Origin of the sequence: Tropicimonas sp. IMCC34043 (assembly GCF_003390845.1) — a bacterium.
Taxonomy (GTDB): Bacteria; Pseudomonadota; Alphaproteobacteria; order Rhodobacterales; family Rhodobacteraceae; genus Tropicimonas.
Map to the genome: position 1 here is coordinate 115344 of NZ_QMEK01000005.1, position 57671 is coordinate 173014.

At 66.1% G+C, this 57671-nt stretch carries 48 protein-coding genes (2 of these 48 cut by a window edge); 22 read left to right on the forward strand and 26 right to left on the reverse strand.

Annotation, left to right across the window (positions count from 1 at the left end; all coding sequences use genetic code 11):
- From DQG17_RS16795 to DQG17_RS16830, 8 genes are all read right to left on the reverse strand, one after another.
- Positions 1 to 736: the 5' portion of a D-amino acid dehydrogenase gene (locus DQG17_RS16795; protein ID WP_116134036.1), read on the reverse strand. Its footprint begins 488 nt before the window's first position; the window shows 736 of its 1224 coding nt (coding positions 1-736); it begins with the start codon at positions 734 to 736; its stop codon lies beyond the left edge, outside the window.
- 7 nt (positions 737 to 743) lie between these two features.
- Positions 744 to 1523, reverse strand: a complete 780-nt coding sequence (locus DQG17_RS16800) for an SDR family oxidoreductase (RefSeq protein ID WP_116134037.1) — start codon at positions 1521 to 1523, stop codon at positions 744 to 746.
- The gene (locus tag DQG17_RS16805; protein WP_116134038.1) at positions 1523 to 3784 is read right to left on the reverse strand and encodes a molybdopterin-dependent oxidoreductase; all 2262 of its coding nucleotides are present in this window, start codon (positions 3782 to 3784) and stop codon (positions 1523 to 1525) included. Before DQG17_RS16805 ends, DQG17_RS16800 begins: the two co-directional genes overlap by 1 nt.
- Before the next feature lie 4 nt (positions 3785 to 3788).
- The gene (locus DQG17_RS16810; protein WP_116134039.1) at positions 3789 to 4727 is read right to left on the reverse strand and encodes a dihydrodipicolinate synthase family protein; all 939 of its coding nucleotides are present in this window, start codon (positions 4725 to 4727) and stop codon (positions 3789 to 3791) included.
- Positions 4728 to 4745: 18 nt separating this feature from the next.
- Positions 4746 to 6035 carry a TRAP transporter large permease gene (locus tag DQG17_RS16815; protein ID WP_116134040.1) on the reverse strand — a complete coding sequence of 430 codons (1290 nt, stop codon included), beginning with the start codon at positions 6033 to 6035 and terminating at the stop codon, positions 4746 to 4748.
- Entirely contained in the window at positions 6032 to 6502 is a 471-nt protein-coding gene (locus DQG17_RS16820; protein ID WP_116134041.1) for a TRAP transporter small permease, read from the reverse strand. The genes DQG17_RS16815 and DQG17_RS16820 overlap by 4 nt, the downstream gene beginning before the upstream one ends.
- Before the next feature lie 52 nt (positions 6503 to 6554).
- Positions 6555 to 7550: a TRAP transporter substrate-binding protein gene (locus DQG17_RS16825; RefSeq protein WP_116134042.1), complete on the reverse strand. Its 996-nt coding sequence runs from the start codon at positions 7548 to 7550 to the stop codon at positions 6555 to 6557.
- Positions 7551 to 7646: 96 nt separating this feature from the next.
- A complete protein-coding gene (locus DQG17_RS16830; protein ID WP_116134043.1) occupies positions 7647 to 8552 on the reverse strand; it encodes a LysR substrate-binding domain-containing protein in 906 nt (301 codons plus the stop codon).
- 542 nt (positions 8553 to 9094) lie between these two features.
- On the opposite strand from DQG17_RS16830, the gene DQG17_RS16840 reads away from it, so the two are divergent.
- The 3 genes from DQG17_RS16840 (at position 9095) to DQG17_RS16850 (ending at position 12192) form a co-directional block, all read left to right on the forward strand.
- A complete protein-coding gene (locus tag DQG17_RS16840) occupies positions 9095 to 9529 on the forward strand; it encodes a DUF3302 domain-containing protein (protein WP_232829480.1) in 435 nt (144 codons plus the stop codon).
- A 4-nt stretch (positions 9530 to 9533) separates the two neighbouring features.
- Entirely contained in the window at positions 9534 to 10682 is a 1149-nt protein-coding gene (locus DQG17_RS16845) for an HlyD family secretion protein (protein ID WP_157973641.1), read from the forward strand.
- A 154-nt stretch (positions 10683 to 10836) separates the two neighbouring features.
- Positions 10837 to 12192, forward strand: a complete 1356-nt coding sequence (locus DQG17_RS16850) for an efflux transporter outer membrane subunit (protein ID WP_157973642.1) — start codon at positions 10837 to 10839, stop codon at positions 12190 to 12192.
- A gap of 138 nt (positions 12193 to 12330) precedes the next feature.
- On the opposite strand, the gene DQG17_RS16855 is transcribed toward DQG17_RS16850, so the two are convergent.
- From DQG17_RS16855 to DQG17_RS16865, 3 genes are all read right to left on the reverse strand, one after another.
- Positions 12331 to 14082 carry an alpha/beta hydrolase gene (locus DQG17_RS16855; protein WP_116134047.1) on the reverse strand — a complete coding sequence of 584 codons (1752 nt, stop codon included), beginning with the start codon at positions 14080 to 14082 and terminating at the stop codon, positions 12331 to 12333.
- 833 nt (positions 14083 to 14915) lie between these two features.
- Positions 14916 to 16022 (reverse strand): ParB N-terminal domain-containing protein, encoded by a 1107-nt coding sequence (locus DQG17_RS16860; protein WP_116134048.1) that lies wholly within the window; start codon positions 16020 to 16022, stop codon positions 14916 to 14918.
- A complete protein-coding gene (locus tag DQG17_RS16865) occupies positions 16019 to 17311 on the reverse strand; it encodes an AAA family ATPase (protein WP_116134049.1) in 1293 nt (430 codons plus the stop codon). The genes DQG17_RS16860 and DQG17_RS16865 overlap by 4 nt, the downstream gene beginning before the upstream one ends.
- Before the next feature lie 514 nt (positions 17312 to 17825).
- On the opposite strand from DQG17_RS16865, the gene DQG17_RS16870 reads away from it, so the two are divergent.
- The 9 genes from DQG17_RS16870 (at position 17826) to DQG17_RS16910 (ending at position 28585) form a co-directional block, all read left to right on the forward strand.
- Positions 17826 to 18530 carry a DnaA N-terminal domain-containing protein gene (locus tag DQG17_RS16870; protein WP_116134050.1) on the forward strand — a complete coding sequence of 235 codons (705 nt, stop codon included), beginning with the start codon at positions 17826 to 17828 and terminating at the stop codon, positions 18528 to 18530.
- 281 nt (positions 18531 to 18811) lie between these two features.
- Positions 18812 to 21007, forward strand: coding sequence for an NADP-dependent isocitrate dehydrogenase (locus DQG17_RS16875; protein ID WP_116134051.1), 2196 nt, complete (start codon positions 18812 to 18814; stop codon positions 21005 to 21007).
- 242 nt (positions 21008 to 21249) lie between these two features.
- Complete coding sequence (locus tag DQG17_RS16880) at positions 21250 to 22266, forward strand: PotD/PotF family extracellular solute-binding protein (RefSeq protein WP_116134052.1); 1017 nt, start codon at positions 21250 to 21252, stop codon at positions 22264 to 22266.
- Between the two features lie 55 nt (positions 22267 to 22321).
- Positions 22322 to 23149, forward strand: coding sequence for an ABC transporter permease (locus DQG17_RS16885; protein WP_116134053.1), 828 nt, complete (start codon positions 22322 to 22324; stop codon positions 23147 to 23149).
- A gap of 8 nt (positions 23150 to 23157) precedes the next feature.
- Positions 23158 to 23946: an ABC transporter permease gene (locus tag DQG17_RS16890; RefSeq protein WP_116134054.1), complete on the forward strand. Its 789-nt coding sequence runs from the start codon at positions 23158 to 23160 to the stop codon at positions 23944 to 23946.
- Positions 23943 to 25010: an ABC transporter ATP-binding protein gene (locus DQG17_RS16895; RefSeq protein WP_116134055.1), complete on the forward strand. Its 1068-nt coding sequence runs from the start codon at positions 23943 to 23945 to the stop codon at positions 25008 to 25010. The genes DQG17_RS16890 and DQG17_RS16895 overlap by 4 nt, the downstream gene beginning before the upstream one ends.
- Positions 25007 to 26341 carry an amidohydrolase family protein gene (locus DQG17_RS16900; protein WP_116134168.1) on the forward strand — a complete coding sequence of 445 codons (1335 nt, stop codon included), beginning with the start codon at positions 25007 to 25009 and terminating at the stop codon, positions 26339 to 26341. The genes DQG17_RS16895 and DQG17_RS16900 overlap by 4 nt, the downstream gene beginning before the upstream one ends.
- Complete coding sequence (locus DQG17_RS16905) at positions 26334 to 27713, forward strand: M20/M25/M40 family metallo-hydrolase (protein WP_116134056.1); 1380 nt, start codon at positions 26334 to 26336, stop codon at positions 27711 to 27713. The genes DQG17_RS16900 and DQG17_RS16905 overlap by 8 nt, the downstream gene beginning before the upstream one ends.
- Entirely contained in the window at positions 27704 to 28585 is an 882-nt protein-coding gene (locus DQG17_RS16910) for a nucleoside hydrolase (protein WP_116134057.1), read from the forward strand. Before DQG17_RS16905 ends, DQG17_RS16910 begins: the two co-directional genes overlap by 10 nt.
- A 115-nt stretch (positions 28586 to 28700) precedes the next feature.
- Here the strand turns inward: DQG17_RS16910 and DQG17_RS16915 are convergent, their stop codons facing one another.
- From DQG17_RS16915 to DQG17_RS16965, 11 genes are all read right to left on the reverse strand, one after another.
- Positions 28701 to 29885, reverse strand: coding sequence for an amidohydrolase (locus DQG17_RS16915; protein WP_116134058.1), 1185 nt, complete (start codon positions 29883 to 29885; stop codon positions 28701 to 28703).
- 99 nt (positions 29886 to 29984) lie between these two features.
- Positions 29985 to 31541, reverse strand: a complete 1557-nt coding sequence (locus tag DQG17_RS16920; RefSeq protein ID WP_116134059.1) for a DHA2 family efflux MFS transporter permease subunit — start codon at positions 31539 to 31541, stop codon at positions 29985 to 29987.
- Positions 31538 to 32545, reverse strand: a complete 1008-nt coding sequence (locus DQG17_RS16925; protein WP_116134060.1) for an HlyD family secretion protein — start codon at positions 32543 to 32545, stop codon at positions 31538 to 31540. The genes DQG17_RS16920 and DQG17_RS16925 overlap by 4 nt, the downstream gene beginning before the upstream one ends.
- A 194-nt stretch (positions 32546 to 32739) precedes the next feature.
- Positions 32740 to 33285 (reverse strand): biotin transporter BioY, encoded by a 546-nt coding sequence (locus tag DQG17_RS16930; RefSeq protein WP_116134061.1) that lies wholly within the window; start codon positions 33283 to 33285, stop codon positions 32740 to 32742.
- Between the two features lie 27 nt (positions 33286 to 33312).
- Positions 33313 to 33912, reverse strand: a complete 600-nt coding sequence (locus DQG17_RS16935; RefSeq protein ID WP_116134062.1) for a CbiQ family ECF transporter T component — start codon at positions 33910 to 33912, stop codon at positions 33313 to 33315.
- On the reverse strand, positions 33887 to 34678 hold the full coding sequence (locus tag DQG17_RS16940; RefSeq protein ID WP_232829481.1) for an energy-coupling factor ABC transporter ATP-binding protein: 792 nt from the start codon (positions 34676 to 34678) through the stop codon (positions 33887 to 33889). Before DQG17_RS16940 ends, DQG17_RS16935 begins: the two co-directional genes overlap by 26 nt.
- Positions 34679 to 34889: 211 nt before the next feature.
- Positions 34890 to 35459, reverse strand: a complete 570-nt coding sequence (locus tag DQG17_RS16945; RefSeq protein WP_116134063.1) for a UbiX family flavin prenyltransferase — start codon at positions 35457 to 35459, stop codon at positions 34890 to 34892.
- 505 nt (positions 35460 to 35964) lie between these two features.
- On the reverse strand, positions 35965 to 37011 hold the full coding sequence (locus DQG17_RS16950; RefSeq protein ID WP_198666164.1) for an ABC transporter permease: 1047 nt from the start codon (positions 37009 to 37011) through the stop codon (positions 35965 to 35967).
- Positions 37008 to 38594: a sugar ABC transporter ATP-binding protein gene (locus DQG17_RS16955; RefSeq protein WP_116134065.1), complete on the reverse strand. Its 1587-nt coding sequence runs from the start codon at positions 38592 to 38594 to the stop codon at positions 37008 to 37010. Before DQG17_RS16955 ends, DQG17_RS16950 begins: the two co-directional genes overlap by 4 nt.
- 67 nt (positions 38595 to 38661) lie before the next feature.
- Entirely contained in the window at positions 38662 to 39663 is a 1002-nt protein-coding gene (locus DQG17_RS16960) for a substrate-binding domain-containing protein (RefSeq protein ID WP_232829482.1), read from the reverse strand.
- Between the two features lie 85 nt (positions 39664 to 39748).
- Positions 39749 to 40759, reverse strand: a complete 1011-nt coding sequence (locus tag DQG17_RS16965; protein WP_116134066.1) for an ABC transporter permease — start codon at positions 40757 to 40759, stop codon at positions 39749 to 39751.
- 226 nt (positions 40760 to 40985) lie between these two features.
- On the opposite strand from DQG17_RS16965, the gene DQG17_RS16970 reads away from it, so the two are divergent.
- The 4 genes from DQG17_RS16970 (at position 40986) to DQG17_RS16985 (ending at position 45448) form a co-directional block, all read left to right on the forward strand.
- Positions 40986 to 41996, forward strand: a complete 1011-nt coding sequence (locus DQG17_RS16970) for a dihydroxyacetone kinase subunit DhaK (RefSeq protein ID WP_116134067.1) — start codon at positions 40986 to 40988, stop codon at positions 41994 to 41996.
- 15 nt (positions 41997 to 42011) lie between these two features.
- Positions 42012 to 42644: a dihydroxyacetone kinase subunit DhaL gene (gene dhaL, locus DQG17_RS16975; protein ID WP_116134068.1), complete on the forward strand. Its 633-nt coding sequence runs from the start codon at positions 42012 to 42014 to the stop codon at positions 42642 to 42644.
- Between the two features lie 72 nt (positions 42645 to 42716).
- Positions 42717 to 43346 (forward strand): dihydroxyacetone kinase subunit DhaL, encoded by a 630-nt coding sequence (gene dhaL / locus DQG17_RS16980; RefSeq protein WP_157973643.1) that lies wholly within the window; start codon positions 42717 to 42719, stop codon positions 43344 to 43346.
- On the forward strand, positions 43343 to 45448 hold the full coding sequence (locus DQG17_RS16985; RefSeq protein WP_116134070.1) for a bifunctional sugar-binding transcriptional regulator/dihydroxyacetone kinase subunit DhaK: 2106 nt from the start codon (positions 43343 to 43345) through the stop codon (positions 45446 to 45448). The genes dhaL (DQG17_RS16980) and DQG17_RS16985 overlap by 4 nt, the downstream gene beginning before the upstream one ends.
- 60 nt (positions 45449 to 45508) lie before the next feature.
- On the opposite strand, the gene DQG17_RS16990 is transcribed toward DQG17_RS16985, so the two are convergent.
- Positions 45509 to 47311 carry an NAD(P)/FAD-dependent oxidoreductase gene (locus DQG17_RS16990; protein ID WP_116134071.1) on the reverse strand — a complete coding sequence of 601 codons (1803 nt, stop codon included), beginning with the start codon at positions 47309 to 47311 and terminating at the stop codon, positions 45509 to 45511.
- Between the two features lie 14 nt (positions 47312 to 47325).
- Entirely contained in the window at positions 47326 to 48396 is a 1071-nt protein-coding gene (locus DQG17_RS16995) for a 2,3-butanediol dehydrogenase (protein WP_116134171.1), read from the reverse strand.
- A 267-nt stretch (positions 48397 to 48663) separates the two neighbouring features.
- Here DQG17_RS16995 and DQG17_RS17000 point away from each other — a divergent pair, with 267 nt between their 5' ends.
- From DQG17_RS17000 to DQG17_RS17025, 6 genes are all read left to right on the forward strand, one after another.
- Positions 48664 to 50520 (forward strand): sigma-54-dependent Fis family transcriptional regulator, encoded by a 1857-nt coding sequence (locus tag DQG17_RS17000; protein WP_116134072.1) that lies wholly within the window; start codon positions 48664 to 48666, stop codon positions 50518 to 50520.
- Between the two features lie 164 nt (positions 50521 to 50684).
- Positions 50685 to 53003, forward strand: coding sequence for a DEAD/DEAH box helicase (locus DQG17_RS17005; RefSeq protein ID WP_116134073.1), 2319 nt, complete (start codon positions 50685 to 50687; stop codon positions 53001 to 53003).
- 80 nt (positions 53004 to 53083) lie between these two features.
- Positions 53084 to 53554: an antitoxin Xre/MbcA/ParS toxin-binding domain-containing protein gene (locus DQG17_RS17010; RefSeq protein WP_116134074.1), complete on the forward strand. Its 471-nt coding sequence runs from the start codon at positions 53084 to 53086 to the stop codon at positions 53552 to 53554.
- A complete protein-coding gene (locus DQG17_RS17015) occupies positions 53551 to 54051 on the forward strand; it encodes an RES family NAD+ phosphorylase (protein ID WP_116134075.1) in 501 nt (166 codons plus the stop codon). Before DQG17_RS17010 ends, DQG17_RS17015 begins: the two co-directional genes overlap by 4 nt.
- A gap of 162 nt (positions 54052 to 54213) precedes the next feature.
- Complete coding sequence (locus tag DQG17_RS17020; protein WP_116134076.1) at positions 54214 to 54570, forward strand: hypothetical protein; 357 nt, start codon at positions 54214 to 54216, stop codon at positions 54568 to 54570.
- A gap of 151 nt (positions 54571 to 54721) precedes the next feature.
- Positions 54722 to 55759: a class 1 fructose-bisphosphatase gene (locus DQG17_RS17025; protein WP_116134077.1), complete on the forward strand. Its 1038-nt coding sequence runs from the start codon at positions 54722 to 54724 to the stop codon at positions 55757 to 55759.
- A gap of 265 nt (positions 55760 to 56024) precedes the next feature.
- Here DQG17_RS17025 and DQG17_RS17030 read toward each other — a convergent pair whose 3' ends face one another.
- Together DQG17_RS17030 and DQG17_RS17035 are read right to left on the reverse strand one after the other, a co-directional pair.
- On the reverse strand, positions 56025 to 57245 hold the full coding sequence (locus tag DQG17_RS17030) for a PQQ-dependent sugar dehydrogenase (RefSeq protein WP_198666166.1): 1221 nt from the start codon (positions 57243 to 57245) through the stop codon (positions 56025 to 56027).
- 131 nt (positions 57246 to 57376) lie between these two features.
- Positions 57377 to 57671: the final stretch of a cytochrome b/b6 domain-containing protein gene (locus tag DQG17_RS17035; RefSeq protein WP_116134078.1), read on the reverse strand. 338 nt of this gene lie beyond the right edge of the window; the window shows 295 of its 633 coding nt (coding positions 339-633); the start codon falls outside the window, past its right edge; its stop codon occupies positions 57377 to 57379.

Here is a 57671-nt window from a genome sequence, read left to right on the forward strand (position 1 = left end):
CCTCGATCCGGGTTGCGCCCGCCATGACGCCCGCAACCCGGTCGCCCTCGCGCAGCACCGCGCTGACCGGGCTGTCGAACAGGAACCGGCAGCCGTGCGCCTCGGCCAGACGTGCCAGGTCGCGGCAGAACAGGTGGCAATCGCCGGTTTCGTCGGCGGGCAGGTGCAGCGCGCCGCTGAGGCTGACCGTCGAGCGCGCCAACGAAGGTTCAACCGCCAGCGCCTCGGCCGGAGTCAGCAGGCGATGCGGAACGCCAAGGTCCTGCAGGATGTGCGCGGCGCGCGCGCCGCCGGCCGCTTCCTCGTCGGTGCAGAAGATCTGCAGGATGCCGCCGGTGCCGTCGTCATAGCGGATCCCGGTTTCGGCGCGCAGGTCTACCAGACATGCCTTGCTGAAATGCGCGACCCGCTGCATCTGCGTCTTGTTGGCGGCATAGCGTTCGGACGTGCAGTTGCGCGTGAACCGGGCCAGCCAGGCCCATTGCGCGGCATCGAGGCGGGGGCGGATCTTCAACGGGGCATTTTCGCGAAACAACCAGCCAAGCGCCTTAAGCGGCATCCCGGGCGCGGCCCAGGGACCGGCGAACCCGGGGCAGATCCCGCCCGCATTGCCAAAGCTTGTTTCCAGCGCGACGCCTTCGCGCGCCTCGATCACCGTCACCTCGTGGCCGTCGCGGGTCAGATACCAGGCACTGGTGACACCGACGACACCGGCCCCGATCACGATCACATGCATGGCGGCCTCAATAGGTTCCGGGATAACCGCCGCCATCGACCAGGATGTTCTGGCCGGTGACGAAGCCCGAGTGGTTGCTGCAGAGAAAGGCAAACCAGGCGCCGATTTCCTCGGTCCGGCCAAAGCGTCGGGCGGGGTTGGCGGCGGCGCGGCGCTGCCAGATCTCGTCGAAGCCCGGGCCGTCCGGGGTGACCATGGCGGCAAGGTGTTCGCGCTGCGCGTCGCTGTCGATGATGCCGGGCAGCAGGTTGTTGATCGTGACGCCCGACTGGATGGTCTGGCGGGAAAGTCCGGCGGTGAAGCCCACCAGCCCCGAACGCGCGCCATTCGACAGCCCCAGTTCCAGCTGCGGGATCTTCACGCTGCGCGAGACGATGTTGACGATGCGGCCAAAACCGCGCGCCATCATGCCGTCAACGGTTGCGCGCATCATCAGGATCGGCGGCAGCATCATCAGATCGACGGCCGCAATCCATTCGTCCCGGCCCCAGTCGCGAAAGTCGCCCGGCGCCATGCCGCCCGCGTTGTTAAGCAGGATGTCGGGGTCAGGACAAGCCGCAAGGACGGCGGCGCGCCCCGCCTCGGTCGTGATGTCGGCCACGACCGGCGTGACGCTGCGCCCGGTCTCGGCCCGGATCGCCGCGGCCGTCGCCATCAAGGGCCCCTCGGTGCGGGCGGCGATGGTGACGTCGACGCCCTCGCGCGCGATCGCCATGGCGCAGGCCCGGCCCATGCCCTTGCTGGCGCCGGTCAGCAGCGCCTTTCGGCCGTCGATACCCAGATCCATCAGATGGTTCCTTCCAGTTCCTCGGCGGTCGTGGCGCCAAGCGGTTCGATCCGCACCAGCGCGCTCAGCGCCGCACAGGCCTGCCCGAGACGCGATGTCCGGCGATCCGAGGTCAGCACATTGGGGTTGCCGTTGCGTTCGATGCCGGTCGCGGGGTCGGGTTCATACCAGGCACCCGTCGCCATGACGACCACGCCCTGCCGCAGCGTCGGGTCGATCCGGGCTGTGGCACGGCAGGCGCCGCGGGCATTCTGGAGGCGCGTCATGGCGCCTTCGGCGATGCCGCGCAGGCGTGCATCCTCGGGGTTGATGTGTACCGCGCCCGGCAGCGGATGGGATCCGGCCGGCCAAATCTGGCTGTGAAGCTGCCTGGCGGGCTGGTTGGTGACAAGGTGCAACTCGTCCTGCTGGGCCGCACCCAGCCATTCCGCCGGCTCCAGCCAGACCGGATGCGGCGGGCAATCGGCATAGCCGAACCCGGCGACGGTCTCGGAAAACAGCTCGATCCGCCCCGACGGCGTGCGCAGCGGATTCTTGGCCGGATCCTCGCGGAATCTGTCCAGCAACACCTCGGGCGCCTCGGGCGGCGGAACCTTCCAGACACCGGCCTGCCAGAAGCTGTCGAACTCTGGCACCTCGATGCCCTCGCGCGCGCCGCGTGCCTCGGTCTGGGTCCAGAGACGGCGCAGCCATCCGGCCTCGTCCAGCCCCTCGTCAAACGTCGCGCGACACCCCAGACGGTCGGCCAGCGCACAGAAGATGTCGAAATCGTTCCACGCATCGCCAAGCGGCTCGACCAGCTTCGGCATGGCAAGGATCGAGGGATCGCGCGAGGTGCCGCCCAGATCGTTGCGTTCAAGCGGCGTCGTTGCCGGCAGCACGATGTCGGCGCGCTGCGCGGTCGGGGTCCACCACGGCTCGTGCACGACGATGGTCTCGGGCCGGCGCCAGGCCTGCTCGACCATGCTCAGATCCTGGGCATGGTGAAACGGGTTGCCGCCCGCCCAATAGACCAGACGAATGTCGGGGAAGGTGATCCTGCGGCCGTCAAAGGCAATCTGGCGGCCGGGTTCCATCAGGGCCTCGGCAAAGCTCGCGACCGGCAGCGCCATGCCATTCGTGTTCGGCAGGCCCGGCAGCGCGGGAACGAAACCCTTGCGGCTGTCCGCGCCAACTGCGTTCATCGAGCCATAGCCAAAACAGAACCCGCCCCCCGGCAGGCCGATTTGCCCGAGCATCGCGGCGAGCGCAATCAACGCCCAGAACGGCTGTTCGCCGTGATCGGCGCGTTGCAGCGACCACGCGGCGGTCAGCATCACCCGGCCCCGCGCAATTGCCTGCCACAGTGCCTGCAGGTCGGCCACCGGCACATCGGCGATCCCCGCCGCCCAGTCGAGCGTCTTTGGCTGGCCGTCGGTCTCGCCTTTCAGGTAGGCGAGGAAACGGTCATGACCGGTGGTATAGCGGGCAAGAAAGTCGCAGTCGGCACGGCCGGTTGCAACGGCCTGAAACGCCAGCGCCAGCATGATCGCGGTGTCCGACCCCGGTCGCGGCCGGATCAGATCGGCCTGCAGCCCCGGCGGGATGTCGTCGGCCATCGGCGAGATCACGATGAACCGGGTGCCGCGGGCCTGCGCGTCTGCAATCGCCTGCGGCATGTGATGGGCCCCTGCCCCGCCCGAGGTGACGCGCCAGTTCTTGGGGTTGAGCCCGCCGAAGGCCACGACGACATCGGTCTCGGCCGCGATTGTCTCCCACGACGTCGCGTCGCGGGCGACCGCATCGAAGTCGCCCAGCACGTGGGGCAGGATGGCCTGCGCGGCCCCCCAGCTGTAGTTGCCGATCTGGTCGGTGAATCCGCCCGCCGCGGCAAGGAACCGCCGCACCTGACTGCGGGCATGGTGAAACCGCCCCGCGCTCGACCAGCCATAGGAGCCGCCGAAGATGGCGTGCGGGCCGTGGTCGGTGTGAACGCGGGCAAGCTCGCCCGCAACCAGATCGAGCGCGGTGTCCCAGTCGACCGGGACCATCTCCTCGCGGCCCCGCCCTGCCCCGCCGGACCGGATGCCATGGTCGAGAAATCCCTTCCGGACATGCGGCGTGGTGATCCGGCTTTCGGAATAAAGCATCCTGGGCCAGGCGCCGATCATCTCGGGGTCCGCACCGCTGCCGGGCAGTGGACGGGTCTCGACCAGACGGCCGTCGCGGACGCGTGCCTCGAACGGGCCCCAATGGCAGAGAGAGATCGCGCGCCGGTCCATGGCGCTATTCTGCGGCAGCGGACAGGCTGACAGACAGCCCGTATTTCTCGGCCAGACCGAGATCGGTGAAGGCCTGCAGGCCCTGCGCCATCACCTCGGCCGGCGCGGCACGCAGCGGCTTGCGCAGCGGCCCCGAGGGCAGACCGACCGCCCGCATCAGGGTCTTGATCGAAACCGGGTTGATCGTCGAATAGGCGAAGTGCAGCATTGGCAGGTTCTTCAGCCAGGCCTCGCGGCAGGCAAAGGCATCCTCGCCGGTTTCCCAGGGCTTCGAGATCACCGCCATCTCCCGCGGGATGATGTTGCCGGTCATGTTCGCCGTGCCATGCCCGCCAAGCGCCATCGTCGGGATCACAAGGCCAAGGTTGGGCGAGCAGCAGCACATGATCGACATGTCGGGTTTCGCGGCACAGACCTGCGCCACCTGCCCCACCCGCGTGGTCGATTCCTTCAGCACCACCATGTTCGGATGCCGGGCCAGTTTCAGCAGGTCGGTCCAGTGCAGGTCGGTCTTCACCCGCGGCGGGTTATTGTAGAACCCCATCGCCAGATCGGTGCTGTCGAGCACCTCGAACGCATAGTCGGTGATCGAGGCATTGTCGGCACAGATATAGGCGGGCGCTGCCAGGATCGCACCATCCGCACCCTCGGCCCAGGCATGGCGGGCATAGGCGATCGTGGTCTCGGTGTTGTTGCCGGTGATGCCATAGTACATCTGCATCTTGCCCGGCTTCATCTTTACCGTCTCGGTGATGATCTTGCGGCGCTCCTCGGGCGACAGCATCGAAACCTCGCCGGTCGAGCCCATGATCAGCACCGCGTCGGTGCCGTTTTCCGCGTGCCAGTTCAGCAGCGTGCGGAAACCTTCATAGTCGATGCTGCCGTTGGCATTCATCGGGGTGACGAGGGCAACGAAGGAGCCTGTGGGTTTGATATGGGCCATGTGGATGTCCTCCATGTGTCAGAAGAGTTCGGGGACCAGCAGCTTCGGCAGGCCCAGGACGATGTCGGGAAATACGATCGACAGGATCGCGACCAGAATGGTCAGCCCGCAGATCGGTGCGGCGGCCAGCATGGAGCGGCCGAGCGGCGCGCCGGCGATCTGCGAGGCGATCAGCAGACAGATCCCGTAGGGCGGCGTGACAAGGCCGACAGACAGAACGATGGTCGACAGCACACCCATGTGGATCGGGTTCATGCCCGCCGTGTCGCCAAGCGCCTGGATGATCGGCAGGAAGATCAGCGTGGCCGAGAGCGGGTTCAGCACCATGCCGACAAGCAGCAAAAAGCCGATCAACAGCAGCATGATCAGAAACCCGTTCGAGGTGACGCCGAGGATGAAATCGACGACGATCTTCGAGGCACCGAGATAGGCGATCAGCCAGCCGAAGATGCCGGCACCCGCGACGGTGAACATGGGGATCGCGAAATCGACCACGGCATCGGCCAGAAGTTTCGGCAGAGTGCGCAGCGCGATGTCGCGATAGACGACCAGCGACAGGAACAACGCCCAGAGGACTGCCGCAATCGCGCCTTCGGTCGGGGTGAAGAAGCCGCCGACGATGCCGCCCAGAACGATCACAGGGATCATCAGCGCGGGTGCCCCGCGTACCAGTACACGACCCGCGACGCGCATTCCCGGAAACGGGTTGGCCGGATAGCCGTAGTGCAGCGCCAGCACGTAGGTATAGGCCATCATGAACAGCCCGATCAGAAGGCCCGGCACGACGCCGCCCACGAACAGCGCCCCGATCGAGACATTGCCGAAGGCGCCATAGATGATGAGGATGATCGAGGGCGGAATGATCACGCCAAGCGTCGAGGATGCGGCGGTCAGCGCGGCGGCAAAGGGCGCGGGATAGCCTGCCTTCTTCATCGCCGGAATCAGGATCGAACCGACGCTGGCGGTATCGGCCGCGGCCGACCCCGAGAGGCTTGCAAACACCATCGAGACGAAGACGTTGACGTGTCCCAGCCCGCCGCGGACATGGCCCACGGTGGCATCCGCAACCTCGAGCAACCGATTGGTGATCGACCCGGCGTTCAGGATCCGCCCCAGCAGCATGAAGAACGGCACGGCAAGCAGCGTGAAGCTGTCGATCCCGGCATACATCTGGTTCACGACCGAGATCAGCGGCAGGTCCTGTAGCAGCATGACGAAGGCCGAGGACAGGATCAGCGAGAAGCCGATGTTGACCCTTAGCGCGATCAGCACGAAGAAGCTGAGAAGCAGTGTGACGAGAGGGTTCATGACGGTCTCCGTGCCGCGAAATCGGCCAGCATCTCGACCAGATAGAGCGCCATCAGCGCGCCCGAGACCGGCATCGGAAGGAACATCCAGAACCGGGAGATCCCCAGTGACTGGACCTGCGCCGTGGCGCGGACCTGCGCCAGTTCCCAGCCATAGCGCACCAGCATCCAGGCGACGCAGGCACCGGCGGCAAGGCTGATTGCCTCGACCGCAATGGCCACGGCCGGACGGTCGGTGGGCAGCAGGTCGACGTCATAATGCGCGCCGGTGCGCAACCCTGCCGCAGCCCCGACAAAGATCAGCCAGGCGAACAGCAGTTGGGCCAGATCGCCGGTCCATATCATCGGCGCGTGCAGGATGTTCCGGGCAATCACCTGCAGCGCCACCGTTGCAATCAGCGCTGCAAAGGCCGTCCACATGGCAAGGTGCACGACCGACGTCACCCGGTCGCAAAGGCGGTTCAGCATTTTCGGGTCCGTTCGGTGCCCGCCCCGGCGATGCGGGGCGGTGGGGACAGGATCACTGCTTGAGCAGCTCGTATTCCTCGGTCAGGTCGAGCTCTTCGGCAAGCTGCACCTGGATCGGCGCCACAACCTCGATGAAAGGTGCCTTGTCGGGGCGGGTCACCTTCACCCCATGCTCGGACTGCAGCGACTCGACCAGCGCCGCGTCATAGTCCTTGGCCTTCTCGACGCCATAGGCATTGGCCGTGACGGCCGCGTCCTGCACGATCTTCTGAAGGTTCTCCGGCAGCTTCTTCCAGCTGCGTTCCGACATCGACGTGTGGTTGATCTGGATCGTATGCTCGGTCAGCGCCAGGTTCGGGGCGACCTCATACAGCTTCGATCCGGTATAACCGGGCAGCGAGCTTTCCATCGCCTCGGCAACGCCGGTCTGCATGGCGGCATAGAGCTCGCCCCAAGCGACCGTCACCGGCAGCATCCCGAAGGCCGACCAGGTCTTGGCATCCATCGGCGAAGGCGGCGTCCGCATCTTCAACCCCGACAGATCGGCCGGCCCGTTTACCGCGACCTCGGCCGTCGCCATGTTGCGCGTCCCGGAGGCACCGAGGGCGAGCAGCTTCATGCCGACGCCGCGGTCGGCATAGATCTGTTCGAAATGCGCCTGAACCGGGGTGCCGGGACCGACCTTGGCCAGCGCCTCGTCCATGCTGGAAAACAGGTACGGCATGGTGAAGATCGAGAACTCGGGGATCTGCTGGGCCGCGTTCGAGGTTGTCGAGATCATCAGGTCGATGGTGCCAAAGCCCATCTCGCCGATCACCGCCGGGTCCTGGCCAAGCTGGCCCGAGTCAAAGATCGCGACCTCGATGCGTCCGTCGCTTTTCGCCTCGATCTCTTCCTTCATGGCGACCGCCATGTCGTTATAGGGATGGGGCGACTTGACGAGGGTGTGCAGCCGCAGCGTGTAGTCGGCAGCCTGCGCCGTGCCCGCCGCGGCAAGCGCCATCCATCCGGTCGTGACCACAAGGGCGGTGCGTCGGGTGAGTTTCATCGCGGACTTCCCTGTTGTTTCGATCTGCTCCAAGCAACCTTGCCGTGCAGGTATATCAAGTCAAATACAAAGATCCGACGAGATCATGCGAGAATGTTATGACACCCGCTGCCCGTAATGTGGCCGCAGCGCAAGGGTCGCCAGCAGTTCGTCAAGAAACCCGGCCGCGGCGCGCGACAGCGGCACATCGACGGATTTCATGATCTGGAACTCGAACGGGATCGCCGGAGCGAAGGGAACGACCCGCAGCGCCTCGCCGAAGATGCCGGGCGTGATCGGATCGACAATGGCGATCCCGACCCCGAGGGCGGCCATCCCGCAGGCCGAATAGGACGGCTGGGTTTCTGCCACCACCCGCGGGGTCACCGCGGCCTCGGCAAAGCGCTGGGTCATGTAGCTGTAGGTCAGGGTCCGGTAGTTCAGCACCACCATCGGCTCGTCCGCCAGATCCCGAGGGGTCAGGACCTCGCGCCGGGCCAGCGGGTGGTCGGGGGCCATGGCACAGACGCAATCGGTCTGAAAGGCCGCCAGAACGTCGACATCCTGCCGCTGCGGCGAGGTTTGCGCGACGCCAAGGTCGATCTGGCGCGAGGCGAGCAGATCGAGGATCCTTGGCGAGGTATGCACATCGTGGGTGACGCCGATCCCGGAATGTCGGTCGACAAAGCGCTTGATGGTTCGTGGCATGATCTCGAAGCTGACCATCGGCATCGAGGCAACGCGAAAGGTCGCGCGATGCAGGTTGCGGATCTCTTCGGCCACCTGACCGAGCCGGTCGAGGCCGTAGAACATCCGCTCGACCTCCTGAAAGAACTCATAGGCCTCGGGCGTCGGCTGCACCTTGCCGCCCGGGCGCAGCAAAAGGCGGAACCCGATGGAGGTTTCGAGATCCGCAAGCAGACGGCTGACCGCAGGCTGCGACACGCTGAGCGCATTGGCCGCCGCGGTGATCGAGCCATGACGCATCACCATGCGAAAGGCGTTGATCTGCTTCTGGTTCACGCGGTGCCCTTCCTGTTGCCCCTGAACCCAACCATCTTTCTAGACATACCCCCCCGGCGCGTCGTCGCCGTGCCTTTCGGAAAGCGGACAGCGCCGGTCCGCACAATTTCAGGTTCCCTTGAGCGGGTCTGCAATGGCCCGATCCGACCTTGCGCAACTTTTGGACGGCACGCCAACGAAAGCTCGCAGGGCTTGGGCACAGCCGGTCAAACAGCCCTGTTTCCGTGATGTTTTTGGCGCAAAAGGGCCGCAAATCCACGATGGAACCTGTGATCCAATTGCTCCAATGGGATCGGCGCTCCACAATTGTTGCGCAGCAGCAGGACGCTCACCGAGACGACGCCTTTGGCGCAGATTTTGCCCGAAGGCTCGCCGACGGTCTGGACACCGGCTGCTTTTCGAACGGCTGAGACGCATCCCCAAGGCGATGCCGGAGGGTTGGCAGGGACAAAGTCGGCAACAGAGCCGACTGGAAGCGACCTTCGGGTCCAAGGATAACGGCCTGGTGACACGATCACCGAGCAAGACGCGGAGACCTGCGGGTGTTGAAACGGATCGAGACGGCTTGGACGAGTTTTCAGGCCTGGCCCCATTTCTGGGACGCCATCACCTTCGCCTGTCTGATGCTCAGCGTGCTCGGCGTTCTGTCCTTTATTGTCTGGCTGCTCGGATTGCCGGGCCGGATCGCCATTTCCCGCAAACATCCGGATGCCGAGGCGGTCTATGCGATGGGATGGGTCGGGTTCCTCGCCGTCGTGCCGTGGATCCAGGCGCTGATCTGGGCCTTCAAGCCGACCGACAAGATCGACATCCGCTATTTCCCCGAACAGGAACGGATTGCCGAACGCGAGGCGCTCGAACGCCTCACCTCCTATGCCTATGGCCGAAAGGCGGCTGCGAGGGCCCGGGAAGCAACAGCAGACGACACCGGCACGGCGGACAAACCCGCGCCGGACAACGGCCAGCGGGAGGGCTGATCGCGTGCTTGCAGTCGTCGCCATTACCGTCCTCTATCTGTTTTTCATCTGGATCATCTTCATCAAGCTGAAGTGGCTGCGCCTGACCCCGGTCTGGGGTGTCGTTTCTGCCTTCTTCCTGCTTCACCTGCTGTTCGTGCCCCTGATCGGGATGCGTTTTGTCGCGCCGTTTTCGGCCGACGTGCGGCTGGTTCGCCAAACGATCCAGATCACGCCACGCCTGCCCGAGCCGACCATCGTGGAACAGGTGCTGGTCACCGAGGGACAGCACGTGAACAAGGGCGATCCGTTGTTCCTGCTCGACAGCCGGGTGTACCAATATCAGGTCGACGAGGCGACGGCAGCGCTGGAAGGGGCAAAGCAGAACGTCGTCGTGCTTCAGGAAGACATCAACGTTGCGCAAGAGACGGTGGCGCGCAGCGAGGCCGAACTGAAATACAAGCAATCCCAGGCAAAGCGCTATACGGATCTGGCCGCACAACGTGCCGCCCCCGAGGCCGAGGCGCAGCGCTGGCAGACCGATGTTGCCACAGCCGAGGCCCAGGTGGCCGAGTCCGAAGCCCAGTTGAAGCGCGCCGAGGCGGTCTATGCCTCGCAGATCGACGGGGTCAACACCGGCGTTCTGGCCGCCGAAGCCCAGCTGAGGCAGGCGCAGTTCTATCTTGACCAGACCACGATCCGGGCCCCCGACGACGGCATGATCGTCAACCTTCAGGTGCAGCCCGGCATGGTCGCCGGCATCATCCGGGCTGGCGCCATCGCCTCGTTCATCGCCGACCGCGACCCCTATCTGCTGGCCATGTACCGGCAGGAGAACATCAAGTTCATGAAGCCGGGACAGGACGCGCTCGTCTCGCTCAACCTTCGCCCCGGCGACACCTTCAAGGCAAAGGTCAAGGACATCTGGTGGGCGAGCGGCCGCGGCCAGATGCTGCCGTCCGGCCGGTTGCCCTCGTTTGTCGACCTGCCGACCTATCCCGAAGGGCGGCTTGCTGTGCAGATCGTTCTGGAGGATCCGCCCGACGACCTTCCAATCGGGGCCGAAGGCGCGGCACTGGTGCTGACGGACGAGTCGAGCCCGTTCACCTGGATCGGACAGATCGTGATGCGCACCCACACCTGGGGTCGCTGGGTCTATCCGATGCCGTTCTAGGGAATGTGGTGGCGGGGACCCCCGCATTGACCGGGCGACAGGAACTAGGAAAGACGCGAGGCACAGCATGACCGGATCGCAAAGGACAAACGGAAGGGCCCATCCTTTCGGACCGCGCGCCCTGCCCCGGCGACGCTGGCTTGCAGGCGCTGCGATGGCACTGGCGCTTGGCGCCTGCGATCTCGCCCCGCCGCCGGAGACCTCGGATGTGCTGGACAAGGCCCTGCCCGCGACGACGAAGATCCCGGCCGCATGGTCGACCGAGGGGGCGGCCACGTCGGCCGTCGGCGACCATTGGGTCGCCAGCTTCCGCGATCCCGCGATGTCGTCGCTGGTGAACGAGGCGATTGCGAACAACCGCGACCTTCAGGCCGCCGCCGCGCGGGTCGAGGCGGCGCTGCAGGCAGCCCGGATCGCCGGCGCGCCGCTGATGCCATGGGTCGGCGCCGAGGCCGGGGCGAAAGACGGTCGCAACATCGAACGCGAGTCGTCGCACAAGCACCGCGGCGGCGCCGTCGCGGTGTCATGGGAGCTCGATTTCTGGGGCAGGCTGCGGTCTGGTCAGGCCGCGGCCGTCGCCGGGGCCTCGGCTGTGGCCAACGACGCCCTCTATGCCCGCCAATCCATCGCGGCAACGGTAGCGCGATCCTGGATCGGCTATATCGAGATTGCCCAGCTTGTCGCGGCGACGCGACAGATCGTGGGCCAGTACACACAGCTGGTCGCTCTCGCCAAGGATCGGGAACAGGCCGGGGTGGTGTCGGACTTCGACGTTGTGCAGGCAGAGGGGCGGCTGAACGCGTCGAAGGCCGCGCTTGTCGAGCTTCAATCGAGTGCCAACGAGGCGGCGGCCGCTCTCGAGGTGCTGCTGGGGCGCTATCCCTCGCTCAGCCTCAAGCCCGCGTCGTCGTTCCCGCGCATGCCGGGCGCGCTGTCGGCCGGGCTTCCGCTGTCGTTGCTCGACCGGCGGCCCGACGTGGTTGCCTCCCGCGATCAGGTGATTGCCGCCTTCTACAATGTCGAGACGGCAAAGCTCGCCCGCCTGCCCGGCATTTCGCTCTCCGCCGCTGGCGGCAAGCTGTTCATTCCCGACCTGCCGCTGCTCGGGACGGGGAACCCGAAGTTCCTGCAGGTCGGCGTCAGCTTGTTGCAACCGATCTTCGAAGGCGGCGCGCTGCAGGCCGAGGTGGTGCGAATGACCAGCACCCAGGCTGCGGCGACGGCAGAATATGGCCAGACCGTGCTTGGGGCCTACAGCGAGGTCGAGTCGCGTCTTGCCAACGAACGGCTGCTGCGGCAGGCGCTTGCCAACTGGCAGGCGGCCTATGCCAATGCAAAAGAGGCCGCAGGGCTGGGGCTCGACAACTACACGGCCGGAACGATCGACATGGTCGGGCTGCTCAATCTGTACGAGTTCGAGATCGGCCGCCAGATCGACGTCATCCAAAGCCAGTCCGCCCTGCTCAGCAACCGCGTCTCGCTCTATCTCGCACTTGGCGAAAACTACTGAGCTTCGGGCGCCCGCAAGCCGTCTCAGGGCGGCGGCTTGCGGGCGGGCGCGGCGATCACGATGCCCGTCCGCGACGCGACCCGCACGGCGGCTTCCCACGTCAACGGCAGGTCCGCTGTAGCCGCCGCCTCCTCCGGGTCACTTGATCCTGACATAGCTTCCCGGCGCATCCTCGATCGGGGTCAGCGCGCCATCGCCGGGACGGCGGGCAGGAACCTGCTCCTCGTCGTCGTGAAGATCCATCCAGCGTGACCATTCCGGCCACCACGATCCCGGCTGGAACGTCGCACCGTCCAGCCACTCGCCGGCATCTGCGGGATAGTCGTCGCGCAGCCAGAAGCCGTATTTCTGCCGCTCGCCCGGTGGGTTGATGACGCCTGCAATGTGGCCCGAGGCGCCGAGGACGAACTTGACCTCGCCGCCGAGCAGCCGGGTTGTGGGATAGATCGACGTCCAGGGCGCGATGTGATCCTCCTTCGTGGCCAGCACGAAGAAGGGCACGTCGATCTTCGAGATGTCGATGGGCGTGCCGTCGAGCGACAGGTGCCCCGGTCTGCGCAGGCCGTTCTCGATATAGATCTTCTCAAGGTACCAAAGCAGCATCGCTGCCGGCAGCCGGGTGCTGTCGGCGTTCCAGAACAGCAGATCGAAGGCCGGCGGCTTGCGCCCCATCAGGTAGTTCATCACATGGAACGACCACACCAGATCGTTCTCGCGGATCATCGAGAACATGTCCTGAAGGTGATGGTTTTCCAGATAGCCCTTGTCCTTCATGTGCTCGCGCAGCACCATCAGGCGGTCGCGGTCGATGAAGACGCCAATCTCGCCGACATCCGAGAAATCGACCATGGTGGCGAGCGTGGTCGCGGTTGCAATCCGCCGGTCGCCGCGGGCGGCCAGCAAGGCCAGCGTGGCGGTCACCAGAATGCCGCCAATGCAGAAGCCGAGGATGTCGAACCGTTCCTCCCCGGTGGCCTGCTCCATCGCCTCGAGCGCGGCCAGAGGCCCCAGCTTCATGTAATCCTCGAAGCTCAGCGCGGCATGTTCCTTGGTCGGATTGACCCAGGAGATCAGGAAGACGCTGTGGCCGCGATCCAGCATGAAGCGGACGAGGCTGTTGTCCGGCCGCAGGTCGAAGATGTAGTATTTGTTGATCCAGGGCGGCACGAACAGAAGCGGACGCTTCTTTTGCGTCGCGGTCCGCGGGTCGTACTGGATCAGCTGCATCAGCTTGTTCTGATAGATGACCTTGCCCGGCGTGGTGGCAAGATCGCGGCCGACCTCGAAGGCGGTCGGATCGTTGGTGTTGATGTCGAGCCGGCCATCGCCGCGCTCGAGATCCTCGACCAGATTGCGGAACCCTTCCAGAAGGCTCTCGCCGTCGGTTTCGAGGAACCGTTCCCGCGCCGCAGGGTTCAGCATCAGGAAGTTGCTCGGCGCAATCGCGCTCAGGAACTGCCGGGTATAGAACTTGACCCGCAGGCTCTCCTTCGATCCCTTGGGCAGTTGCGCAAGGAAGTTCTCGGTCGCATTCTCAAGCGCGAGGTGCGCGTCCCGCATCCCTCGCGCATAGGGGTCTTCGTTCCAGCGCTTGTCGCGAAAGCGCTTGTCCTTGGTCGCCGGGCTTTCATCCAGCCATGCCTTCTGCCAGGCGCCGGCCCAGTCGAGCCACAGCCGCTGCATGTATTCCATGCTCTTTGCAGGATCGCCTATGAACCGCGGCAGCGCCTTCAGATAGGCGTCGAGGACGGATTTGACATCGACCACCGAGAATTCATCGCCCGTCGCCTTGGCCATGGCCTGTTCCTGGCTGCGTCGCGCGACCTCTTGCGTTCGCGCGACGAGTTCGATCCATGCCGCTGACTGCGCGCCAAGTTTTTCCGTATCCATGTGTCGCTCCTCCCGTTCCCCAAGTGGCGGTCAGGCCGGTGTGTCCCACCCCTGCGCACGAAGTTGCCGTGACCGCCGTCGCCCCGTCTGCACAGAACCTTCCAGAACCTGACGGCCGCTGGCAAGCGTGGACGCAACGAACCGGGCATGATGTCACTGGCAGCCGAAACGGCGACGACAGCTTCGGACCGAGGATGTGCCCCGCGCTGGGTCATCGGCGCCGGTGAGATCGCCACTGGATCTTGCCGATTTCATCAACGCTCTTGCCCCCTGCCCTGCAGGCGCGACCGCCTCATCACCCGGACGTCTCATGATCGCGGCTTTCGCCGGTCAGCCCTCGGTCTGGAGCGAAACGGCATGTGCATGTGCGTTCCGGGCGAGCCCCGGAATCACGGCAATTGGGAGTCTCGGATGCCGGGTCGGCAAACCTGCGCGAGCGGCCAGTGACCACGAAGAAACAGACGGCTGAGCCGGTGAATACATATCCGGGATCAATTCTACACGGCGGTTCTGCGTTCAGAACAGCCCGCTAACCGCCGCAGAAGCCAGCCCTCAGTTACGTCCGATAATTTTAGCAGATACCTACTTCCGTTGGTTGTTACCTGCCCCGGCCGAAGCGTCGTGTCATTCCACTTCTTTCGCCACGCTTCCCCTCCTACCCCATAATCGGGCTGCGCGCCAGACATTCGAGGCCGGTCATGGCGTCGACGATGCCGCGCGCGGGGCGCGGCACTGGTCGGAAGGCGGTTCAGGACGCCACAAATGCTGCACTGCAGCATCGATTGTCCCGAACCGCCGGTTGCGCAAAGGTCCGTTCCCCGCGGGGAACGGACCTATTCACCCAACTCGTCCAGAAACGCCGCCAGCGCCTCTTCCAGCCGGCGGCGGTCCTTGGCCGAAAAGTCCGTATCGAGATGCACCTCAAGCCGGCCTTTCGAGGCAACGCAGCGTGCCGGCCCGCAGGCCCGATCCAGCCGAAAGGTCGTGCGCGCGGGCCTTTCGACCGCGCCGCCCCTTGGACGTGGCGCACCCTGCCCCGGATCCGCCGGCCGCGTGTCGAGATCGGCCATGGCGCGCAGAACCGCCAGCTCTGCCTCTGCCGACCGGTCCGCGCCCAGGTCGGCCAGTGCCGCCCCTATCTGCACTTCGATCCCCGGCACCTCCTCCAGCCGTTTGCGCAGTGCCAGACCCAACGCCCGCGGGATCCGCTCGGGGTATTCAACCGATGCCCCCAGCCGCTCGACCAGCACAAGAAACCCGCGGATATAGCTGCGCTTCTGCTTGTTCGCGGAGCGATAGAGCGTCAGCACGGCAGCCTCTGCATCGTTCTCTGGCGTTGCCGGATCGTGCGCATAGTCCGACGCGAGCCGCGCCATTTCCCAGAACGAAATATCCTGCCGCACCAGGTTCTCGTCCACCATCCGCCGGTACAGCTCGGGCAGGTCGTCGCCGAGCGGCCGCACCACGGCCGGAATCTTTCCCCAGCGTTCCGCGTCCCCCGTCTCTTCCAGCAGTGCACGGAAGGCCGACAGCCGCCGCAGACCCTGGACCAGTTCATAGGACGCCTCGCCAACCTGCTCGACCTGGATCGGGTTCGACAACCCGACCTCGGCAATCGACAGCTTCAGATCCTCGAGATCGAGGGTTCCCCGCGGGGAACGGTCGCGCGCGAGCTTTTGTGTCGCGATTGCCTCGAGCGGCACCAGATCGGTGATCAGCCCGGCCCGCTTCAGCCGCACATGTTCGTGCGCCAGCCGGTCGTTCTCGGCCCGGATCGCGGCCTCCTGCCCGGCACGGTCCCGCACGGCGTCTGCCGTTTCGCGCACCGCGGCCGCCATCGGCCCGCGACGCCGCGCATCGGCTTCGGCCGTCTCTGCGGCTGCAGGAACCTCCTCGGCCTCGGGAAGGTCGATGTCAAATACCCGCCGGCGCCTGCTCATGCCTCATCCTCCAGCTTGTCCCAGGCGACCAGAACCGCCTGCTTGAATTCGTCGTATCCGCGATCGAATGTGGCGCGCGCGCGCCGCCAGGTCTCGCGTGTCATTTCCCTATAGTCGATCTCATAGACCGAACTCAGGAACCGCCCCGATTGTTCGACCGCCCGGGTCAGCTCGATCGGATGTTCAGCCACCCGGTCGCCGAACACCTTGCGGAACGCCTCCAGCATCGCGCGGTGCAGATCGTTGCCGGGTTCGAACCGCGTCAGCAGGAAGCGCACGTCGCAGAACGTCTTGGGCAGGTGCAGGTTCCCCGCGGGGAACGCGGAAAGGTCTTCCAGTGCCTCCGACAACTGACCGAGGAAACTGGTCGTCGAATCGTATTCCCAATAGCCGGGCCCGGACGGAATGTAGAGCATGTCGGCAGCGAAGACCGCATTCATCGACTGATAGCCAATCGCCGGCGGACAATCGAAGATGATCAAGTCATAGGCATCGGGAGCCAAGGCATCGAGCCAACGCGACACCGCGGCGAAGAACGACCAGTCCGGATTGAGGTGCCGGTATTGGGCCGAGGCGAATTCGACGAAGGCCGCGTTGGCACAGGACGGGACGATGTCGATTGTCGACCACGCCGTGGTCTTGATGAAATCGGGTACCCGAAGGTCGCCGAGTCCCATGTCGCGGATCGAGGACGGCAATTTCCGTTGGGGCAGGGCGGCGCCGCTCTCGGCGCCCCGTGACACCGAATTCATCCGGTCGGTCTCGCGGATCAGGTCGCGCGCCATGATGCCCCAGACGGTATAGTCCTCGGCCACATCGGTCAGGCCCATCGAATGCGACAGCGTTGCCTGCGGATCGAAGTCGACCAGCAACACGCGATAGCCATCGAGCGCCGCGGCATGGGCAAAGTGCAACGCCACGGTCGACTTGCCCGCGCCGCCCTTGAAGTTCGCCACAGCCGCCCGGAACGCCCGCTTGCCCTTGGGCCGCGGCGGCATCAGCGAGCGGCGGTTGATCTTCATCCGGCGCCGAAGTTCGTTGATCTCGTCGAGCGAGAACCAGCGTTGCCGCCCATCCTCCTCGACCTCGCCCGAGGGCAGCGAGGGGTCGGCCGCCAGCCGACCCCGGAAGGTCGACTGATTGACACGGAAGATCAGTTCCGAAACCTCCCAGCTGGAAAACCGGCGCAGCGTCTTTACCAGCTCGGGTGAAAAGGTCTGCTTGCGGATCCAGCCCTGCATCTTGAGTGACTGGGCTTGCCAGTTGGCAAGGTCGGAATGGGTATACATCGGGGTAGGGCCTGCTCTCTGTGTGAATTGGACGCTCATTCTGATTGATCGCCAAAATACGTCGATTTTGACGATTTGGCAAAACAATATAGAGTACGGGGAGAGATGGGCCGTTCCCCGCGGGGAACCCTTTGCAATCCGGGCAGAAATCGCCCCAAAGCGATTCGCGCCAGCCGCCTTTGGTCATCGATCCGGCCTATGGGTGGCCACCGAACTTGGGGGGACATGATATGGCCCCAACGCAGATTTAGGGGGACATTTCCCCACCAATAGGGGGACAGCCCATATGTCCCCCTATACCATAGAAACCGATCTTTTAGCTCCTTTTGAGGCCCAAAACGCCCCTGAGCCCCGGCTTTGGACGTAAAGCCTTGACAGAATCGGATAATCCAACGCTAATTCCGACCAGACACGGAAAAGCACCGACTTCAGCCCTTCGAGGCCCCGAAACACACAGCGGTCCCGTGTCCGAGGCAGTCCCGCCACGACCGGCGGCAACACGAGGATCGGGCAGATGACTTCCGTCATGCCGGGCAGGGCCGTCGGGCGCAACGCCGGAGCGGTGAAATACGATGTTCTGACGGCGCTTGGTGCCTTCGCTCTGACTCAGGACCGGGCGTTGCAGATCCTTGTCCTGCGGTTGATCCTGTTGATCACGGCACGCTACAACTGGCAGCGCGCCGAGTTCTGTGTCGGCCGCCCGGAAATGGCGCGGCTCTGGGGCATCGACGTTCGACAGGTCAAGCGCATCGTCGCACGCCTTCTGTCGCTCGGCTGGATCGAGGTCCGGCGTGCCGGGGCTCGCGGCCGGATCACCACCTACACGGTGCGTTTCGACACGATCCTTTCGGTCAGCGAGATTGCCTGGGACAACGTCGGCGCGGATTTCGTCGCCCGGATGCGCGAGGCGACGGGCCGCAGCGCTGCACCCGAGCAGGGCTCGGTCGTTCCCTTTCCGACCCGGCCGCGCGATACGATTGTCGAGGACGGCCCATGGGGGCAGGTACGGGCGCGGATCGCCGCCGCCGACCCCGCGCTTTATGCAGCCTGGATCGCGCCATTGGTCCCCGCGGGGAACGACGACGCAACCCTGCTGTTGAGGGCGCCCAGCCGGTTTCACGCAAGCTACGTTGCGACCCACCACGCGGCGCGGTTGCTGGCCGAATTGCGGCTGATCGGGGCAGGGCAGGGGGGGCTAAGGATCCTGCCGCCTGGCTGATCGGGTTCCCCGCCTCAGCGATACAAAGTTGCGAATTCCTGCATATGAGAGCGTTTGCATATCGTGCACTGAGCCGCCTGAGAGCGGGTGGGCGAAAGGGCCGGACAGGGTGACGCTGGGCTGGCCTTTTGCTTGTTTCGCGGTGCCTCAGACCCTAAACACTGTCCAGATTGCGAAGTGGCATACGGTTCAGACGGGCAGGGGCCCGAAACCGAGTCGCCAGTTGACGCGCGCGGCTGGCCCTGAGGCCGGCGGAAACGATAACGAGGGGAGCCAGGGACATGGTTGATATTATCTATACCAAAGTGGACGAAGCGCCGGAGCTTGCCAGCGCCTCGCTGTTGCCGATCATCCGCGCCTTTGCCGGTGCCGCGGGGGTCGAAGTGGGGACCAAGGACATATCGGTCGCAGGCCGGATCCTTGCGGCCTTCCCAGACTATCTGTCCGCGGACCAGCGCGTCGCCGACGATCTTGCCGAACTGGGCGAGCTGGTGAAAAGCGCGGACGCCAACGTCATCAAGCTGCCGAACATCTCGGCCTCGGGTCCGCAACTCGTTGCGGCCATCGCCGAGTTGCAGTCGCAGGGCTATGCGATCCCGGACTATCCCGAAGATCCGAAGACCGACGCCGAAAAGGCGGTCCGCGCCAAGTACGACGCGATCAAGGGCTCGGCGGTGAACCCGGTCCTGCGCGAGGGCAACTCGGACCGTCGCGCCGCCAAGGCGGTGAAGAGCTTTGCCCAGAGCCACCCGCATTCGATGGGCAAGTGGACGCCGAACAGCATGACAACCGTGGCCTCGATGCCGGGCGACGATTTCTATGCCAACGAGCTGTCGGCGACGATCACCGCCGCCCAGGCCGGCCCCGCGAAGATCACATTCACCGATGCCGCGGGCAAGGAAACCGTCCTGAAGGACGGAATCAAGCTGGCCGAGGGCACTGTCGTCGACGCAACCTTCCTGTCCGCGAAGGCGCTGCGCAGCTTCATCAAGGCCGAGATCGCTTCGATGGAGCCGGGCGTTCTGTTCTCGGTCCATCTCAAGGCGACGATGATGAAGGTCTCGGACCCGATCATCTTCGGCCATTTCGTGTCGGTCTATCTCGAGGACTTCATCGCCAAGCACGGGGCGAAGCTGAAGGAGCTGGGCTGGAACCCGAATGCCGGCATCGGCGATCTGGAAGCCCGGATCAAGGGCGATGCCGCGCTCGAGGCCGACCTCAAGGCCGCACTTGCCGCGCAGCCGCCGCTTTACATGGTGAACTCCGACAAGGGCATCACCAACCTGCATGTGCCCTCCGACGTCATCATCGACGCCTCGATGCCCGCGGTGATCCGTGCCGGCGGCATCGGCTGGGGCCCCGACGGCATGGCCGCCGACACCAAGTGCTGCATCCCCGACAACTGCTATGCGCCGGTCTATGATGAGACCATCACCTATTTCAAGGAAACCGGCGCACTCGATCCGGCGACCGCGGGGGCAGTGCAGAACGTTGGCCTGATGGCGCAGAAGGCCGAGGAATACGGCTCTCACCCGACGACGTTCGAGATCCCGGCCGATGGCACCGTGAAATACATCACCGCCAATGGCGATGTGCTGCACGAACAGAAGGTCGAGGCGGGCGACATCTGGCGGTCGTCCTCGGCCAACAAGGCGCCGATCGAGGACTGGGTCCAGCTTGCCATCGACCGTCAGCGTCTGACCGGTATTCAGTCGATCTTCTGGCTCGACGCGAACCGTGCCCATGATCGCGAGCTGATCGCCTATGTGAAGCCGCTGCTCGAAAAGGCCGGAGTGGCCGACAAGTTCCAGATCATGGCCCCGCGCGAGGCGACCCGCCTGACGCTTGAGACCATCCGCAAGGGCGAGGACAGCATTGCCATTACCGGCAACGTCCTGCGCGATTATCTGACCGACCTGTTCCCGATCCTGGAACTCGGCACCTCGGCCAAGATGTTGTCGATCGTCAAGCTGATGCAGGGCGGCGGGCTGTTCGAGACCGGAGCAGGGGGCTCGGCCCCGAAACACGTCCAGCAGCTGATGTCCGAGAACCATCTGCGCTGGGACTCCTTGGGCGAGTTCTGCGCCCTGGGCGAAAGCTTCAATTTCCTCGCCGACACCAAGGGCAACGCCAAGGCCGGCGTGCTTGGCAAGGCGGTCGAGGATGCGACGACCAAGGTGCTGCAGGAAGACCGCTCGCCCGGCCGCAAGGTCGGCCAGCCCGACAACCGCGACAGCCACTACTGGTTCGCCCGCTATTGGGCCGAGGCACTGGCGAGCCAGAAGGACGACGCGGACCTCGCCCGGCACTTCGCCCCGATCGCCAAGGCGCTGGCCGGGAAGGAAGCCGAGATCGTCACCGAACTTGCCGCGGGCCGCGGCGTCGCGGTCGATCTCGGCGGCTATTACCATGGCGACCCGGCCAAGACGGCGAAGGTCATGCGACCCAGCGCCACGCTGAACGCGATCATCGGCTGAGGCGTCGGGCGGAACCAGACGAATGGGCGCGCGGGAGACCGCGCGCCCGTTTCGCATTTTGGCGGTGAAGGGACCCCATGCGCGGATGCGCTGCCTGTGCATCAAACCTGCATGCATGTTAGGCTTGCTGCAACGGATCGGCGGTTTGACGACCCTGCGCCCGGCCACCCCCTTGCATCGGCCGCCGGGGTATTGGACTACCAGCGCAACCACAAGCGACACCACAGGGATAAGGGCACCACATGAAGACCGCGTTTCAGATCTGCGCACTCGGCCTCGCCATCAGCGCCAACGCAGCCGGCGCCGAAACGCTCACCATCTCGTGGTGGGGCTATAACGGCGAAAAGCTGAATGCCAACATCATCGAACCGTTCAAGGCACAATGCGGTTGCGACGTGGTGTTCGAAACCGGCAACAACGCCGACCGTCTGGGCAAGCTGCAGGCCCGCGGCGGCAAAGGCGTCGACGTGATCTATCTGACCGACAGCTATTCCCAGATCGGGATCGAAGCCGGGATCTTCCAGAAGATCGACCGCGAACGCCTGCCGAACCTCAAGAACGTCTATGCCATGGCGCGCGACCCCCAGGGCGGCTATGGCCCGGCCTATACCATCGGCCGCGTCGGTATCGTTTTTGACGCCGCCAAGGTTACCCCGGTTACCTCGTGGAACGAGCTCTGGCGCGACGACCTGAAGGGCACGATCACGCTGCCCGGCATCACCACGACCGCGGGTCCGATGGTCGTGATCCAGGCCGGCAAGCACGCCGGCGTCGATCCCTTCACCCAGCCCGATCCGACCTTCGCCGCCATCGAGGCGCTGAAGCCCAACACCGTGAAGAACTACAACACCGGCTCCGAGATGGTGAACCTGATCTCGACCGGCGAGGCCACCGTTGCCGTGGCGCAGGACTTCACCATGGCCTCGCTCCAGGCGGCGGTTCCGACCATGACCTGGGCGACGCTGGAGGATGGCGACATTGCCACGCTCAACACCGTCAATATCCCGAAGGGGGCCGAGAACCCGGACCTCGCCTATGCCTTCATCGACTTCATCCTGTCCCTGCCTGTCCAGCAGGTGAACGCCGAACAGGGCGTCGATGCGCCGGTGAACATGGGTGTGGACCTGACCCCGGAACAGGCCTCGATCTGGACCTACGGCTCCGAGGCGATCGAAAAGCTGAACCGCATGAACTATGCCCAGATGAACGCCGCCAAGGCCGACTGGATCGACCGCTGGAACGAGATTTTCGGCATGTGATCCTTCCTGCGTGCCGGGTCGACCCCCGGCACGCGTCCTTACCCGAGAACGCCTCATGTCCTCCCGATTGCGTGCCTGGCTGCTTGCCACCCCGGCCACCCTGCTGGTTCTGGTCTTTCTGGTCCTGCCGGTGCTGGCGACACTTGCCACGACGTTCGGCGATCCCAAGGGGCCGTTTGCGCCCTATGCCGCCTTCTTCACCTCGAAGTTCCGCATGGCGGTGCTGTGGCGCACGATGGAGGTCGCGGTGACAACGACGCTGATCTCGCTCGTCGTGGGCTTTGCCACCGCCTGGGTGGTGGCGCGCGCGCCGCGGCGGATCAAGAGCATCATGATCATTGCCGCGGTCTTCCCGCTGCTCACCGGGGTCGTGGTGCGGTCCTTTGCCTGGCTGGTGATCCTTGGCAAGAACGGCATCCTGAACGACGCCCTGCTCAGGATCGGCGCGATATCCGAGCCGCTGTCGATGCTCTACACCCAAGGCGCCGTGGTCGTCGCCATGGTCTATCTCTTCGTGCCGCTGATGGTCCTGACGCTGGTCGGTGTGCTTGAAGCCATCCCGCAGGACCTGACCGAGGCCGCGGCCTCGCTTGGCGCCACGCCTTCGGCGACGTTCCGGCAGGTGATCCTGCCGATGGCGGTGCCGGGGCTGATCGTCGGGGCGGTGCTGGTCTTTACCGGATCCTTCACCTCCTACGCCACACCGCAGCTTCTGGGCGGCGAGCGCCAGATGATGATGGGCACGTTCCTTTATCAGCGCGCCATGGTGATGTTCGACTGGGTCGGCGCCTCGACGATTGCGGCGGTGATGGTGGTGGTGACGCTCGCCACGGTTCTGGCGATGTCGCACCTTGCGCGACGCCTGAACCCGGTGGCGGGATAGGGGGGCCGATGCGACCGCGCACCCATCCCCTGCTGCTGGCCTTCGCGGGCCTTGTGTTCGTTTTTCTGCTGGGGCCGCTCGTCATCATCCTTGGCGCGGCTCTGTCCGACACGAGCTTTCTGACATTCCCGCCGCGCGGGCTGACGCTGCACTGGTTTGCCAACGTCTTTCAGGTCGAGGCCTTCAAGCGGACGATGCTCACCTCGTTCCTGCTGGCCATCGGTGGCACTGCGCTGTCGATGACCATCGGGATCCCTGCGGCCTATGCGCTGGCGCGCTATCGCATCGTGCTGCCGCGGGCGCTTGCCAACCTGTTCGTGCTGCCGATCCTGATCCCCGAGATCGTCATGGGCTTTTCGCTGATGAAGTCGCTTGCGATCGGCTGGGGCATGCCGATTGTCGCCTCGCTTCTGATCGGCCATGCGCTGCTGGTGCTGCCCTATTGCGTCCGGGTCGTCGGCGCCTCGCTCAACGCCTTCGACTTCTCGATCGAGGAGGCGGCGGTGTCGCTTGGCTGCCCGCGCTGGCGCGCCTTCTTCATCGTGGTTCTGCCCAATGTGAAACCGGGCATCATCGCGGGCTTCATCCTGGCCTTCATCACCTCGCTCAATGACGTATCGGTGTCGATCTTCCTGACCGGCCCCGGCGTCTCCACCCTGCCGATCCAGCTTCTGGCGCATATGGAGCAGTTCTTCGACCCGACCATCGCCTCGGTTTCGGTCCTGCTCATGTTCGTCACCGTGGCCGTCATGGCCGTGGTCGAACGCACCCTCGGCCTAACGTTCCTGACCAAATGACCGTCTCGCTCACCATCGACAATGTCACCGCAGATTATGGCACCACGCGCGTGCTGGAGGATCTGTCGCTTCACGTGGCCGAGGGCGAGCTGGTCTCGCTGCTCGGCGCCTCGGGCTGCGGCAAGACCACGACGCTGCGCCTCGTCGCGGGGTTCCTGCAGCCGGTGGCGGGCAGTATCCGGCTCGGGGATCGCGACCTGACGCGGCTGCCGCCACATGCCCGCAACATCGGTCTGGTGTTCCAGACCTATGCGCTGTTTCCGCATCTGACGGTCCGCGCCAATGTCGAGTTTGGCCTGAAGCAGCGCGGGGTAGGGGGCAGCGACCGACGCAGGCGGGCCGCCGACATGATCGACCGGGTCGGGCTTCAGGGCCTTGCCGACCGTTATCCCGCCAACCTGTCGGGTGGCCAGCGCCAGCGCGTGGCCCTGGCCCGGGCGCTGGTGATCGATCCGCCGCTTCTGATGTTCGACGAGCCGTTGTCGAACCTCGACGCCCGTCTCAGGGTCGACATGCGGGTCGAGATCCGGCGCCTGCAGCAGGCGAACGGCACGACCGCGCTCTACGTGACCCACGATCAGGAGGAGGCGTTCTCGATCTCCGACCGGGTCGCGATCATGAATGCCGGCCGCATCATGCAGCTTGACCGCCCCGAGGTGCTTTATTCTTGCCCCGCCAACGCCTTCGTCGCCGATTTTGTCGGCTTCGAGAACATGATCCCGATGCGGGCGGTTCTCGAATCGGGCGATGCGGTGCGTGCCCGGATGGCGGACGGCACAATGCTGATGCTGCCCAAGGATCGCTTCACGGTGCCCGCCCAGGACTTTCTTCTCGCCGCCCGCCCCGAGGGGCTCGAGGTCGCCCTCGAGGAACGCCCCGATGGCATTCCGGCGCGTCTTGGCCTGCGCACCTATCTCGGTCGCGGCTATCAGTACCAGTGTTCGACCCCGGCCGGAGAGATCACCGCCCATGGTCCCCTGACCCAGCCTTATGAGCCCGGCATGACCGCCCATCTGGTGCCGCGCCCCGAACAATGCTGCCTTCTGCCTGCGGAACCCGCGTGAGCCTGATCCTCGCCAATGCCCGGATCCTGCCAATGGACCCGGCGATGACCGAGATCGAGCGCGGCTGGATCGCGCTCGACGGCGACCGGATCGCAGCGCTCGGCACAGGCAACCCGCCTGCAGGTAAGGCCCTCGACATGGCGGGCGATCTGCTGATGCCCGGCATGGTCAACCCCCATTGCCACATGCCGATGACGCTGTTTCGCGGGCTGGCCGAGGATGTCGACGACCGGTTGTTTCGCTATATCCTGCCGCTCGAACGCGCGCTGGTGACGGCCGAGGTGGTGGAGATCGGCGCCCGCCTTGCGGCGCTCGAGATGATCCGTGGCGGGGTCACCACCGTCGCCGACATGTATTATTTCGAGGATCGGATCGGCGCCGTTCTGGACGCCTCGGGGCTGCGCGGCGTGGTGGGCCAGACGCTGGCCGATTTCGCCGCCCCCGACCACGGCAGCATGGACGAGGGGTTTGCACGGCTCGATGCCCTTGCAGATCTCTACCGTGACCATCCCCGCATCACCGCCTCGGCCGCCCCGCACGCGCCCTATTCGACTGGCCTTGCCGTGATGGAGCGCGTCGCCCATTGGTCCGCCGCGCATCCGGGCCTGCCGGTCCAGATGCATCTGGCGGAAACGAGGGCCGAACTGGACTGGGCCGAAAAGACCCACGGCGTGACCACGGTCGAGGTGACCGACCGTGCGGGCCTGCTGACCCCGACGCTGGTCGCCGCCCATGTCATGTACCCGACCGAGGCCGACATGGACCTGATTGCGGCGCGCGGGGCCCATGTTGCCCACAATGCGCGGTCGAACGGCAAGGCGGGGCGTGGCATCGCGCCGGTGACCGCGCTGCGCGCCCGTGGCGTCAAGGTCGGGCTGGCGACTGACGGGGCCATGTCCGGCAACACGCTCGACCTGTTTTCCCAGATGGCGCCCGCCGCGATGTTCCAGAAGATCGCCGGCGGCTCGCGCAGGCCGCTGCCCTGCGCCGAGGTGCTGCGCATGGCGACGATCGAGGCCGCGGCAACCTTGGGGATGGCGGATCGTACCGGCTCGCTCGAACCCGGCAAGCAGGCCGACCTGATCCGGATCTCGCTGTCCGATCCGCGGCTGCACCCGATCTATGACCTATCGTCCACGCTGGTCTTCGCGGCACTTCCGTGCGACGTGCGGGCGACGATGGTGGCCGGGCGCTGGCTGATGCGCGACCGGATGGTCGAGACGCTCGAGCCCGAGAAGGTGCTGGCCGACGCGCTGCAGGTGGCGCGACGGTTCCGGGCCAAGATCGAAGAAATAGACAAACAGGCAGACCGGGGGCAAACCGATGGCTGACACACTCACTCATATCGACGCGACGTTGCACGAGCGGCTCGACCGGCTGCTCGATTTCGTCCGCATCCCCTCGGTTTCGACCGACCCGGACCATGCGGGTGACGTCGCCCGCGCCGCCGACTGGCTTGCCGCCACGCTGCGGGACATGGGCGCCGATGCCTCGGTCCGCCCGACCGCGGGTCACTCGATGGTGGTCGGTCACCTGCCGGGGCCCGAGGGCGCGCCGCATGTGCTGTTCTATGGCCACTACGACGTCCAGCCGCCCGATCCGTTGGAGTTGTGGGATACCGCGCCGTTCGAACCGGTGCTGCGCCCTGCGCCTGACGGCGACACCCATATCGTCGGCCGCGGCGCCTCGGACGACAAGGGCGCGCTGATGACCTTTGTCGAGGCCTGCCGGGCGATCCTGGAAACCCGGGGCGAGCTGCCGGTCCGTGTGAGCTTCCTGTTCGAGGGCGAAGAGGAAAGCGGCTCGCGTTCGCTGCCGGGTTTCCTGGCCGGGGCCGCGGACGAACTGGCCTGCGATGTGGTGCTGGTCTGCGACAGCGACATGTGGGACCGCGAGACCCCGGCGATCACCACCATGCTGCGCGGGCTGGTGGGGCAGGAGCTGACGATCCGTGCGGGCGACCGCGATCTGCACTCGGGCATTTTCGGCAATGCCGCGGCAAATGCCCTGACCGTGATGGCCGAGGTGCTGGCCTCGCTCCGCAGCCCCGATGGCGGGGTGGCGATCGCGGGCTTCTATGACGCCGTTGCGCCACTGCCCGAGCGGACCCGCGCCGCCTGGGAGGCGCTGCCCTTCGACGCCGAGGGGTTTCTTGGCGATGTCGGCCTGTCGGTTCCTGCGGGCGAGGCGGACCAGCCGGTGCTGCATCAGGTCTGGGCCCGCCCGTCGTGCGAGATCCACGGGATATGGGGCGGGTACATGGCGCCCGGCTTCAAGACCGTGATCCCCTGCGAGGCCCACGCCAAGCTGTCGTTCCGGCTGGTCGCCGATCAGGACCCGCAGGCGATCCGCGACGCCTTCCAGGCCCATGTCCGGGCGCGCCTGCCGGCCGATTGCACGGTCGAATTTGCCGATCACGGTCTGGCGCCGGCCTGGGCGATGGATCCGGGCTCGGCCTTCCTCGATGCGGCGCTGGCGGCCTTGGCCGAGGAATGGGGCAAGTCTGCGACCTGCGGCACCGGCGGTTCGATCCCCATCGTCGGCGCGCTGCAGGCGACGCTCGGCGTCGATGCGCTGCTGGTGGGCTTTGCCCGGTTCGACAACCGCATCCACAGCCCGAACGAGAAATACGACCTGTCGAGCTTTCACAAGGGCATGAAAAGCTGGGTGCGGATCCTCGACGGGCTGGCCGGATGCGCGTGATCATCGACACCGATCCGGGCATCGACGACGCCATCGCGATCCTCTATGCGCTGCGCAACCCGTGCATCGAGGTGCTGGCGCTGACCACGGTTGCGGGCAACATCGGGCTGTCGGTGACGACGCGGAACGCCCTGCGCATCTCGGCGCTCGCCGAGGTGCCGGTCCCGGTTCATCCGGGCGCCGCGGCACCGCTCGGGCGGCCGGCGCGGCCCGAGACCGCGATCCACGGCGCCGACGGTCTGGGCGGTGTCGCCTTCCCCGAACCCGAGGTGCCGCCCTCGACCGAGGGTGCCGTGGCGGCGATGGCGCGCTGGCTTCGGTCCGAGCCCGCGGGCAGCATCGACCTGTTCTGCCTTGGCCCGATGACCAATCTTGCCCTGCTGCTGTCCGAGGCGCCCGACGCCGCGGCGCGGATCGGACGGGTGATTGCCATGGGGGGCGCGGCGGACGCGCCGGGGAACATGGGGCCGCGGGCCGAGTTCAATCTCGCCCACGACCCCGAGGCCGCGGCACGGGTGCTGGGCGCCGGGTTGGACCTGACGCTGATCCCGCTCGATGCAACGCGGCAACTGCGGGCCGATGCCGTCTATCTGGCAGCGTTGCGTGGCACGGCACGCGAGCCTGCGGTGGCTTCGGCCGCGCTGATCGAGGCCTATTTCGCATCGACGACTGGCGCCGAAAGCCGGCCGCTGCACGATCCTTGCGTGCCGTTGCTTGCTTGTCACGAGGATCTGTTTGTCTTCGACCGGCGGGCGTTGCAGGTCGATCTCGCCACCGGCGCCCTCGAACCCGGCGGGGCCACACTTCGCCTTGCCATGGGCCTTCAGGCCGAGCCCCTGCGTGCAGCACTTCTGGCGGGGCTGGCGGGCTAGGGCACCGGCCAGCGCGCGGGCCCGCCGGTGACGGAATAGGTATTTGAGCCAAGAAGAAGCCGCGACTTCTTCTTGGTAAAAATACCTAAGTCCGGCGCGGGCAACCCGTCCGACGTCAGGGGGCAGGGGCGGTCCCCAGCTCCAGCGCGACCAGTGTGCACCAGAAGGCGACGCCGTGGGGAATGCAGGCGTCGTTGAAATCATACCCCGTGCCGTGGTGCTGCCCGTTCGCGCGTGCCGGACCCATCCCGAGCCAGACATAGGCACCGGGAACGCGTGTCCCGAATTCGGCAAAGTCGTCGCCGGCGGTCGATGGCGGGAAGGACGTGCGCAGCCCGTCCGCGCCAAGCGCCTGTCGCGCTGCGTCCTGGGCAATGCGTGTTGGCCCTGGGGCGTTCACCACGGGCGGTATGCCGCGCGCGAAGGCATAGTCCGCCTCGATTCCGAAACCCGACGCGACCCCGCGGGCGTGGCGGCCGATCGCGACCTCGATCTGGTCGCGCACATCGGCTGCATAGGCCCGCGCCGTTCCGCCGATCCGAACCTCGGACGGGATCACGTTCAGCGCCTCGAAATCACCCGCCGACAGCGCGCAGGCCGATACGACGGCGGGCTGCAGGGGATCGACCTCGCGCGCCACGACCGTATGGATCTGGGTCAGGAAAACTCCGGCTGCGGTCACCGCGTCGCGGCCCTGATGCGGCTTGGCACCGTGGCTTCCGACCCCCCGGAACGTCACCCGCCATCGATCGGAACTGGCCAGTTGCGCCCCCTCGACCGCGGCGATCACCCCCAGCTCGAGCCCCGGCATGTTGTGCAGCCCATAGGCGGCATCGACCGGGAAGCGGTCGAAGAACCCGTCCGCGACCATCGCCTTGCCGCCGCCGCGCCCCTCTTCGGCGGGCTGGAAGACAAAATGCACGGTGCCGGAGAAGTCGCGGCCCGCCAGCGCCTCGGCTGCGCCAAGCAGGATCGCCGTATGGCCGTCGTGGCCGCAGGCATGCATCCGCCCCGGCGCGCGCGAGGCATGAGGTAGGCCCGTCGCCTCGGTCATTGCAAGGGCATCCATGTCGGCGCGCAGCAGGATCGCGCGGTTGCCGGTTCCCTTTCGCAGGGTGCCGACGACGCCGGTGCCGCCGATCCCTCGCGTCACCTCGATCCCGGCCGCCTCCAGCCTGTCCGCGACGATCTGTGCCGTGCGGTGTTCCTCGAAGCCGAGTTCCGGGTGGGCGTGCAGATCGCGGCGCAGCGCGATCAGATCGTCCAGCGTTTCGGGGTCCATCGCAAAGTCAGATGCCATCGTTTCTTGTCCCTTCGTGGTCCCGCAAGGCCGGGGTTGAGGCTAGGTGGTCTGTGTTCCGCTGCAGGGAGCGACCGGACGACAACGGACGACGTTCGGTCAGTGCACCGGCGCCGCCGCAGCGCCGTGCCTGGGCTTTTTCAATATCAGCACAAAGGGCAGCATCGCAAAGGCGGCAAAGCCCGACAGCCGGAACGCATCCTGAAAGGCCAGCATCGAGGCCTGGGCCAGCACGGTCTTCGCGACATAGGCCGCCGCCAGCGGGGTATTGGCCTCGAGCCCCAGCGGCGCGAGCCAGTCGGTCAGAGTCTGGTCATAGGGCGTGATGCCCGACATCAGTGTGGCATAGTGAAACCCGGTGCGCTGGCTGACCTGCCAGCCGATGATCGCGATCCCGACCGAAGACCCGATCGAGCGGGTCACGCCATAGATCCCCGAGGCTTCGTCCTGCTTTTCCCGGCTGATGTTCTGGAAGGCGAGTGTCGACATCGGCACGAAGAACAGGCCCATCCCGAGGCCCGAGATCACGCCCGGCCAGGACAGATCCCAGAACCCGGCGTCGAGGTTCAGTCTGGCCAGCAGCGAGTTGCCGAGGCCGGTCAGGATCAGCCCCAGAAACACCAGCGCCCTTGGGTCGACCTTGCGCATCAGTACCGCGCCCGTCACCACCATCGAGACACCGGCCGCGGCACCGCGCGGCATGAACAGATAGCCTGCGTCGAGCACGGGATAGTCGAGCAGACCCTGCACGAACAACGGCAGGATCGCGATGGCACCGAACATCGACACGCTGAAGCCCATGATCGCGATATTGGCCGCGGCAAAGCTGCGATCGCGCAGGATGGCAAAGTCGATGATGTTGTGCTTCTCGCCCAGGCCCCGGATCACGAAGCCGGCGCCCACGATCAGCGCCAGCAGGGCGGTCACCTGGATCAGGTGCGAGGTGAACCACTCGCGGCTCTCGCCCAGATCGAGCGTGATCTGAAGCGCCCCGATTGCCGTCACCATCAACCCGAGCCCGATCCAGTCGACCCGGACGGAGCGGATCTCCTCACGTTTCAGCTCGCCCGACATCAGCGCCAGTGCGATCACGGCGACCGGCAGGTTGACGTAGAACACCGCGCGCCACGAGAAATGCTCGGTCAGAAGTGCGCCGATGGTGGGGCCGAGCACCGGCGCCACCACGACGCCCAGCCCGAACAGCGCCATCGCCTGGCCGCGTTTGTCGCGCGCGAAGGAATCGAACAGGATCGATTGCGACAGCGGGATCAGGAAGGCGCCAAAAAACCCCTGGCCGAGCCGGCAGGCGACCATTGCCTCGATGCTCTGTGTCAGGCCGCCGAGCATCGAGAAGATGGCAAAACCGATGATCGCAGTGGTGATCAGCCGCCGCCGCCCGAACCGGCGCGACAAGAGCCCGGTCAGCGGCATCACCGCAACCGAGGCGACGATATAGCTGGTGAGGATCCAGACCGTCTGGTCGCTGGTGATGCCAAAGGCCGCCTTCATGTGCGGCAGCGCGACGTTGACGATGGTGCTGTCGAGAACTTCGAGCACCGCCGTCAGAACCACGGCCAGCACCACCGTCCAGCGCACCTGCGGAACGGCGGGGTCCGCGGCCGGAACGTCAGGCGGTGCCAGCTCGGCCAGGCTCATTTCGTCGATCCGTCGAGACCTGTCGTATCCACGGTTGCGGTGACGCTGGCCCCGACGCGCAGTCGCTGCGCCGGATCGCTCGGTGGCTCGGTGACGGTGATCCGCACCGGGAAGCGCTGAGTGACCTTGACCCAGTTCCCGGTCGCGTTCTGCGCCGGCAGCAGGGCGAAGACTGCCCCCGATCCCGCCCCGATGCTGTCGACGGTGCCGGAAAGCTCAAGCCCCGGATACATGTCGATGGCGAGTCGCGCCGGCTGGCCGGGCCTGATGCGCGGCAGGTCGGTCTCGCGGAAATTGGCGTCGACCCACCAGGTGCCGTCCTCGACCAGGGCAAACAGGGATTGACCGGGTTCGACGATATCGCCGGGGCGGAGGCTGAGATTGGCAATCCAGCCCGTCGAGGGCGCGGTGATGGTGGTATGCGACAGCGCAAGCCGGGCCTGATCCAGCGTCGCCTGGGCCGCGCGGACCTCGGAGTTGCCCTCGCCAACGGCGCCGAGCTGTTTGCGGGCGGCCGAAAGGTCGGCGGCCGCCTGATCGCGGCGTGCCGCATTGGCGTCGCGGGTCGCGGTGGCGGCATCGAGCGCGGCCTTCGAGGTATCGCCCCGCTTGAACAGCGATGCGATCCGTTCGCGCGAGGCGTCCGAGTCGACGACAGCCGCCTCGGCCGCGGCGAGCGCCGCTTTTGCGGCGCTGACATTGGCCACGGCGGCGTCGGCGGTCTGCAACGCGCTGTCAAGCTGGGCCTTCGCTTCGTCGACCGCGGCCTGCAGCCGGCGATCGTCGAGCACGACCAGAACGTCGCCTGCCGCGACATGGGCATTCTCGACCACGTTCACCTTGATCACCTCGCCCTCGACCTGGGGCGAGATCGTCAGGACATGGGTGCCGACATAGGCGTCGTCGGTCGAGGGATGGATCCGCTTGAGCTCCCAGTACCAGGCCAGCCCGCCCGCCGCGGCCGCAAGGCATACCACCAATAGGATCGTCTTCAGGATTTTCACACAAGGCTCCGGCGAAACAGCACCGGTCAGTGGGGCCGGCGGGGCTGGGCGAGAACCAATTCATCGCCACAGGAAAATATCGCTCCGGATTAATGCCCTTCCCGCGGCAACGGCAAGTCCGACGCACGGAAAAGTGCCCGCTGCATGGCGGATTTGCACCCCGTTCAGGGGCGCAATCCCGAATTTCCGTTGCGTCAGAGCCGCGAGAGAACGCTCGACGGACGCGATTTGGCAAGGGCCGCGGTAACAAGACCGGCCAGAACCGCCTTGGCGATGTCGCCCGGTATGAAGGCCGTGACCAGAAGCGCCGATTGCGGGATCGTCTTGCCAAGGATGACCGCCATGCCGACGGCCCCGAAGGCGTAAAGCACCACGACCCCGCCGATGATCGAGGCTACGCCGGCGACCAGGGCCAGCGGTGCGCTGCGCCAACGCTCGACAATCAGGCCGGTGACAAAGGCCGCGACCGGCCAGCCGACAAGGAAGCCAACGGTTGGCCCGGCAAAGACGCCAAGTCCGCCGCGCCCGCCCGCCAGCAGAGGCAGTCCGAGTGCGACCAGCGCCAGAAGCAACAGCACGGCCAGCGCCCCGCGCCGCGCACCAAGGACCGTGCCACACAGCATGATGCCGAGGGTTTGGGCCGTGATCGGCACGCCGAAGCCGAGTGTCAGCTTCGGGACCAGCCCGAGCGCCGCGACCAGCGCGGCAAACAGGGCGATGAGGGCGATATTGCGTTCCATGAGCGTTCCTTGATGTGTCCCGAGACGTTATTCCAACCCGCCGCGCGCCCGCAGCGCCTCGGCGACGTGTTCGGCATCGTCGATGGCAAGGGCTGCCATCGGCATCACGATCTGCCACCCCGGCCGGCGCGGCGAGCGGGCGCGCCAGGACTGGGTCAGCAGCGCACCCTTGCGGGCAATCGACGGCGTGAACCGGATCACCAGCGCAATGGCAAGCTCAAGCGCCCGGGTCGACAGCCCGAGCCGCCGCAGCGGGGTCAGCAGGAAGGAGACCACGTCGATCATGTCGCCAAGCCGCGTGGTCATCGTCACGAAGTTTGCCAGTGCCACCGCCGCCAGCAGCCTGAGCGCGATCGCCATGCCTGCCTCGATCTGCCCGGTCACGCCATGCCAGACCGCGATCAGCACCAGAAAGGTCCAGAGAATGCGCAGATTGCGGAACCCCTCGGCCAGAAACACCCGCCCGCCGGTCAGAAACAATCCCGCCACCGCCGCGACCGCCAGCGCCAGAACCGCCGGGCTTTCGATTGCGAACAGGCAGACGGTGGCGAGCGACAGCGCGGCAAGCTTCAGCCAGGCCGGCAGCCGGTGCGCCCAGATCTCAACCGGAGAGGTCAGAGAGATCATCTTCTTCCCCCCAAAGCCGCATCTGCCGTTCGAACCGTGTCAGCACCGGGCCAGCCGCCCCGTCCTCGCGCACCCGCCCCGCCTCCAGCCAGATCACCCGGTCGAAATCGCGCAAGGCGGCCGGATCGTGCGAGATCAGGACGATGCTCGCCTCGACCCCGTCGAGATAGCGCATCAGTTGCATGCGTGTCGGGATGTCGAGGCCGGAAAACGGCTCGTCAAGGATGATCAGCGCCGGTTCCATCGCCAGCACGGCCATCAGGCACAGCAGCTGCTTCTGCCCCTGGGACAGCGAATGCACCGGGGCCTTGGCCCAGTGCGCCTTGTCAAAACGTTCCAGCATGGCGTGGCTGCGGGCAGCGGCCTCGGCCTTCGGCAGTCCCATCTGGGTCAGGCCAAAGCCGATTTCCTCCTCGACAATCGGGAAGATGATCTGGTGATCGGGGTTCTGGAACAGGATGCCGACCTTGCGCAGCGCGGCCTTGCGGTCCTTTGCCATGTCCACGCCCGAGATCTCGGCCGTGCCCTCGGTCGGTGCGACAAGCCCCGCCAGCAGCCGCGCCAGCGTTGTCTTGCCCGAACCGTTGCGGCCGACGATGCCGATGCGACGCTCGTCGGCGCGAAGGTCGATGCCGCTCAGCACCTCGTGCTGGCCAAGGCGCAGCGTAACGCCGGCAAGCTTCAGCACCGGCGAAGGCGCGGCGCTGCTGCGCGCGTTCGGGTCGCTGGCCGCGGCTTTTGGGGGCAATGGCGACTGCATGGTCATGGGCGCTACTTCTGCAACGTGGCCCGGCGGATTGGCAATGCGACCGACGTTCCCCTGTCGGTCGTATGACTGGCGCCGGAAATTTGGCCCGGGACGGGCAGGCGTGACAGAAGTCCGCATACCCGATCTTTCCGTCAGGACCAAGCCGGGGAATACAGATGCCAAACCGCCGGTAGCGCCGGATCCCGCCTGCTGGCGGGGGACTGTGGGTTCAGGGGGCAAGCCCCGGCCAGCGCGCGATTGCGGTTTCTATCCCGAACAGGTCGAGCGCCCGCCCGACCGAGTGACTGACCAGATCGTCGATGGAGGTCGGGTTGTTATAGAAGGCCGGCATCGGGGGCGCGATGATCGCCCCCATTTCGGCGGCCGCGGTCATGGTGCGCAGGTGCCCGACATGCAGCGGGCTTTCGCGGACCATCAGGACCAGACGCCGGGATTCCTTCAACGTGACATCGGCGGCGCGGGTCAAGAGGGTCGAGGTCATGCCATGGGTGATTTCCGACAACGTGCGGATCGAGCACGGGACGACGATCATGCCGCGAGTCCGGAACGAGCCGCAGGCAATCGTCGCGCCGACATTGCCGATCGGGTGCAGCACGTCGCAGCGCGGTTCCAGATCGCGCAGGCCGTACCCGCATTCCGTCCGAAGCGTCAGTTCGCCCGCCCGGCTGACGACCAGATGGGTCTCGACCCCGGCACGGCGCAGCATCTCAAGGCAGCGCAATCCATAGATCGCCCCCGAGGCGCCAGAGATGCCGACGATGATCCTGTTTCCGTTCATGTCCCGGCCCCTCGGTCTGATCCAGCGGTTGAGGCAAAGGTAGATCACAGGCGAGCGCGCCGCGGAACGTAAAAGCCCCGGCCGGCCGATTTGCGGGGTTCTCGGGGGCCCGGGCGATTGAGCGGATCGCGAGCGGCTTGCTTGTCGGTTCAGCAGGAAAAGAATGCACAGGGAGGGCGGTTTCCGGGACGGGACTCTGCGTTGGAGCAGTGGGGTTTTGGCATTTAGACCGCCAATTCGGGCGGTCAATGAGTGGGCAAGGCACGGGGTAGCGCCCCATGGCGAAGCCCGAGATCCGCAGCCGGGAGACACTCAAACATTTGAAATGACGTACCCTTCAGGCCGGCACTTCAATGCACCTGACACCCCCGCATGGTCCTCGGACGGGGGGCGATTGACCCGCAGAGATCCATTCGCGCGACCCGGTCCCGGCTGCCGAAACGCCGGCGCCAGATCGAGAAGAAGACTTCTGTGTGGCGCAAGCGCATGGCGTCTCGCGGTTGGGTCAGGACTCCACAATCCGGTCGAGCTGGGCAAAGAACAACCCGGCAATCAGGATGAAGCCGCCAAGGATCGCGGTTTGCCACGAACTGGGGATGCCGACGAGGATCAGCACGCTGCTGACCAGCGTGATCAGAATGACACCGAGCATGGTGCCAAGCACGGTGCCCGAGCCGCCGGTGATCCGCGCGCCGCCGAGGACGACGGCCGCGATCACGGCCAGCTCCGTTCCCGCCAGATCGAAGGGGTTCGCCAGCCGGTTGGCAGTAACGTGCAGCACCCCCGCCAGCCCCGCCAGCAGACCCGCATAGGCGAAGACGAAGACCCGCACCCGCTCAACCCGATAGCCGAGCCGGGCGGCCACATCCGGCTTGCCGCCGACGGCATAGATGGCGCGCCCAATCAGCGTGCGGTTCAGCATCCACCAGGTGACCAGCGCCGCTGCAACCAGCACAAGGAAATAGGCCGGAAGCTCGACCGCAAGGCCCTGATCCGAGATGACCTTGACCAGCGTCAGCCGCCCGAATGCATCCATCGAGGCCGGGATATTCATGAACAGCGCGGTGCCGATGAAGGTCAGCAGGAAGCCGCGGAAGGCATATTGCGTGCCGATCGTCACGATCAGCGCCGGCGCCCGCAGCACATTGACGAGCAGCCCGTTGACCGAGCCGAGCAGCGCGCCCGCAACGGCGGCGATGACAAGGATCGGCGCCATGCCAAGCCAGGGCGCGGCGTTCACGACAAACAGCGTCAGCGTGTACATCACGAAAGCCGCGATGGCGGTGAACGACACGTCCAGCCCGCCCGAGGCCAGCACGACCAGCACCCCGAGCGCGAACAAGCCGCGCACGACCGAGGCGCGCAGGATGTCGAACAGATTGGCAAGCTGCCAGAAATCCGGGTTGATGGTGCCGATCACGACACAGGTCAGCACGATAAGCGCGAAGGGGAAGATGGCCGGGTGCCGTGCCGACCAGACCCAGAGGTTGCGCAGGCCGCCGCGCGGGGCGACGGCGTCCGAGGGCGGGTTCTGTACCGACGTCATGGTCATCCTTCAGAGTCCGTTTGGGTCGCGGTGGTGCCATCGTCGATGCCATGGCCGGCCATCGCTGTGTAAAGCGTGTCTTCGGTAAGCCCTTCGGCGTCAAAGATCCGGTGAATCCGGCCATCGCGCAACACCGCGATCCGGTCGCAGTTCTGCAAAAGTTCGGGCAGGTCGTCCGAAACGATCAGAACCCCCATGCCGGCGTCGGCCTGGGCCTGGATGATGCGGAAGATCGTGTCCTTCGATCCGACGTCGACGCCCACGGTCGGGCCGTGCAGGACCAGCAGCTTCGGTTCGGTGGCAAGCCAGCGGCCGATCAGCACCCGTTGCTGGTTGCCGCCCGACAGCGATTGCACCGGCGCATCGACGTCCGGGGCGACGATGTGCAGATCCTCCAGCGTCGTCTGGGCGGCCTTGCGGGCAAGGTTGTGGTTGATCAGCCCGAGCCGCGAGCGCAGCCGGTCGAGGATCGCCATGGTGATGTTTTCCGAGATCGGCTTTTCCAGGAACAGCCCCTCGGTCAGCCGGTCTTCCGGCACATAGGCGATGCCGGCCGCAATGGCGGCGAAGGGTGCCGAAAGGTCCAGCGCGCGACCCTCGAGCGTGACGCTGCCGCGGTCGGCGGGCGCCAGCCCTGCAAGGGTCAGCGCCAATTCGTTGCGCCCAGAATCGGCAAGGCCCGTGATCCCGAGAATCTCGCCCTTGCCGACGCTCAGATCGACGCCGTCATAGGCGCCGCTCCGGCCAAGGCCCTTCGCCTCCAGCAGCGGCGCGGGCGATGTCATCGGCACGGTGCGATAACGGCCCTGCTTCAGCTCGCGACCGGTCATCCAGAAGCCGATCTCGGCGTTGCTGGCGTTGGTGACATCGCATTCCTGCACCAGTTCGCCGTCGCGCATCACAAGCCCGGTGCCGCCGATCTCGCGGGCCTCGTCAAGCTTGTGGGTGACAAACAGAACTGCCGCGCCCTGAGTCTGCAACCGGCGGACCACGGCGATCAGGTTGGCGACCTCGCGTTTGGTCAGCGAGGTCGTGGGTTCGTCCATGATGACAAGCCCCGCCTCGCTTGCCACCGCACGGGCAATGGCGACAAGCTGGCGGATCGCAATCGGCAAGGTCTCGACCTGCCGGTTCAGAAACGCACGGTCGGTCGGCAGGCCCACGACTTCGAGCGCGCGCTTCGCGGTTTCGGCGACCCGGCTCAGATCGAGCCGGCGGAACAGCCGCCCGTTGCCCTCGACCAGTTGTTCGGACAGCCCGACGTTTTCGGCCACCGACAGGTTCGGCAACAATGACAGGTCCTGATAAACGGTCTCGATCCCGGCATCGAGCGCGGCAATCGGGTCGAGCCCGGTCCGGTCGCGGCCGTTGATCAGCAACTGCCCCGAGGACTCTGGCTGCGCGCCCGAGATGATCTTGATCAGGGTCGATTTCCCGCAGCCGTTTTCACCCAGAAGGTGATAGAACTTGGCGCGTTCGATCCGCAGGCTGACGCCCTTGAGCGCGTGCACCCCGCCAAAGTGTTTGTGCAGATCGCGCGTCTCGAGGAAGGGTCCCTCGGCCGGGATCGTCTGTTGGGTGTCAAGCATGGCGAGGTCTCCCGCAGAATGTCGGTTGGGAGCGGGCAGGGGTGGGTGCCCGCTCCCTCCATGCGTCCTAGAACGGATACTCGTTCCAGTTCGACGCATTCACGTCGACCCAGGCCTGACCGCGCACGATCTTGCCTTCTCCGGGTCCGTCGGTGACGACCACGTTTTCATATCCGGGGACACCCAGATCCATGCCGGTCTCGATCGGCTCGCCGTTCATCACCTTGTTTGCAAGGACGTTCATGACAAAGCCCGCGTCCTTCGGATCCCAGAACGAGATGCCGTCGACCGCGCCGCTTTCGAGATAGGCCGAGGTGTCGCGCGGCAGGCCAAGCCCATAGACGCAGGTCTTGTCCTCGAGCCCCGCTTCCTCGACCGCGCGGCCGATGCCGATCACGTCGATCGCCGAGCCGCCCTGGAAGCCGCGGATATCGGGGTGCGAGCGCAGGATCTCCTTGGCGGTTTCATAGGCGCGGTTGGCGTCGTTGAAGCTTTCGTTCTTGGGCGACACCAGTTCCATGTTCGGGAACTGTTCCATATAGGCCGCGCCGCCGTCCGCCCATTGCACGTGGGTCAGGCTGCCGAGCGATCCGACGAACGAGGTCCACTTGCCGCTTTGGCCCATGCAATCCGCGATCTGGGCGGCAAAGTGGGCGCCGAATTCCGCGTTGTCGAAGGCTTCCATGTCAAGTTGGGTGTTCTGCAGGCTGTCGGCCTCGTGGGTGACGACGGTGATGCCGCGCCCCATCGCCCGGCGCAGCACGCCTTCCAGCGTCGAGGGGTCCATGGGCACGATGGCCAGCGCATCGACGCCCTGCGCAATCAGGTCCTGCACGATGGCGGCCTGCTGGGCGGCGTCGGCGCGTGCGGGGCCGACCTGACGGGTCGATACGCCATCGGTCTGCTCGCCGAAGGCCTTCACGCCCTCGTCCATTCGGGTGAACCAGTTCTCGCCGGTCACTTTCACCACGGTGACGATTTCCTTGTCCTCGGCCATGGCCGGGCATGCGCCCACGAACGCGACGCTCGCGGCCAGCGCGCCAAGAAGTGTCATGCGTTGTTTCATCATAGTGCGGTCTCCTCCGGAATTACTTGCTGCCCCGTAGCGTTCGACCCGGTACCGTGCGTCGGGGCGCACACGCGGGAATGGATGTCTAGCTGCGGGCGCGGTCGGTCCTGCGCAGCACGGGCGGCAGATAGGTGCCCCAGTGCACGCGGGCGTTGGCCAGGAACAGCAACAGCAGCAGCCCCCAGGCACAGTCGCGAAAGAAGTTCGAGATCTGCATGAAGTTGAACAGGCTCGACAGGATCTGCAGCGCCGTTGCCGACAGCACCACACAGATCACCCGGCCATAGCCGCCCTCGGGGCGCACGCCTGCCATCACCGTGATCAGGATCGCAACGAGGACATAGGAACTGCCATAGTCCCACTTCACGCTCGATGTGCGGGCGGCGATGATGATCCCCGCGACCGAGGCCAGCAGGCTTGCCAGCAGATAGGTGCGGAACAGGATCGATTTCACCCGGATGCCGGCAAAACGCGCGGCGGTCGGGTTCGAGCCCATCAGGAACAGGTGGATCCCGAAGCGCGTGAACTTCAGCAGCGCGGCAAGCGCCAGCGCGATCAGGATGAACAGCGCGAAGGTGCGCGGGACACCCCAGATCGGCATGTTGCCGAAATCGTCGATCAACGGCACATAGCCAAGCTGCTGCGCCGATCCGCCGGTCAGACCGACCGCAACGCCGGTGAACAGCAGCTGCGTGCCAAGTGTCGCGATGATCGGCGTCATCCCGGCATAGCCGATCAGCGCCCCGTTCAGCGCCCCGCCAAGCATGCCGACACTCAGCGCAATGGCCGAGAATGTCAGGAAATACCCCAGCGGGGCCGCATCGGGGGATACCAGCGACGGGGCCAGCAGGATGGCCGCGACGCCCGACAGGTTCGCCAGCGCGATCCCCGACAGGTCGATGCCGCCGTTGCCCGAGATCATCGCCAGCATCACGCCGAATGCGAGTAGGCCAAGTTCCGGCACCTGCGTGCCCATGGATTGAAAGTTATAGAGCGCCATGAAGCGATCACCCACCAGGATCATCGCGGCAATCACGACAAGAGCATTGATTCCAATAAGAAATACAAGCTGTCCGTCGGTTTTCCCCGAACGCATGTCGATCCTCCCCTAGCGCAGCAGCGGGTGCCGCGCAGCCCTGTTGTTCATTCCACGGGCACAACAAACAGACCAAGCAAACATTTGTCAATCACCAACATCGTTTTGTAAAGATAGTCGCGCGATTTTGGTTGACAGGCCCGGGCATTCTCCGAAATGAACGGGGCGAGCGACCGGTTTGGCGCAAAGTTTGACGCCGAACCCGATGAAAGCCGGGAGGATCCAGATGCAGAGATTGTTCAACAACCCTGACGACATCGTCGACGAGACCGTCGCAGGTTTCGTGCGGGCGCACCGCGATCTTGTTCGCCTGTCGGATGCCAATCCGCGGGTGGTGCTGTCGCATGCGTGCGGCACCGGGGACCGCGTGGGCATCGTCACCGGCGGCGGGTCGGGCCACGAGCCGGCCTTTGTCGGCTATGTCGGCGAAACCCTTGTCGATGCGGTCGCCGTGGGCGAGCTGTTCTCCTCGCCGACGGCCAAGGCGTTTCTCGAGGCCATTCGCGCCGCCGACACCGGCAAGGGGGTTGCGGTCCTTTACGGCAATTATGCCGGGGACAACATGAACGTGAAGATGGCGTCGCGCATGGCCGCCAAGGAGGGGATCGAGGTCAGGACCGTCGTTGCCAACGACGATGTCTGCTCGGCGCCGATGGCGGACCGCGGCCGCCGCCGCGGCGTCGCCGGCGAGATCCTGATGTGGAAGGTCGGTGCCGCCAAGGCCGCAACCGGCGCCGCGCTGGACGAGGTGCAGGCGACCGCGCAGCGGGCAATCGATGCGACGCGCTCGGTCGGGATCGGCCTTGCGCCCTGCACCTTGCCCGCCAACGCCAAGCCGAATTTCGAGATCGCGCCCGGCACGATGGAAATCGGCATCGGCCACCATGGCGAACCGGGCACCGCCGTGACCGACCTCAAGCCCGCCAACGATGTCGCCGACGAGATGCTGAAGATCATCCTCGACGATCACGATCTTGCGTCGGGCGACGAGGCCTGCGTGTTGCTGTCGGGCCTTGGCGCCACGCCGATCTGCGAGCTCTACGTGCTGTACGACCGGATCGAACGCGAACTTGGCGAGCGTGGCATCGGCGTTCACCGCGCCTTTGTCGGCAATTACTTCACCTCGCTCGAAATGATGGGGGCGACCCTGACCGTGATGAAGCTCGACGACGAATTGAAAGAACTGATCGACATGCCGGCGGCGTCTTCGGGCCTGACCGTGCGTAGCGCCGGGTAAAGGGGACAATAGACGATGACGAGTTTTCCCAACACGGGGTCCGGCGCCATGGTGCGCAAGGTGGCGCAGATCGTGGTCGAGAACCGCGGCTACCTGTCCGAGATCGACGGCAAGATCGGCGATGGCGATCACGGCAACAACATGGCCAAGGGCTTTGGCCGCGCCGCCGAGCGGATTGCCGATGACGATACGCTCGACGCGTCCTTCGCCATTCTGGCCGACGTGCTGATGGGCGAGATCGGCGGCTCCATGGGGCCGCTTTACGGCATGTTCTTCTCGGACATGGGCGATGTCGTAGCGGGCAAGGACCGGATCGACGCCCTGACCTTCGCCGCCATGCTCGACGCCGGCTGCGAGGGCGTCATGGCGATCGGCTCGGCAAAGGCGGGCGACAAGTGTCTGCTCGATGCGCTGGTCCCCGCGGTCGCAGCCGCCAAGGCGAATGCATCCCTTGGCTTTCCCGCCGTGCTCGATGCGGTGCGCAAGGCCGCCGCAGAAGGGCGCGATGCAACCAAAGACATGGTGGCAAAGATCGGTCGCGCCAGCCGTCTGGGCGAGCGGTCCCGCGGCGTTCTCGATGCCGGGGCGACCTCGTGCTGTCTGATCCTGACCGCGCTTGCCGACGGGATCGAGCCGCGGCTCGGCTGACAGGGGGTCACGTTGCATCGGGCTTCGGTTATGGTCAATGTGCGGCTGGAACCGGAGGCGGAGAGGCGTACCATGACAACGGCAGTCACGCTCGACTACATCCTGCTCGGGCGCTTTCTGGCGACAGCGGCCGAGCGGCTTGAGGAAATGCGCGCGGAGCTGTCGGCGCTCGACGGCGAAGTGGGCGATGGCGACCATGGTGCCTCGATGGCCGACGGGTTTCGCGCCGCCAGCCTCGGGTTTGCAAAGGCCGGCGGCGAGGATGTTCCCGCCGCGCTGCGCGCCGCTGGCGAGAGCTTTCTGCAATCGGTCGGTGCCACGGTGGGCCCGCTTTATGCCACGGCCTTTGTCGAGGCGGCAAAACGGGTCGAGGACGGGCGCATCGGGCTGGCCGATCTGCTCTCGGCCTTCAACGACGGCATTGTCCGCCGCGGCAACGCAGCGCCCGGCGACTGCACGATGATCGACGTCTGGGACCCGGCTGCGCGCGCGGCGCGTGATGCGGGTGCCGGATCGATCGGTGCGGCTCTTGACGCCGGTCGGGCAGGGCTCGAGGCGACACGGACCATGATTGCCTCGCGCGGCCGGGCGGCGCGGCTTGGCAGCCGGACACTTGGGCAACTCGACCCCGGCGCAAGTTCTGCGGTCGTCATCCTGTCGGCCCTGGCCGAGGTGCTGGGCGAGCCCGAGGCGCGCGGATGACCGACGCCAGACCGAAACGCGCCCGCGTGGCCAAGGACGGGACCGCCGCCGAGGACGGACGTGCGCCGCTGCGTTTCGGGGATGACCCGCTTCTGTGGGCCGCGTGGCTCTATTACGAAGAGGGTTTGACCCAAAGCGAGATTGCCGCCGCAATGGGGATCTCGCGGCCCACCGTCGTTGCCTATCTGTCCGAGGCGCGCGACTGCGGCATCGTCAATATCTCGATTGCAGGCGACCGGCTGCGCGCGCTGTCGTTGGCGCGGCAGGTCGCCGAACACTTCGGGTTGCGGGATTGCCTTGTCATTCCCTCGGACGGCGGGCCGCGGTCGCTGATCGAACGGCTGGGCGATGCCGGCGCAAAGGCGCTGAGCTGGCACCTGAGATCCGGCGATTCGGTCGGCATCGGCTGGGGGCGCACGACCCTGGCGGTTGCCGTTGCCGTGCCCGACCTCGGGCTAAAGGATCTGCGCGTGGTGCAGGCGACAGGCGGCACGACAGCCGCCATTCCCTATACCCCCGAGGCCTGTGCGACACGTCTGTCCGAGGCGTTGTCGGCGCGGATGATCCCGATGTCGGCGCCCGCAATCGTGTCGTCTGGCGAGATGCGCGACCTCTTGCTGCAAGAGCCGGTGCTGCAGGAGCAGATGAGCGAACTTGATCGCATCGACACGATCGTCTTTGGCGTCTCGTCGCTGCGGCCCAATTCCACCATCCACACCAGCGGCTTCTTCGCCAAGGCGCTCGACCAGCGCGACCATTACCGCGACGCGGTGGGATCGCTTGCCGGGCGGTTTATCGACGTGACCGGCAAGCCGGTGATCGGCTCGCTGGAAAACCGCACCATCGGTATCGAGCTTGCCAGGCTGAAGACGGTGCGCACGCGGATCGGCGTGTCGGGCGGGTTCGACAAGGTACCCGCGATCCTGGCCGCGCTGCGCGGCGGCTATATCAATGTGCTGGTGACAGACGCCGCCACGGCCGAGGGCATCCTGCGCGCGGATGGCGTCGAAGTGCGGCGGCAGAGCCTGACGCGGCGCCCGCCAAGCCAGCCCGACCGCGGCAAGGTCGCTGCGGCACCGGGCGAGGTGCCGCAGCCCGATGTCAAGAAACTGCTGAACGACCCGCGGGATGCGGTGAACGAGTCGCTCGAAGGCGCGCTCCTGGCGTTCCCCGACCACATTCGTACCATCGACGGATCGGTCCGGGCGATCTGCCGAAGCCGTCCCGCGGCGCCCGGCAAGGTCGGGCTGGTAATCGGTGGCGGCGCCGGGCACGAGCCGTTGTTTCTGGGGTATGTGGGCGAAGGGCTTGCCGACGCGGTGGCGGTCGGCAACGTGTTCTCGGCCCCGCCGCCCGACCGGATCGTGCGCTGCACGCGTCAGGTATCGACGGGTGCGGGCGTTCTGCATGTCTTTGGCAACTACACCGGCGATCTGATGAACTTCGAAATGGCAGCCGAGATGGCCGCGGCCGAAGGCATCGATGTGCGCGCGGTGGTGACGACCGACGATGTGGCCTCGTCCCCCGCCAGCGACCGGGCGGCGCGGCGCGGCACCGCCGGCAACATATTCGTCTTCAAGATCGCAGGGGCGGCCTGCGAGATGATGCTGTCGCTTGATGAATGCGAACGCATCGCGCGCAAGGCCAATGCCTGTACCTATACCATGGGCGTGGGGCTTGCGCCCTGTTCGCTGCCCGAAACCCGGCGGCCGAGCTTTCGGCTGGGGCCGGACGAGATCGAGATCGGGATCGGCATCCATGGCGAGCCGGGGGTCGTGCGCTCGGTCGCGATGTCCGCAGACGACGTGGCCGACCGCATCATGGACGCGCTGATCGAGGATGCGGGGCTCGACCCGGGGGCCAGGGTCGGGATCCTGATCAACTCGCTTGGCGCGACCCCCATGATGGAGCTCGGCATTCTCAACCGCCGGATCCGGCAGCGTCTTGAGGCGCGCGACATTACCACGGTGAGAAGCTGGATGGGCCACTATTGCACCTCTCTCGACATGACAGGTGCATCGATCTCGCTGGTGGTGCTGGATGAGGAACTCGAGACGCTGCTGCTGCGGCCCTGCGACGGGTTCGGTTTCCGGCAGGGCTGAGGCGAAGCGCCCGGGTGGCCGCGCCCCGGATAAAGGCGCGACCGGTCCGGCATCGGTCCGTCAGCTCTTGTGGTGGCTTTCCTGCAGACCGTAAACCGGGGTCGGAAGGCCTTCGGCCCGGGCCTTCAGTTGCAGCGCCAGATAGCGCGAGTAGTGGCGCGACTGGTGCAGGTTGCCGCCGTGGAACCACAGCGCCTCCTGCTGGGTCGGCTTCCACATGTTGCGCTGCTCGCCCTCCCAGGGACCCGGATCCTTGGCGGTGTCGGACCCGAGGCCCCAGCACTTGCCGACCTTGTCCGCAACCTCCTGGCTGATCAGGTCCGCCGCCCAGCCGTTCATCGAGCCATAGCCCGTGGCATAGACCACCAGATCGGCGGGCAGTTCGGTGCCGTCGCTCAGCACCACCGAATGCTCGGTCAGGTGATCGACGCCCGCGCCGGACTTCAGCTTGATCTTGCCGTCGATGACAAGCTGGCAGGCGCCCACGTCGATGTAATAGCCCGAGCCGCGGCGCAGGTATTTCATGAACAATCCCGACTCGTCGTCGCCGAAGTCGAGCATGAACCCGGCCTTTTCGAGCGCGGCATAGAAGTCGGCATCGCGCTTCTTGATCTCGTCATATTGCGGCACGTGGAAGTCGGCCATGATCTTGTAGGGGATCGAGGCGAAGATCATGTCGGCCTTGTCGGTGGAAATGCCGTTGGCGACCGCCTGTTCCGAATAGAGCCCGCCAAGGCAGACCTCCATCAGGCTGTCCGACTTGACGATATGGGTCGAGGACCGCTGCACCATCGTCACGTCGGCGCCGTTTTCCCAAAGCGCGGCACAGATGTCGTGGGCCGAGTTGTTCGAGCCGATCACCACCACCTTCTTGCCCTTGTAGGCGTCGGGGCCGGGATGCTGGCTCGAATGCTGCTGTTCGCCCTTGAACACCGACTGACCGGGGAAGCTCGGGATGCTGGGCTTGCCCGACATGCCGGTCGCGAGAACCAGCTGTTTCGGACGCAGCGTGACCTCCTTGCCATCGCGTTCGACCACCACGGTCCATTCGCCCTTGGCCTCGTCATAGCTTGCCGATTTCGCGAGGGTCGAGGACCAGTACGTCAGCTCCATCACCTTCGTGTACATCTCCAGCCAGTCGCCGACCTTGTCCTTGGGCGTGAACACCGGCCAGGTGTCGGGGAAGGGGATATAGGGCAGGTGGTCGTACCAGACCGGATCGTGCAGGCAGAGCGACTTGTAGCGGCTGCGCCACTGGTCGCCGGGGCGGGCATGCTTGTCGATGATGATGGTCGAGACGCCAAGCTGCCGCAGCCGGGCGCCGAGCGCGATGCCGCCCTGGCCGCCGCCGACGATCAGCACATAGGGCTGGTCCTCATAGCCGAGCCTGCGCGCCTCGTCCTCGCGTTTTTCCTTCCAGCTCTTGCGGGTCGGGTCCGATCCGTGTTCGGCGCCCATCGGCCGGCGGAACCTGCGCGGCTCTTCATGGCCTTTCAACTCGTGCAGCGTGGTCAGCAGGGTCCAGATCTTTCCCTCCTTCATCCGGACATAGCCGACACCGCGGCCGTGTTCGGTCTCAAGGGTCAGCCAGCCTTCGGTCACGCCACCGGCCGAGGTCACCACCTCGCTCGGATCGAGCGTCAGGCTTTCTGGCCTGATCCGGGCCAGCTGGGAGGCTGCCATGTCACGGATCTCGCCCTTGCCCTCGCAGGTCTTGAGATTCCAGGTAAAGGCCGCGAGGTCGCGCCAGAAGCCGGTTTCCAGAAACAGGTCCGCGACGGCATCGGGATCCTGCGCCACCAGGGCGCGTTCCAGATCCGCAACCAGCGGTTCGAGGTCGCTTTGCGGGCTATTGTCGAGCATGTGTCTGCCTCCTCTCAGGTCAGGTCGATCAGGATTTTCAGGTGGGTGCCGGCGGGGTCGAGCAGGACGTCGAAGCCTTCGGCCACGGCGTCCTTCAGCCGGATCTTCTTGGTGACCACCTTGCTGGCGGGGATCGCACCCGAGGCGATCAGGTCGATCACCCGCGGCCAGAGGTGGGTCGGATAGGCCCAGGAGCCGCGGATATCGACGTCCTTGAAGGTGACGTCGAACCAGTTCAGCCCGCTCAGGCCGGGATGCAGGCCGACCTGTACGATCACGCCCTGCTTGCGCACGGCATCGAGACAGGATTGCAGCGCCTTCTCGTTGCCGACGCATTCCAGCGTCACATCGCAGCCTGCGTTGCCTTCGGTCGCTTCGCGGATGCGCGCGCCGATGTCGTCGCGGGTCGGGTTGAGCGTGACGACGCCCGGCAGGATTTTTTGCGCCAGCGCCAGCCTTGTGTCGTTCAGGTCCGACACGAACAGCCTTGTCGCGCCAAAGGCCTTCGCGGTCAGCAAGGTCAGCATTCCGATCGGCCCTGCGCCGGCCACCAGCACCGAACTGCCGGCTGCGACCCCGCCACGGTCGCAGGCATAGACCGCGACCGCCGTCGGTTCGACCAGCGCGGCCTCCTCGTCGCTCATCGCATCGGGGATCCTGACCACATTGTAGTCGTTCAGAAGGGCCGCCTCGGCCATGCCGCCCGACAGCCAGCTGAGCCCCGCAAGCGCCAGATCGGGGCTGAGGTGGAACAGCCCGCGGTCGGCGAAATAATCGCCCTTGCGTGGCATGATCAGCGGCTGGACCGAGACCCGGTCGCCCGGGGCGACATGGGTCACGCCCGCGCCCACCGCCTGAACCACACCGCCGAATTCATGGCCCAGAACCTGCGGCCCGGCCGCGCCGGTGAAGGGGTGCGGCTCGACCGGAATGAAGATCGGGCCATAGGCATATTCGTGCAGATCGGTGCCGCAGATCCCGACGAAGGTGTTGCGAATCGCCACCTGCCCCGGGCCCGGCACGGGCACCGCGTAGACATCCTCGATCCTCAGATCCTTCGCCGCGTGAAACCGCAAGGCTTTCATGATTTCCTCCATTCCCCTAGTGGCCAGAACCTCGCGTCCTGTGGGGCGGGGCCAAAGGCAAATTCGCGAGGTCCGCGATTTCAATGACTTGGCGGGGCCTGGGTGTTGCACCTGTTGCGTCGACTGTCGCACCGGCTGTTGCGGGCGGGGCGCCCGCTCTGCGACCAAAGTCGCAGACTGCAAGGATTGGGAGGTTTGGCCGACTTGGTGCTAGAATCGGGCCAGCGCCGGAAACACGCCAAGAACAGCCGGTGCAGGGAGGACACCATGACCAGCCATCTTGCCCATGTGCGCGAGATCGAGGCCGTCTGCGACGGACGCAACCTGCGCCGCGATCCCGTGGTCGTCGAAAGCTGGCAACGCTGCGTCGCCCGCCATCGGCTCGATCCGGCCAAACAGGGCGAGGCCTATATCGTCCCCGAGACCCGCCTGCGCGAGCATCGCCAGCAATCCGAGGACCTGATCCGCATCGCGCGCTCGGGCATCGAACGGCTTTATGCACTGCTCGCGGGGCAGAACTATGTGCTGCTGCTGGCGGATCATCATGGGGTGACGGTCGAATATCTGGGGGACGAGCTGCAAAAGGCCGAACTGCGTCAAAGCGGCCTCTATCTGGGCTCGGAATGGTCCGAGGCGCGGGCGGGGACCTGTGCGCTTGGCGCCTGCATTGAATCGGGCGAGGCGCTGGTGATCCATCAGGACGATCATTTCGACGCCGCCCATACCGGGTTGTCCTGCACCGCCGCGCCGATCCGCGACAGCCGGGGGCGGCTGCGGGCGGTGCTCGATGTGTCGCTTCTGACCTCGCCAAAGCCCAAGACCAGCCAGCATCTGGCACTGAACCTCGTGCGGTCGGCGGCGCGCCGGATCGAGCTGGCCAATCTCATGGCGCAATCGCGCAACGACTGGGTGCTGCGGCTGGCCTCGTCGCCCGAGTTCCTCGATGTCGATCCCGAGGCGGCGCTGGCCTTCGATGCGGCGGGGCGGATCACCGGGCTGACCGATGCGGCGGCGCGTATCCTGTGCGCGGCCGACGGTCTGGCCGCCGGGCAGGCCGAGGCGCTGATCGACCGGCCGGTGACGGATTTCTTCGAACTTGCGCTTGGTGATCTCGATCAGTTGACCCGCGCCCGGCCACCGCAGGACCGGCTGATCCGTGCCCGCGACGGCCAGGCGATGTTCGCCCACGCGATAGAGCCTCAGCCGCAGCGCCCGGCCCGTTCCTTGCGCAGCACCGGCATGCCGACCCCGCTTGGCCGGCTTGCCGGGCACGATCCGGTCATGTCCGACCTGCTGGAGCGTGCGGCGCGGCTGGCGCCTTCTGGCTGCCCGATCCTTCTGGCGGGCGAGACCGGCACCGGGAAGGAAACGCTGGCGCGGGCGATCCACGAGGTCAGCGGCCGCCGAGGGCGGCTGGTGATCCTCGACTGCGCCGATCTTCCCGACGAGCGGATCGAGGAAACCCTGTTCGGCCGTGTCGGTCGGACAGGGCGCAGCACCGGGATGCTGGCGGCGGCCGACGGCGGCACCTTGCTGCTGGACGAGGTGGCGGAACTGCCGCTGCGCGTGCAGTCGCGGCTGCTGCGGTTGCTGGCCGAGGGCAGCTTCGTGCCACTTGGCGGGGCCGTGCCCGTGGTGATCGACATCCGGGTCATCGCAACGACCCAGCATGCGCTGTCCGAACGGGTCGCCGCGGGGGCGTTCCGCAAGGATCTGTTCTATCGGCTCGGGGCCGCTGTGCTGAGCTTGCCGGCGCTGCGGGAGCGTCGCGACCTTGGCTGGCTGCTGCAACAGATCCTCGCGCGCCATCCCGGCGCCGAGGTGACCGACGAGGCGCGGCAACTGCTCTGTGCCCACGACTGGCCGGGAAATATCCGCGAGCTTGGACACGTTCTGGCCGCCGCCGCGGCCCTTGCCGGGAACCGGCCGATAGCGCCACGTCACCTGCCGGGGAATCTCGACGGCCAGGCACGGCTCCTCGGGGCGGTTGACACCCCGACCGTGGCGCAACCGATCGAGGCGGTGCTGGCGGCCTGCAACGGCAATGTCTCGGCTGCGGCGCGGGCGCTTGGCGTCAACCGCTCGACAATCTATCGCCGGATGCGGCCGCAACGCCCGGACTGAGGCGGGCAGCGACCGGGCGGACGCGACGCCGGAGGCACGCGGCCTGAACGCCCTTTGTGGCGCCAAGCACGCAATTGGCCATGGACATGTGTCGGGGTTTCGGCTAGGGGGTCGGATCCCTGCGCCCGCCTGCTGCCGCGCCGACCCGATGGACACCCCTTCTAATGATCACGACCCTTTCCGATGCCCTCGCCGAGCGCGGGTTCGACACCCTGACCGACGTTCAGACGGCCGTCACCGCGCCAGAACTGGCAGACGCCGACCTTCTGGTCTCGGCCCAGACCGGATCGGGCAAGACGGTGGGCTTCGGCCTTGCCATCGCGCAGACGCTTCTCGGCGAGGCCGAGCGGTTCGGCCCGCCTGCCGCGCCGCTGGCGCTGATCGTGGCGCCGACCCGCGAACTTGCACAACAGGTCCAGCGCGAGATCGCCTGGCTCTATGGCAAGGCCGGGGCGCGCGTCGTCTCGTGCATCGGCGGGATGGATGCCCGCGACGAACGCCGGGCGCTGGAGCGTGGTGCCCACATCGTCGTCGGCACCCCGGGCCGGCTGCGTGACCACATCACGCGGGGCGCGCTCGATCTGGCTGACATCCGCGCCGTGGTGCTGGACGAGGCCGACGAGATGCTGGACCTCGGCTTCCGCGAGGATCTGGAATTCATGCTGGCCGAGGCGCCCGAGGGGCGTCGCACGCTGCTGTTCTCGGCCACGGTTCCGGCAGCAATCGCCGCCCTTGCCAAGACCTATCAGCGCAATGCGGTGCGGGTAACGACGCTGACCGGCGTCGCCCAGCATGCCGACATCGCCTATCAGGTGGTGCAGGTCGCGCCGGCCGATGCCGAACATGCCATCATCAACCTGCTTCGCTATCACGATGCCCCTGCGGCGCTTGTGTTTGCCAATACGCGGGCGGCGGTCAGCCGGCTGACCGCGCGGTTCGCCAACCGCGGGCTGTCGGTCGTCAGCCTGTCGGGCGAGCTCAGTCAGGAAGAACGCAGCCACGCCCTGCAGGCGCTGCGCGACGGTCGGGCGCGGGTCTGCGTCGCGACCGATGTCGCCGCCCGCGGCATCGACCTGCCGAACCTCGAACTAGTGATCCACGCCGACCTGCCGACGAATACCGAGGGTCTGTTGCACCGCTCGGGCCGTACCGGGCGGGCCGGGCGCAAGGGGATCTCGGCCCTGATCGTGCCGGACAAGATCACCAACAAGGCGTCGCGGCTGCTGAAATGGGCCAAGATCGAGGCCGAATGGATCTCCGCCCCCAGTGCCGAGGAAATCCTTGCGCGCGACGAGGAACGCCTGCTGGCCGATCCCGCCTGGGAAATGGAGCTGACCGGCAGCGAGGCGGGTTTCGCTGCGACGCTGATGGCGCGCTACACGCCCGAACAGATTGCGGCGGCCTGCCTCAGGCTGCATCGCGCCCACCTCTCCGCCCCCGAAGAGCTGAATACCCGCGAGGCCCGCGCCCCGCGCGAGGAACGTGCGGCCTTCGGGCCCTCGGCCTGGGTTGCGCTGTCGGTCGGACGCGACAAGGGGGCCGAGGCGCGCTGGCTGTTGCCGCTGCTGTGCCGCACCGCGAACCTCGAGAAGGCGCAGATCGGCAAGATCCGGGTTCTGGACGATGAAACCTATGTCGAGATCACCGAGGCATCGTTGCCGGGCGTGATCGAGACTGTGGGCGACGGCGGCGTGCTCGAGGAAGATGTCCATCTTCGCGTGACCAGCGCCGATGCGCTGCCTGACGCGGTGCTGCAGTCGCGTCCCGAGCGGCCGCAGTCGCGCGGACCCCGCCCCGAGCGGCCGGCGCGCACGCCGCGCCACGACACTGCGGCACCGGATGCGCCACGGGCGGAACGGCCGGCTTCGAGCGATGCTCCGCGCCCCGAGCGTCCCGCGCCGCGCGCTCCCCGGCCGGAACGGCCGTATGACAAGGGTCCACGGCCCGAGCGGTCGGCTGACAAGGGTCCGCGAACCGAGCGGCCCTATGACAAGGCTTCGCGGCCCGAACGCTCCTTTGATAAAGGCCCGCGAACCGAGCGGCCGTACGACAAGGGTCCGCGGTCCGACCGGCCCTATGACAAAGGCCCGCGCCCCGAACGGCCCGCCAGCAAGGGTCCGCGACCGGAGTTCAAGCGCCCGGCCCGCAGCGAGGCCGCGGGTCACGAGGGGCCAAGGTCGTCCGCCACGGGCGCCGAAGGCCGGCCCGACAAGCCGACCCGCAAACCCTTCAAGACGCAGGGGAGCGATGCGCCCCGCAAGCCATTTGGCAAGCCGCGCCGGGACGATGGGGACGACCGGACGGCCAAGCCACGCGCCCACGGCTTCGCCAAGCCGGCGAAGCCCGGCAAGAGCCACCCGTTTGCAGCCGACACCTCGAAGCGGCTGGCAGCCCCGGACAGCAAGAAGGGCCCCGGCAAGGCCAAGCCCAGATCGAAGCCGAACCGCACCGGCGGCGACGCGCCGCCCCGCCGCAAGGTCTGACCGGTCGGGCCGGACGCACTTGAAAATTCCTGCGTCACGTGTCACATATATCGCGACACGTGACGGAAGGAATGGGTGCGATGGACGGAACGGCTCAGGTTGAAAGCGATGTGTCCCGTGCATACGATCTGCTCGGGGGGGAACAGACGATCCGGCCTCCGATCCGGAATGCGCTCGATGCCCATGATCTTCTGGTAAAGGGCCTGCCCTCGGCGTCTCTGCTGCATCTTGTGAACGCGGTCGCTTTCCTCGAACGGGACGATGCGCTGATGAAAGCCATCGGCATCAGCGTCAGGACCTTGCAGCGACGCAAGACCGACAAGAAGGCGACGCTTCTGACCGGCGAGCAAAGCAACCGGACCTGGCGGTTTGCCGAGATCCTTGGCCACGCAATCGAGGTCATGGGATCGAAGGCCGAGGCCGAGGCCTGGATGAACCGTCCGGCGATCGGGCTGGAAAACCGCAAGCCTGTGGATTTGCTGGCAACCTCTGCAGGGGCCGAGGCGGTCGACGAATATCTGACGCGGATCGAATACGGGGTCTATGCGTGACCCCACTGCCGCCGCCGCTCGGCTCTGGCGAGGTTCGCTTCTGGCGCATCGACCAGGAACGGCATTACAAGACCTGGGCGACGGGCGAGGGGGCTTTCCGGGTCGGTGGGCGTTGGAACTCCCGGGGCGTTCGTGCCGTCTATGCCAGCCTCGATCCGGCGACGGCCTGCCTTGAGGTCGCGGTCCACAAAGGGTTTCAGGTTCTCGACACGGCGCCGCATTACCTGACCTCGGCGCGTATCCTCGACCCGTCGCAGATCCATGTCGTCCGTCCGGATGACGTTCCGAACCCGAACTGGCTGTCGCCGGCAACGCCGGGCAAGAACCAGCAGGAGCACGGAAACGGGCTTTTGCAGAGGCATCTCTTTGTCCTGATCCCGTCCGCGGTGTCCCGGCACAGCTGGAACCTGATCTTCGATGCGGATCGGGTCGCGGGCCGCTACGATGACGTGACGCAAGAGCGGTTTGCGCTCGATCCGCGTCTCCAGGCGTCTTGACCGGCCCCCCCTCAAGATCCCTCGGTCTGATGGAGAGTCTGCTCAGTCCTGACATGCGGCCCCGGCCGATCCGTCGCGGAAGCGGCCTTCGAAGGCACCAAGCCCTGCGACGTGCTACATCGGGCCAAAGCCCGGGCCGGAGCGGTCCGGCCGGCGTCGATCATGATGCGCCACAGCGCCTCCTGGCGCGTGGACAAGTCGAACGACGTGCATGACCTCATCCTCTGTATCACCGGAAGCGCCGCCTGCGAAATCGACGGGCACGCCATGCTTGTCCCTGCGAAAAGCCGGTTCCGCGGGCGGCGGATCTCGGATCAGCAATACACCGGCATCGCGCAGCATTTTACGCTGGGCCGGTTCGGGAATGTCGACCTGATCTCGCCGAAGGATCTGCGCCCGGCCGTCCGGGTGGCGTATTCTCGAACCGCTCGTCCGGCACTGTCGCGATACCGCGCCCGCCCGTTCCTGGCCTTTCGACGGGTCCTCGCGCATGTTCACTTCGCTGGAAAACTTCGCTGAAGAGCCGTCAGCAGGTCATCGTTGCGTTCAGGACCCGGAGCTTGCCCGTGACCGCTTGATTCAGGGTGGCCGTCGATTCGTCCTCTCGTCAGCCGGGGTCCGGAACTGGTAGCATTGGTCAGGCCGCGCAAACCCAAGGAACAGGAAGCCCATGCCACACGACCGTCCCACATTGCGACAATTCCTTCTGAAGGACTACCGGACCCATGGAACCGAAAAGGATCTGGTGTTCCTGCTGGAAGACATCGCGACGGCCTGCCGTGTCATCGCGAGCCGGATCAGGAACGGGTCCTTTGCCGGGGATCTCGGCAGTGCCGGCTCCACCAACATCCAGGGCGAGACGCAGAAACAGCTCGATGTGATCGCCAACGACGAATTCGAGGGCCACTGCCGCAATTGCAGCCGGGTGGCGGCCCTGGTGTCCGAAGAGGTGGAGGACGTCATCTGGCTCAAGGCGACGCCGGCCGTCGGGGATTATATCGTGTATTTCGATCCGCTTGACGGGTCCTCGAACCTCGATGTGAACCTGTCGGTGGGGTCGATCTTTTCGATCGTTCAGCTGACCGAGGCGATCGACGCATCGGACGACCGCACGGTGCTGCGGCGTGGAACCGAACAGATCTGCGCGGGCTATGCCGTCTATGGCCCGGCGATGTCCTTTGTCATCACCACAGGGGCGGGCGTGCATGGTTTCACCAACCATCTCGGGTCGGGCGAGTTCCGGCTTGTGTCGCGCGACATGACGATCCCGGAAGAGACCGACGAATTCGCGATCAATGCCTCCCGCCACTCCAGCTGGAACCAGCCGATCCGCCGGTATTTCGACGAATGCGTTGCCGGAAAGGATGGACCGCGGGGCAAGACGTTCAACATGCGTTGGACCGCGTCCATGGTGCTCGACATCCACCGAATTCTTACCCGCGGCGGCGTCTTCCTTTATCCCGACGACAGCGCCAACCGGGCGCAGGGCGGCAAGCTGCGCCTGCTCTACGAGGCGAACCCGATGGCGATGCTCATCGAGCAGGCCGGCGGACGCGCCACGACCGGCCGGGACCGCATTCTCGACGTCCAGCCAACCTCGAGCCATCAGAGAGTGCCGGTCATTTTCGGATCGAAGGCCGAAGTCGAGCGGATCGAAGGGTACTTTGAGGAAAGCCCGGTGTCCGTGGGGGCGCAGGACCCGGTGTAGGCCCCACTCTGCGAGGTCGGGTGGCCACCTGTTTCATGCCCTGTCGCATGTATCTGGCAGGGCGAGTGCCCGGAGGGGTCTTTTCGCATCCTATCAGAGGGCTGTGTGCCCTGTGCCTTTCGGATCGAAGCGCTGCACTGCGCCAGTTTGCGCGACCGGGCGGGAAGGTATGCGGTCTGGCGGGATCTCGCAGGCCTGCGGGCGGACCGGCCGGTTGACGTGAGGGCGGCGTCGCGTGGTGTCATCCCAGCACCGAGCGAAAGGATCAGTCCGCCCGGGTGAGCCGCAGGATCTCGGACGGATCCGAGCGGTTCTCGGTGAGCGCATAGACGGCACCATCGGGGCCGACTTTCACGTCGCGAACCCGCGCTCCGATTGGAACGCGGTCCTCAAAGGCGACCCGATCGTCCTCCAGATGGACCACAACGACATCCCGGGTGACAAGCCCGCCGATCAGGAATGCGCCTTCCCATTCCGGAAACTCGGTGCCGTCGTAGAACGCCATTCCCGAGGGGCCGATCACCGGATCCCAGTAGTAGACCGGTTGTTCGGTCGCCTCGGTCGCGGTGAGGCCTGCGCCGATCGGCGCTCCACTATAGTCGATGCCATAGGTCACCTCCGGCCAGCCATAGTTCCGGCCCGCTTCCGGGCGGTTCAGCTCATCGCCGCCACGGGGGCCATGTTCGACCGTCCAGAGCCTGCCCTCGCTATCGAGCGCCGCAGATTGCAGATTGCGGTGTCCAAGGCTCCAGATCTCGGGCAGGGCGCCTTCCTCAGCCACAAAGGGGTTGTCGGGCCAGGCAGTGCCCGAGCGGTCGATGCGGAAGATCTTGCCAAGACCGCTGGACAACTCCTGAGCCTGTCCGCGGACGGTGGCGTCCGAGCGTTCGCCGACCGTGACGAACAGCTCTCCCTCGGGACCGAACACAAGGCGCGAGCCGAAATGCGCCCGCCCGGCAAAGGTCGGGGTCTGGCGAAAGATGACGGACAGATCCTCGAGCTTGCCACCACCGGCGGTATCCAGCACCAGCCGGGCCGAGGCGACAGAAGTGCCGTTGCCGCCATCGCGAGGCTCGGAAAAGGAAAAGAAGATCCGGCCGGTTTCGGCAAAATCCGGCGCCAGCGCGACATCGAGCAACCCGCCCTGACCCGCGGCATCGACATCGGGCAGGCCCGACAGTTCGGGGCCAATGCTGCCGTCCATGGATATAACGTGCATTGCGCCGGCCTTGGCCGTCACCAGCATGCGCCCGTCGGGCAGGAACTCGAGCGCCCAGAGACGCGGCAGGCCCGTCACGATGACCTCGGATGCAACTGTCGGCGAGGTTTCCGGTCGCGGTGCCCGCGTCTGGTCCGGGAACTGCGGCTGCTGATCGGGCGCATTCGCGGGGCCCGTCTCGACCGGGGCATTTTGTGCATTCGCGGGCAAACCAAAAGCCACCGCAGCGAGCATGGCGCCTGCGGTGAAGAGAACGCTGGAATTCATCTCGATCCTCCTTCTGTTTCCTGACCCTGCAGCGGTCATGCGCCCCGCTGCCCCAATTTCCGCCATTGGCCGCATGGCGCCAATTCGGAGCTTCGGACGGATCAACGCCGGCCGGGGAGTGCGGGCAAGGGTCAGTCCTCGTCCGCCTCGCCATGCGCGTCCCAGCCCGTGATCATCGCCTTGATCTGTGAGCTCACCGTCTCGCCCGTCGTGATCAGATACAAGTGAGAGATCAGGAAGGCGGCAATCAGGTAGGCAGCGGCGAGATGGACGGCATTGACCCACAGAACGGGCAGATCGCCCGGGAACAGGTCCGGGAACTTGCTGTAACCCCACAAGATCAGGCCGGAAATCCAGATAGCCGGTGCCATGATCACCTGGAAGGCCAGATAGACGATGGCCTGCAGCGGGTTGTACTTGCGCTTG

Bases quoted from the DNA above. Each gene is read 5' to 3' on its own strand.
- DQG17_RS16800 (WP_116134037.1), bottom strand. From the start codon at position 1,523: ATGGATCTGGGTATCGACGGCCGAAAGGCGCTGCTGACCGGCGCCAGC.
- DQG17_RS16805 (WP_116134038.1), bottom strand. From the start codon at position 3,784: ATGGACCGGCGCGCGATCTCTCTCTGCCATTGGGGCCCGTTCGAGGCA.
- DQG17_RS16810 (WP_116134039.1), bottom strand. From the start codon at position 4,727: ATGGCCCATATCAAACCCACAGGCTCCTTCGTTGCCCTCGTCACCCCG.
- DQG17_RS16815 (WP_116134040.1), bottom strand. From the start codon at position 6,035: ATGAACCCTCTCGTCACACTGCTTCTCAGCTTCTTCGTGCTGATCGCG.
- DQG17_RS16820 (WP_116134041.1), bottom strand. From the start codon at position 6,502: ATGCTGAACCGCCTTTGCGACCGGGTGACGTCGGTCGTGCACCTTGCC.
- DQG17_RS16825 (WP_116134042.1), bottom strand. From the start codon at position 7,550: ATGAAACTCACCCGACGCACCGCCCTTGTGGTCACGACCGGATGGATG.
- DQG17_RS16850 (WP_157973642.1), top strand. From the start codon at position 10,837: ATGGCACTGGCGCTTGGCGCCTGCGATCTCGCCCCGCCGCCGGAGACC.
- DQG17_RS16855 (WP_116134047.1), bottom strand. From the start codon at position 14,082: ATGGATACGGAAAAACTTGGCGCGCAGTCAGCGGCATGGATCGAACTC.
- DQG17_RS16860 (WP_116134048.1), bottom strand. From the start codon at position 16,022: ATGAGCAGGCGCCGGCGGGTATTTGACATCGACCTTCCCGAGGCCGAG.
- DQG17_RS16865 (WP_116134049.1), bottom strand. From the start codon at position 17,311: ATGTATACCCATTCCGACCTTGCCAACTGGCAAGCCCAGTCACTCAAG.
- DQG17_RS16870 (WP_116134050.1), top strand. From the start codon at position 17,826: ATGACTTCCGTCATGCCGGGCAGGGCCGTCGGGCGCAACGCCGGAGCG.
- DQG17_RS16875 (WP_116134051.1), top strand. From the start codon at position 18,812: ATGGTTGATATTATCTATACCAAAGTGGACGAAGCGCCGGAGCTTGCC.
- DQG17_RS16880 (WP_116134052.1), top strand. From the start codon at position 21,250: ATGAAGACCGCGTTTCAGATCTGCGCACTCGGCCTCGCCATCAGCGCC.
- DQG17_RS16885 (WP_116134053.1), top strand. From the start codon at position 22,322: ATGTCCTCCCGATTGCGTGCCTGGCTGCTTGCCACCCCGGCCACCCTG.
- DQG17_RS16890 (WP_116134054.1), top strand. From the start codon at position 23,158: ATGCGACCGCGCACCCATCCCCTGCTGCTGGCCTTCGCGGGCCTTGTG.
- DQG17_RS16895 (WP_116134055.1), top strand. From the start codon at position 23,943: ATGACCGTCTCGCTCACCATCGACAATGTCACCGCAGATTATGGCACC.
- DQG17_RS16905 (WP_116134056.1), top strand. From the start codon at position 26,334: ATGGCTGACACACTCACTCATATCGACGCGACGTTGCACGAGCGGCTC.
- DQG17_RS16910 (WP_116134057.1), top strand. From the start codon at position 27,704: ATGCGCGTGATCATCGACACCGATCCGGGCATCGACGACGCCATCGCG.
- DQG17_RS16915 (WP_116134058.1), bottom strand. From the start codon at position 29,885: ATGGCATCTGACTTTGCGATGGACCCCGAAACGCTGGACGATCTGATC.
- DQG17_RS16920 (WP_116134059.1), bottom strand. From the start codon at position 31,541: ATGAGCCTGGCCGAGCTGGCACCGCCTGACGTTCCGGCCGCGGACCCC.
- DQG17_RS16930 (WP_116134061.1), bottom strand. From the start codon at position 33,285: ATGGAACGCAATATCGCCCTCATCGCCCTGTTTGCCGCGCTGGTCGCG.
- DQG17_RS16935 (WP_116134062.1), bottom strand. From the start codon at position 33,912: ATGATCTCTCTGACCTCTCCGGTTGAGATCTGGGCGCACCGGCTGCCG.
- DQG17_RS16940 (WP_232829481.1), bottom strand. From the start codon at position 34,678: ATGACCATGCAGTCGCCATTGCCCCCAAAAGCCGCGGCCAGCGACCCG.
- DQG17_RS16945 (WP_116134063.1), bottom strand. From the start codon at position 35,459: ATGAACGGAAACAGGATCATCGTCGGCATCTCTGGCGCCTCGGGGGCG.
- DQG17_RS16950 (WP_198666164.1), bottom strand. From the start codon at position 37,011: ATGACCATGACGTCGGTACAGAACCCGCCCTCGGACGCCGTCGCCCCG.
- DQG17_RS16955 (WP_116134065.1), bottom strand. From the start codon at position 38,594: ATGCTTGACACCCAACAGACGATCCCGGCCGAGGGACCCTTCCTCGAG.
- DQG17_RS16960 (WP_232829482.1), bottom strand. From the start codon at position 39,663: ATGATGAAACAACGCATGACACTTCTTGGCGCGCTGGCCGCGAGCGTC.
- DQG17_RS16965 (WP_116134066.1), bottom strand. From the start codon at position 40,759: ATGCGTTCGGGGAAAACCGACGGACAGCTTGTATTTCTTATTGGAATC.
- DQG17_RS16970 (WP_116134067.1), top strand. From the start codon at position 40,986: ATGCAGAGATTGTTCAACAACCCTGACGACATCGTCGACGAGACCGTC.
- dhaL (WP_116134068.1), top strand. From the start codon at position 42,012: ATGACGAGTTTTCCCAACACGGGGTCCGGCGCCATGGTGCGCAAGGTG.
- dhaL (WP_157973643.1), top strand. From the start codon at position 42,717: ATGACAACGGCAGTCACGCTCGACTACATCCTGCTCGGGCGCTTTCTG.
- DQG17_RS16985 (WP_116134070.1), top strand. From the start codon at position 43,343: ATGACCGACGCCAGACCGAAACGCGCCCGCGTGGCCAAGGACGGGACC.
- DQG17_RS16990 (WP_116134071.1), bottom strand. From the start codon at position 47,311: ATGCTCGACAATAGCCCGCAAAGCGACCTCGAACCGCTGGTTGCGGAT.
- DQG17_RS16995 (WP_116134171.1), bottom strand. From the start codon at position 48,396: ATGAAAGCCTTGCGGTTTCACGCGGCGAAGGATCTGAGGATCGAGGAT.
- DQG17_RS17000 (WP_116134072.1), top strand. From the start codon at position 48,664: ATGACCAGCCATCTTGCCCATGTGCGCGAGATCGAGGCCGTCTGCGAC.
- DQG17_RS17005 (WP_116134073.1), top strand. From the start codon at position 50,685: ATGATCACGACCCTTTCCGATGCCCTCGCCGAGCGCGGGTTCGACACC.
- DQG17_RS17010 (WP_116134074.1), top strand. From the start codon at position 53,084: ATGGACGGAACGGCTCAGGTTGAAAGCGATGTGTCCCGTGCATACGAT.
- DQG17_RS17020 (WP_116134076.1), top strand. From the start codon at position 54,214: ATGATGCGCCACAGCGCCTCCTGGCGCGTGGACAAGTCGAACGACGTG.
- DQG17_RS17025 (WP_116134077.1), top strand. From the start codon at position 54,722: ATGCCACACGACCGTCCCACATTGCGACAATTCCTTCTGAAGGACTAC.
- DQG17_RS17030 (WP_198666166.1), bottom strand. From the start codon at position 57,245: ATGAATTCCAGCGTTCTCTTCACCGCAGGCGCCATGCTCGCTGCGGTG.